At 70.6% G+C, this 57,671-nt stretch carries 48 protein-coding genes and 3 pseudogenes (1 of these 51 running past the window's edge); 20 read left to right on the top strand and 31 right to left on the bottom strand.

The features are described 5' to 3' along the window. Both ACF1G2_RS29655 and ACF1G2_RS29650 read right to left on the bottom strand, forming a co-directional pair. On the bottom strand, positions 1-251 hold the start of the coding sequence (locus ACF1G2_RS29655; protein WP_391801239.1) for a sirohydrochlorin chelatase. It extends 532 nt beyond the left edge of the window; the window shows 251 of its 783 coding nt (coding positions 1-251); its start codon is at positions 249-251; its stop codon lies beyond the left edge, outside the window. A 280-nt stretch (positions 252-531) separates the two neighbouring features. Beyond that, positions 532-1,353 carry a BTAD domain-containing putative transcriptional regulator gene (locus ACF1G2_RS29650; RefSeq protein WP_391801238.1) on the bottom strand — a complete coding sequence of 274 codons (822 nt, stop codon included), beginning with the start codon at positions 1,351-1,353 and terminating at the stop codon, positions 532-534. Between the two features lie 218 nt (positions 1,354-1,571). On the opposite strand from ACF1G2_RS29650, the gene ACF1G2_RS29645 reads away from it, so the two are divergent. After that, a complete protein-coding gene (locus ACF1G2_RS29645) occupies positions 1,572-2,360 on the top strand; it encodes a BTAD domain-containing putative transcriptional regulator (protein ID WP_391801237.1) in 789 nt (262 codons plus the stop codon). Positions 2,361-2,434: 74 nt separating this feature from the next. Next, positions 2,435-3,196 (top strand): MerR family transcriptional regulator, encoded by a 762-nt coding sequence (locus ACF1G2_RS29640; RefSeq protein ID WP_391801236.1) that lies wholly within the window; start codon positions 2,435-2,437, stop codon positions 3,194-3,196. 33 nt (positions 3,197-3,229) lie between these two features. Here the strand turns inward: ACF1G2_RS29640 and ACF1G2_RS29635 are convergent. After that, a pseudogene (locus tag ACF1G2_RS29635) lies at positions 3,230-3,553 on the bottom strand (enolase C-terminal domain-like protein); the annotation flags it as partial. A 375-nt stretch (positions 3,554-3,928) separates the two neighbouring features. Here ACF1G2_RS29635 and ACF1G2_RS29630 point away from each other — a divergent pair. The 4 genes and pseudogenes from ACF1G2_RS29630 to fxlM form a co-directional block, all read left to right on the top strand. Beyond that, complete coding sequence (locus ACF1G2_RS29630; protein WP_391801235.1) at positions 3,929-4,837, top strand: hypothetical protein; 909 nt, start codon at positions 3,929-3,931, stop codon at positions 4,835-4,837. Positions 4,838-5,133: 296 nt separating this feature from the next. Further along, positions 5,134-5,550, top strand: a complete 417-nt coding sequence (locus ACF1G2_RS29625; protein WP_391801234.1) for a hypothetical protein — start codon at positions 5,134-5,136, stop codon at positions 5,548-5,550. Then, complete coding sequence (locus ACF1G2_RS29620; protein ID WP_391801233.1) at positions 5,547-9,452, top strand: AAA domain-containing protein; 3,906 nt, start codon at positions 5,547-5,549, stop codon at positions 9,450-9,452. Before ACF1G2_RS29625 ends, ACF1G2_RS29620 begins: the two co-directional genes overlap by 4 nt. Positions 9,453-9,483: 31 nt before the next feature. After that, a pseudogene (gene fxlM, locus ACF1G2_RS29615) lies at positions 9,484-11,262 on the top strand (methyltransferase, FxLD system); the annotation flags it as partial. Positions 11,263-11,371: 109 nt separating this feature from the next. On the opposite strand, the gene ACF1G2_RS29610 reads toward fxlM, so the two are convergent. Beyond that, positions 11,372-11,554 carry a hypothetical protein gene (locus ACF1G2_RS29610; RefSeq protein WP_391801232.1) on the bottom strand — a complete coding sequence of 61 codons (183 nt, stop codon included), beginning with the start codon at positions 11,552-11,554 and terminating at the stop codon, positions 11,372-11,374. A gap of 36 nt (positions 11,555-11,590) precedes the next feature. On the opposite strand from ACF1G2_RS29610, the gene ACF1G2_RS29605 reads away from it, so the two are divergent. The 6 genes from ACF1G2_RS29605 to ACF1G2_RS29580 all read left to right on the top strand — a co-directional run bounded on the left by ACF1G2_RS29605 (position 11,591) and on the right by ACF1G2_RS29580 (position 17,846). Beyond that, a complete protein-coding gene (locus ACF1G2_RS29605; protein WP_391801231.1) occupies positions 11,591-11,848 on the top strand; it encodes a hypothetical protein in 258 nt (85 codons plus the stop codon). A 241-nt stretch (positions 11,849-12,089) separates the two neighbouring features. Further along, the gene (locus ACF1G2_RS29600) at positions 12,090-12,335 is read left to right on the top strand and encodes a hypothetical protein (protein WP_391801230.1); all 246 of its coding nucleotides are present in this window, start codon (positions 12,090-12,092) and stop codon (positions 12,333-12,335) included. A 340-nt stretch (positions 12,336-12,675) separates the two neighbouring features. Next, a complete protein-coding gene (locus ACF1G2_RS29595; protein ID WP_391801267.1) occupies positions 12,676-14,610 on the top strand; it encodes an ATP-binding cassette domain-containing protein in 1,935 nt (644 codons plus the stop codon). Between the two features lie 69 nt (positions 14,611-14,679). Further along, the gene (locus tag ACF1G2_RS29590) at positions 14,680-16,149 is read left to right on the top strand and encodes an NUDIX domain-containing protein (protein ID WP_391801229.1); all 1,470 of its coding nucleotides are present in this window, start codon (positions 14,680-14,682) and stop codon (positions 16,147-16,149) included. An 88-nt stretch (positions 16,150-16,237) separates the two neighbouring features. Then, positions 16,238-16,462 (top strand): hypothetical protein, encoded by a 225-nt coding sequence (locus ACF1G2_RS29585; RefSeq protein ID WP_391801228.1) that lies wholly within the window; start codon positions 16,238-16,240, stop codon positions 16,460-16,462. Beyond that, positions 16,446-17,846: an MFS transporter gene (locus tag ACF1G2_RS29580; RefSeq protein ID WP_391801227.1), complete on the top strand. Its 1,401-nt coding sequence runs from the start codon at positions 16,446-16,448 to the stop codon at positions 17,844-17,846. Before ACF1G2_RS29585 ends, ACF1G2_RS29580 begins: the two co-directional genes overlap by 17 nt. 148 nt (positions 17,847-17,994) lie before the next feature. On the opposite strand, the gene ACF1G2_RS29575 is transcribed toward ACF1G2_RS29580, so the two are convergent. The 8 genes from ACF1G2_RS29575 to ACF1G2_RS29540 form a co-directional block, all read right to left on the bottom strand. Then, positions 17,995-18,903 (bottom strand): ribosome-inactivating family protein, encoded by a 909-nt coding sequence (locus tag ACF1G2_RS29575; protein ID WP_391801226.1) that lies wholly within the window; start codon positions 18,901-18,903, stop codon positions 17,995-17,997. 181 nt (positions 18,904-19,084) lie between these two features. After that, positions 19,085-19,957, bottom strand: coding sequence for an alpha/beta hydrolase (locus tag ACF1G2_RS29570; RefSeq protein WP_391801225.1), 873 nt, complete (start codon positions 19,955-19,957; stop codon positions 19,085-19,087). 30 nt (positions 19,958-19,987) lie between these two features. Continuing rightward, on the bottom strand, positions 19,988-20,827 hold the full coding sequence (locus ACF1G2_RS29565) for an alpha/beta fold hydrolase (protein ID WP_391801224.1): 840 nt from the start codon (positions 20,825-20,827) through the stop codon (positions 19,988-19,990). Further along, positions 20,824-21,351, bottom strand: coding sequence for a DoxX family protein (locus ACF1G2_RS29560; RefSeq protein WP_391801223.1), 528 nt, complete (start codon positions 21,349-21,351; stop codon positions 20,824-20,826). Before ACF1G2_RS29560 ends, ACF1G2_RS29565 begins: the two co-directional genes overlap by 4 nt. Before the next feature lie 19 nt (positions 21,352-21,370). Continuing rightward, on the bottom strand, positions 21,371-22,045 hold the full coding sequence (locus ACF1G2_RS29555) for a hydrolase (RefSeq protein WP_391801222.1): 675 nt from the start codon (positions 22,043-22,045) through the stop codon (positions 21,371-21,373). 60 nt (positions 22,046-22,105) lie between these two features. Continuing rightward, the gene (locus ACF1G2_RS29550; RefSeq protein ID WP_391801221.1) at positions 22,106-24,004 is read right to left on the bottom strand and encodes an amidohydrolase; all 1,899 of its coding nucleotides are present in this window, start codon (positions 24,002-24,004) and stop codon (positions 22,106-22,108) included. Between the two features lie 84 nt (positions 24,005-24,088). Beyond that, positions 24,089-24,811 carry a GPR1/FUN34/YaaH family transporter gene (locus ACF1G2_RS29545; protein ID WP_391801220.1) on the bottom strand — a complete coding sequence of 241 codons (723 nt, stop codon included), beginning with the start codon at positions 24,809-24,811 and terminating at the stop codon, positions 24,089-24,091. After that, positions 24,804-25,781 carry an alpha/beta hydrolase gene (locus ACF1G2_RS29540; RefSeq protein ID WP_391801219.1) on the bottom strand — a complete coding sequence of 326 codons (978 nt, stop codon included), beginning with the start codon at positions 25,779-25,781 and terminating at the stop codon, positions 24,804-24,806. The genes ACF1G2_RS29545 and ACF1G2_RS29540 overlap by 8 nt, the downstream gene beginning before the upstream one ends. A 230-nt stretch (positions 25,782-26,011) precedes the next feature. Between ACF1G2_RS29540 and ACF1G2_RS29535 the strand changes: the two genes are divergently transcribed. Together ACF1G2_RS29535 and ACF1G2_RS29530 are read left to right on the top strand one after the other, a co-directional pair. Further along, entirely contained in the window at positions 26,012-27,025 is a 1,014-nt protein-coding gene (locus ACF1G2_RS29535; protein ID WP_391801218.1) for a helix-turn-helix domain-containing protein, read from the top strand. Between the two features lie 499 nt (positions 27,026-27,524). Next, a complete protein-coding gene (locus ACF1G2_RS29530) occupies positions 27,525-27,806 on the top strand; it encodes a three-helix bundle dimerization domain-containing protein (protein ID WP_391801217.1) in 282 nt (93 codons plus the stop codon). Between the two features lie 299 nt (positions 27,807-28,105). On the opposite strand, the gene ACF1G2_RS29525 is transcribed toward ACF1G2_RS29530, so the two are convergent. The 11 genes from ACF1G2_RS29525 to ACF1G2_RS29475 form a co-directional block, all read right to left on the bottom strand. Beyond that, entirely contained in the window at positions 28,106-30,280 is a 2,175-nt protein-coding gene (locus ACF1G2_RS29525; protein ID WP_391801216.1) for an FUSC family protein, read from the bottom strand. Positions 30,281-30,437: 157 nt separating this feature from the next. After that, positions 30,438-31,562 (bottom strand): hypothetical protein, encoded by a 1,125-nt coding sequence (locus ACF1G2_RS29520; protein WP_391801215.1) that lies wholly within the window; start codon positions 31,560-31,562, stop codon positions 30,438-30,440. Between the two features lie 251 nt (positions 31,563-31,813). Continuing rightward, positions 31,814-33,571 (bottom strand): FAD-dependent oxidoreductase, encoded by a 1,758-nt coding sequence (locus ACF1G2_RS29515; protein WP_391801214.1) that lies wholly within the window; start codon positions 33,569-33,571, stop codon positions 31,814-31,816. Further along, complete coding sequence (locus tag ACF1G2_RS29510) at positions 33,571-33,834, bottom strand: UBP-type zinc finger domain-containing protein (protein WP_391801213.1); 264 nt, start codon at positions 33,832-33,834, stop codon at positions 33,571-33,573. Before ACF1G2_RS29510 ends, ACF1G2_RS29515 begins: the two co-directional genes overlap by 1 nt. A gap of 151 nt (positions 33,835-33,985) precedes the next feature. Then, entirely contained in the window at positions 33,986-34,444 is a 459-nt protein-coding gene (trxA, locus tag ACF1G2_RS29505) for a thioredoxin (RefSeq protein ID WP_391801212.1), read from the bottom strand. After that, positions 34,441-37,080, bottom strand: a complete 2,640-nt coding sequence (clpB, locus tag ACF1G2_RS29500) for an ATP-dependent chaperone ClpB (RefSeq protein WP_391801211.1) — start codon at positions 37,078-37,080, stop codon at positions 34,441-34,443. Before clpB ends, trxA begins: the two co-directional genes overlap by 4 nt. Then, positions 37,071-37,478, bottom strand: coding sequence for a chaperone modulator CbpM (locus ACF1G2_RS29495; protein ID WP_391801210.1), 408 nt, complete (start codon positions 37,476-37,478; stop codon positions 37,071-37,073). The genes clpB and ACF1G2_RS29495 overlap by 10 nt, the downstream gene beginning before the upstream one ends. After that, a complete protein-coding gene (locus ACF1G2_RS29490; RefSeq protein ID WP_391801209.1) occupies positions 37,475-38,425 on the bottom strand; it encodes a DnaJ C-terminal domain-containing protein in 951 nt (316 codons plus the stop codon). The genes ACF1G2_RS29495 and ACF1G2_RS29490 overlap by 4 nt, the downstream gene beginning before the upstream one ends. Positions 38,426-38,431: 6 nt before the next feature. Continuing rightward, complete coding sequence (locus ACF1G2_RS29485; protein ID WP_391801208.1) at positions 38,432-39,052, bottom strand: nucleotide exchange factor GrpE; 621 nt, start codon at positions 39,050-39,052, stop codon at positions 38,432-38,434. A 9-nt stretch (positions 39,053-39,061) separates the two neighbouring features. Then, on the bottom strand, positions 39,062-40,960 hold the full coding sequence (dnaK, locus tag ACF1G2_RS29480; RefSeq protein WP_391801207.1) for a molecular chaperone DnaK: 1,899 nt from the start codon (positions 40,958-40,960) through the stop codon (positions 39,062-39,064). Positions 40,961-41,104: 144 nt separating this feature from the next. Next, positions 41,105-41,317, bottom strand: coding sequence for a general stress protein (locus ACF1G2_RS29475; protein WP_391801206.1), 213 nt, complete (start codon positions 41,315-41,317; stop codon positions 41,105-41,107). Positions 41,318-41,624: 307 nt separating this feature from the next. On the opposite strand from ACF1G2_RS29475, the gene ACF1G2_RS29470 reads away from it, so the two are divergent. From ACF1G2_RS29470 to ACF1G2_RS29450, 5 genes are all read left to right on the top strand, one after another. Continuing rightward, positions 41,625-43,406: a PucR family transcriptional regulator gene (locus ACF1G2_RS29470; RefSeq protein ID WP_391801205.1), complete on the top strand. Its 1,782-nt coding sequence runs from the start codon at positions 41,625-41,627 to the stop codon at positions 43,404-43,406. A 384-nt stretch (positions 43,407-43,790) separates the two neighbouring features. Next, positions 43,791-45,587, top strand: a complete 1,797-nt coding sequence (locus ACF1G2_RS29465; RefSeq protein ID WP_391801204.1) for a right-handed parallel beta-helix repeat-containing protein — start codon at positions 43,791-43,793, stop codon at positions 45,585-45,587. Between the two features lie 143 nt (positions 45,588-45,730). Further along, the gene (locus ACF1G2_RS29460; RefSeq protein ID WP_391801203.1) at positions 45,731-46,396 is read left to right on the top strand and encodes a TetR family transcriptional regulator; all 666 of its coding nucleotides are present in this window, start codon (positions 45,731-45,733) and stop codon (positions 46,394-46,396) included. Between the two features lie 668 nt (positions 46,397-47,064). After that, the gene (locus ACF1G2_RS29455) at positions 47,065-47,349 is read left to right on the top strand and encodes a hypothetical protein (RefSeq protein ID WP_391801202.1); all 285 of its coding nucleotides are present in this window, start codon (positions 47,065-47,067) and stop codon (positions 47,347-47,349) included. Then, on the top strand, positions 47,346-47,744 hold the full coding sequence (locus tag ACF1G2_RS29450; RefSeq protein WP_391801201.1) for a PIN domain-containing protein: 399 nt from the start codon (positions 47,346-47,348) through the stop codon (positions 47,742-47,744). Before ACF1G2_RS29455 ends, ACF1G2_RS29450 begins: the two co-directional genes overlap by 4 nt. A gap of 86 nt (positions 47,745-47,830) precedes the next feature. On the opposite strand, the pseudogene ACF1G2_RS29445 reads toward ACF1G2_RS29450, so the two are convergent. The 6 genes and pseudogenes from ACF1G2_RS29445 to ACF1G2_RS29420 all read right to left on the bottom strand — a co-directional run bounded on the left by ACF1G2_RS29445 (position 47,831) and on the right by ACF1G2_RS29420 (position 54,856). Continuing rightward, positions 47,831-48,685, bottom strand: a pseudogene (locus tag ACF1G2_RS29445) (IS5 family transposase). A gap of 115 nt (positions 48,686-48,800) precedes the next feature. Continuing rightward, positions 48,801-49,154 carry a DoxX family protein gene (locus ACF1G2_RS29440; RefSeq protein WP_391801200.1) on the bottom strand — a complete coding sequence of 118 codons (354 nt, stop codon included), beginning with the start codon at positions 49,152-49,154 and terminating at the stop codon, positions 48,801-48,803. Then, the gene (locus ACF1G2_RS29435; RefSeq protein WP_391801199.1) at positions 49,151-51,118 is read right to left on the bottom strand and encodes an acetoacetate--CoA ligase; all 1,968 of its coding nucleotides are present in this window, start codon (positions 51,116-51,118) and stop codon (positions 49,151-49,153) included. Before ACF1G2_RS29435 ends, ACF1G2_RS29440 begins: the two co-directional genes overlap by 4 nt. After that, entirely contained in the window at positions 51,115-52,692 is a 1,578-nt protein-coding gene (locus ACF1G2_RS29430) for a bifunctional 3-(3-hydroxy-phenyl)propionate/3-hydroxycinnamic acid hydroxylase (RefSeq protein WP_391801198.1), read from the bottom strand. The genes ACF1G2_RS29435 and ACF1G2_RS29430 overlap by 4 nt, the downstream gene beginning before the upstream one ends. 9 nt (positions 52,693-52,701) lie before the next feature. Further along, complete coding sequence (locus tag ACF1G2_RS29425; protein WP_362012367.1) at positions 52,702-53,679, bottom strand: fumarylacetoacetate hydrolase family protein; 978 nt, start codon at positions 53,677-53,679, stop codon at positions 52,702-52,704. Positions 53,680-53,710: 31 nt separating this feature from the next. Further along, a complete protein-coding gene (locus ACF1G2_RS29420; RefSeq protein ID WP_184930225.1) occupies positions 53,711-54,856 on the bottom strand; it encodes a VOC family protein in 1,146 nt (381 codons plus the stop codon). Positions 54,857-54,991: 135 nt separating this feature from the next. Between ACF1G2_RS29420 and ACF1G2_RS29415 the strand changes: the two genes are divergently transcribed. After that, a complete protein-coding gene (locus tag ACF1G2_RS29415; RefSeq protein ID WP_391801197.1) occupies positions 54,992-55,627 on the top strand; it encodes a TetR/AcrR family transcriptional regulator in 636 nt (211 codons plus the stop codon). Between the two features lie 11 nt (positions 55,628-55,638). Here ACF1G2_RS29415 and ACF1G2_RS29410 read toward each other — a convergent pair whose 3' ends face one another. Beyond that, positions 55,639-56,082, bottom strand: coding sequence for an LmeA family phospholipid-binding protein (locus ACF1G2_RS29410; RefSeq protein ID WP_391801196.1), 444 nt, complete (start codon positions 56,080-56,082; stop codon positions 55,639-55,641). A gap of 105 nt (positions 56,083-56,187) precedes the next feature. Then, positions 56,188-57,516 carry a class I SAM-dependent RNA methyltransferase gene (locus ACF1G2_RS29405; RefSeq protein WP_391801195.1) on the bottom strand — a complete coding sequence of 443 codons (1,329 nt, stop codon included), beginning with the start codon at positions 57,514-57,516 and terminating at the stop codon, positions 56,188-56,190. Positions 57,517-57,671: the final 155 nt, after the last annotated feature.

Genomic DNA, 57,671 nt, shown 5'->3' with positions numbered 1-57,671 from the left:
TCGGCGCCTGCGGCGACGGCGGCGCCCAGCGCGTCGGCGACACCCGGCCGGTCGAACTCGAGGAACGCGATCCCGGTCCGCAGGCCGGCGAGGGACCGGACACCGTCGGCGAGGGTGCGCAGGGTCGCCGCGTGCCGGGGGTCGCGGCTGCCGTGGGCCACGAGGAGCAGAGCCGTCCCGTCCGGCCCCGCCACCCGTGCGGTGGGCCGGGCGTACGGTCCGTGCGGGGCGAGCATGCGACCGGCGGGCATCCGCCACCTCCTGGGTCCCCGTACGACGGGAGCTTCCGCCGCGCCCGGCACGCTAGGCCAGGCCGGTCACACGCCACTGACGGTGCGCTGACCCGCCGGCGGCGGAGCCCGGACGGACGCGGTACGGCGGAGGGGACGACGGAACGGCGAAACGGACCGGTGGCACCACCGGTCCGTCTCCGGGTGCCGACTGCACGCGCCCGCCACGGCGTCCACGATCGCGTGCACGATCACACGCACGGACGCGGGTGCAAAGACGGGGAGAGGCGGAGTCGGAGGTTCAGGCGCTGCGCAGTTGGCCGAAGGGCGACTCTCCCCGTACGACGGCGCCCCCGTTTCCGGCCACGTCGAGGGTGAGGGTGGGGTCCCGGCGGAGCATGCGCTGATGCGCGTCGCGGACGGCCTCGGACGGTTCGAGCCCCAGCTCCGTCACGAGGCGGGTGTGCAGCCTCCGGTACGTCTCCAGGGCCTGCCAGATCCGCCCGACCTGATACTGGGTGACCATCAGCTGAAGATGGAACCGCTCGTGCATCGGGTAGCGGGCCGTCAGTTCCGTGAGCCTGCTGAGGACTTCGGCGGTGTGCCCCGAGGCCAGGTCGACGGCGACGCAGGTCTCCAGGACGCTGAGGCACGACTCCTCGAGCCGCAGCGTCTCGACCTTGAGCGGCGGGCCCTGGGCGACGTCCGAGAGGGCGTTGCCCCGCCAGAGCGAGATGGCCTGGTTCAGGAGCTCGGAGGCGCGCGGGTGGTCGCCGCGGCGCGCCGCCGCCAGACCGGCCGCGGCCAGGCTCTCGTGCTCCAGCGCGTCCACGTACCCGGGACGGATGTTGAGGACGTATCCGCCGTGCGTGGTCGCGAGGATCTCCTTGACCCGGCACTCCGTCCCGCTCTTGACGCCGGCGGCGGTGATCGCGCGGCGCAACTGCATCATGTACGTCTGCAACGTCGCCTGGGCGCTGCGCGGTGGGCTGTCGCCCCACAATTCGTCGATCAGCTCCCACATCGGCACCGTGTGCCCTGCCCGCAGTGCCAGCAGGGCCAGCACCTGCCGGTGCTTGGCGGCGCTCGGTGTCCACGTCGTACCGCCCAGATCAGCGGTCAACGTACCCAACAACTTGATCTCCACTGAGCCAACTCCCCCCCGACCAGTAAGCACTTCGATGCTGGCAGGGACGATCAAATTCCAGTAGTGATCCGGTCACCAATAGGCCGTGAACGGCAACGTGATCGCTTTGGCTGAATCTCGACTCCAGCGAAAGCCCAGAGGGGCATCAGACGCGTCTCAAGTACCGGCAACCGGGGCCGTGTGAGGCTTCCCCCATGAGATTCACCATCCTCGGACCGGTCGGAATCGTCACGAACAACGAGTTGACCCCTGTCGCCGGTCACCGGCAGCGCATCCTCCTCGCCTCCCTGCTCCTGGCGGACGGACGGCTCCTCACCAACGAGCAGCTCTACAACGAGCTCTGGGGCGACGATCCGCCCCACACGGCCCACAACGCCCTCCAGGCCCAGGTGTCCCGCCTCCGCCGCACGCTCGGCCGGCTGTCCGACTCCTCCGACGAGACCCCGCCCGTGGTCACCCACTCGGCCGGCTACGTCCTGAAGGTCGATCCGAGCGCCGTCGACATGCACACCTTCCGGTGTCGCACCACGGAGGCCCGGCGCGTCGCCGCCACCGACCCGGGACGCGCCGTCGACCTCCTGGACTCCGCCCTGGCCCTCTGGCGCGGCAAGCCCCTCCAGGACGTCGGCAACAGCCCGCTCTGCCACAGCATGGCCGTCCAGCTGGAGGAGGAGTACCTCACCGCCCAGGAGACCCGCCTGGAACTCAAGCTCCACTGCGGCCGCACGGAGGAGGCCATCGGGGAACTCCGCGCGATCAGCGTGGTCCACCCGTGGCGCGAGAAGATCACCGAGATGCTGATGCTCTCCCTCTACCACGTCGGCCGCCGCGCCGAGGCGCTGGAGACGTACCACAGCGCCCGCCGCCAGCTCACCGACCACCTGGGCATCGAGCCCTCCCGCCGCCTGAAGGACACGCTCCGCGTGATCCTCCACGAGGAGCCCACCCCCACCCCCCGCTCGAGGCCGGTCCTGGTCCGCTGACCCGCGGGGCCCGGGCGCCGGCTCGGGCCCTGGGCTTGACCTTCGAGTCGGGTCGAAGGTCTACCGTCGAAGACATGGCGACCTACCGCATCTCGCAGCTCGCCGCACGCTCCGGTGTCCCGGCGACCACGCTGCGCTTCTACGAGACCGCCGGTCTGCTGCCGGCGGAGCGGACCGCGTCCGGGTACCGGGTGTACGACGACGAAGCCGTGGACCGGCTGGCCTTCATCACCTCGGCGAAACTCCTCGGCCTGGCCCTCTACGAGATCCGCGAGCTCCTCGACGTACGCGAGGAGGGTGTGTGCGCATCCGTACGGGCACGGCTGCTGCCCCTGGTCACGAGCCGGATCCGGGACACGGACGACCGGGTCGCGGACCTGCGCGCCTTCTCGGACCGGCTGACCGGCGCCCGGACGACCCTGTCCGGCCCCGCCCCGGCGGGAGCGTGCGGCCCGGACTGCGGCTGCACGCGGACCGGCCCGCCGGAGTCCCCGCAGCACGAGGCATGGCGGCACACCCCCGTCATGTGCACCCTGGACGGCCCGGCCCTGGACGAACGCACCGGGCGATGGCGAGACCTCGTCGCGAAGGCCCACCACCAGGAGCGGACCGAAGACGGCGTACGCCTCTCCTTCCCACCCCACGAGGACCTCGCCGCCCGCATGGCCGCCCTGGCCACAGCCGAACAGAGCTGCTGCCCCTTCTTCGACTTCACCCTGCACCTGACCCCGTCATCGCTCCAACTCACCGTCCGCGCACCGGAGGACGCGGACGGCATGCTGAGCGAGCTGTTCGCCTGGTCGAGGACAGGGCCGGCGGGCAGCACGGCGGGCTAGAGCGCGATCCACTCGTGGAGACGGTGACCTCCTTCAGTCGGGAAGCGGCTCCGTGCCGAGGCCCGAGCCGACCGGAACGTCGAGGTGTCCGTCCGCGAGGACGAACGGCTCCGTGATGTCGGTGGCGAAGTAGCGGTGGGCGCCCGAGGTGTCGCCGGGGAGGGTGAAGCCGGGAAGCGCCGCGAGGGCGGGGTTGGCGGCGCGGACGATGCCGGTCTCCGGCATGCCGCCGCACCAGACCGGGACACCGTGGGCGCGGGCGATGTCGTGGATGCGGCAGGCTTCGAGGTAGCCGCCGACACGGGCCGGCTTGATGTTGATGACGGAGCAGGCGCCCAGCGCGATGGCCGCGGCGGCGGACATGTCCAGGAGGGTGTCGCCGAAGTCCTTGAGCACCCGGCTGAGGCTTCGGGCGGGGCGCATCGACATGTGCCTGACCATCTCCGCAGGCTAGGACGTGCACAGCCCTGCGAGGCGGTACGCCTGCACGACTGGTGCCCCTCTTCGTTCCATCGTACGAAGAGGGGCACCAGGGTTCCGCTGACGGGCGACAGCGACCTCGGCGAGGGCGTCGGTCGGGTAGACCGTCGGACCGGGATGTTCGCGCCTCGGCCACCTGTCCGAGCACAGCGGGCTACGCGCAGAGGCCGACAGCCTGCCCCCGAGAAGATCCCTGTCGCAGGACTCGGGGAGAGCCTGTGCCAGATTCAAGTCGCGAGACACCCTTTCAATATGACCGAAATGCCCAATGAAGTCCATCTAGCGCTCACTGGTCGCATCACGTTCGAGCAGGACATCAATGTGGCCCAGGGCGCGCAGGTAATCGCCATCATCCAGACCCCGATGGGTCTCACCCCTGCCACTCCTGGACCCGAGCCGCCCGGTTCGATCCCCGAACTCGCCGTGGCAGGAGAGAGCAGCATCCGGGAGCTTCCTTCCCGCAGCGAGCCCGCGCGGGAGTCGCTGCCGGAAAGTCCCCGCCAGGCACTCGACGCGTCCGGTGCCAAGACCATCCCGGAGAAGATCACCGCCTTCGCCGCCTATCTGACTGTCGTGGAGGACCGCGAGACGTTCAGCCACCAGGATCTTCGAAGGCTCTTCGAGCGGGCACGCGAGCGCATCCCGACCCACTTCTCGCGGGAGTTCGACAAGGCAATACGGGCAGGTTGGATCCACGAGGGCATGGAGAAGGGGGCGTACTACCTCTCGGATTCCCTTCGGAACCTTCTCGAAGACGGCTACGCGAGCCACCGGGGCAGGCGCACCCGGAAATCACCAGCGTCATCAACCACCACGCGTGGCAACGCGCGACGAAAAACACGCGCCCTGACGGTGCCCGACGACTTCTCCGAGGTCGATCACATCCCGGCGGCCATCGACGGGATGCTGCCCTACCAGCAGGTTGTCCTCAAGCGGGACCGACTCCTGTGGGCCATCAAGCTCGCGAAGGATCTGGGGGTTCCCGCACTCAAGGCCGCCGACGTCACCTGGCTCACCGACAAACTCGGCGACGCCATCCTCTCCCGTGACGTCACCGCGCACTTCAAGGGACTACAGCGCGATGGCCTCGCCAACCGATCGGTGATCGACAACGCCATGAGGATCACGGAAAGGGGCGAGGAGCACCTGTCCGCCCTCTGATCTCACACATGGGTAACCGCGGCTCGGAGCCGTTCGTCTTTCTGATTCACGACGCGGCGGGCGCCTCCAAGCCGACGAACGACCAACCCCAGTACCGCTCATGGAGCTGCCGTCCCGGCTCTGGCGGGTGAGCGGTGGCGCCGCGTGTCGGGGCGCCACCGCACGGGCGGAGTTGACCGATTCAGGCCAATGACCAGCGGATTTCAGGAAAGTGGCGGGTTCTCCGACAGGGGTCTTCGATACGCTCGCCCGTCCGTGAATCCGTTGCACGGGGCAGACCTGGGGGGACGAAGAACGTGAGTACCACCGATCCGGCAGCCGTCGGCCACCGCATCGCCATCGTCGACGAGGACCCGCTGCGCGCCCGGCGCGAAGCGCGTGAGCTGCTTGCCGCCCTCGCCGAGACAGATCCGCGGGCCGCGCTCGACACCCCGCGTCCCCAGCCCGAGGACGCCTCCCTCAAGGGCGGCCCGGTCACCGACCTGATCGGGCTGGTCTTCGGTGGCGGCTCGCTCGTCGCCGCCGGTGTCCAGGTCTGGCTGGCCCGCGTACCGCAGCGGACCATCGTCATCACCCGGGCGGACGGGGCGACGCTCCGTGTCTCCGGCAAGGAGGCCCGGGCCGACAGCGAGCTGATCGACCGGTTCCTCGCCGGCCGTGCGGCCGAGGACGGGCGCGAGGACGGCCGCGAGGCGGGGCCGGGCGCACAGTGAGCGACAACGACCGGTACGCCATGCTCGTCGGCGTATCCACGTACGACAACGACCACTACCCCGATCTGCCGCCCGTCCGGGCCGACCTCCACTACATGCGGGCGGTGCTGGAGAGCACCGAGATCGGCATGTACAACGACTGCGCCATGGTCGCCGAGCCGACCCGCGCCGAAATGCTGCACGCCGTCGAACAGTTCCTGGAGGAGCGGCAGTCCAGTGAGACCGCCCTCCTCTACTTCAGCGGGCACGGTCAGTTCTGCGAGGCCGACGGGCAGCTGTACTTCCTGACCCGGGACGCCGACCCGGCCGACCTGCCGGGCACCGCGGTGCCGGCCGAGTTCCTGGAGCGGATGCTCCAGTCATGCCGGGCCTCGTCCAAGCTCGTACTGCTGGACTGCTGCTCCAGCGGGTCCGTCGTCCAAGGGTGGACCTCCAAGGGCGGTGCGGACCCCGGCGACCGGCCGGCGCCCAGCACGCTCCTGCACCCGACCGGCGTGTATTTCATCACCGCCTCCGACGCCCTCCAGGCCGCATCCGCGATGGCGCCGGAGGGGTCCTCCCTCGGTACCTCGCGGTTCACCGGAGAGATCGTGGAGGGATTGCGGAGCGGGCGGATCAAGGAGAGCGGCTGGATCACCCCGGACGACCTGTTCGAGTACCTGACAGCGCAGATGGTGATCAAGGGTGTTCCGGATGACCAGCAGCCGACCAAGTCCACGATCCGGGCGACTCGTTCGCTGCCTTTCGCCCGCTCGGTCGCTCGTCCGGTCCGGCTGCCCGACGCGCCGCGCGACGCAGCCCAGGACGCCGCTCGGTCCGGGGTCTCCCCCACTCTGCTGAAGGCGCGGCAGCTGGTCGCGCAGGACGCCGGGGAAGGCATCGACGCGCAGCGGCTGCTGCGCTACTACGCGCACTGCCTCGGCGCCCAGGCGGCGTCCGGCATGCTCCCCGACCGCGATGGCGGCCGGGGCTCCGCCTACTTCCTGCTGGGCCAGGGCCCTGAGACGATCCAGTCCGGGCTCGGGCACTCCTTCCCCGCCCCCGGGCAGTTGCCCAAGCCGAAGAGCACGGGTACCCAGGCCGACGGGGCCGGACTCCAGGAGTACTGGTACGGGTATCCCGCGATCACCCTTCCCGAACGCGGCGGGGACGGCCGTCGGCGGGCGGCCGTGCGGATCGCGCCGCTGCTGATCCAGCCCATGGAGCTCACCCCGGACGAGAACGGCCGTGACCGGCTGCGTCCGAGCGGGGTCCCGTCCCTGCACACCGGTGTGATCACCGAGCTGCTGTCCGACGACGAGGGCGCCGAGCTGCTGGCCCGCTGGCAGCCCAGCTGGCAGGAGGGCAACGGCACTCAGATGGTCAAGGCGGTACGGGAGCTCCTGACCGAGCTCGGCGTTCCGGAGCTGGAGCCCCTCGACCTCTCGTCGCTCAGCGAGCGGTCGGTGATGGACTCGCTGCGGCCCGGTGCCCACAACGCCGCGGTCCTGCTCGCTCCTTGCGGCATGGAGCGGGTTGCCACCGAGGGCCTGGTCGACAACCTGCTCCAGATGTCCACGCGCGCCGGCCAGATCGCGGGTACCGCGCTGGGCGCCCTCCTGACCGGCGGCGGCGACACCGGTGAGGGGACAGGTCGTGGCACGGCGACCGTGACGGTGGTGTCCCCCGGCCCGTGCAACGAGAGCCAGGAGCAGGTGATCTCCTCCGCGATGACTCACCGGCTCACCGTCGCGACCGGCCCGCCCGGTACCGGCAAGAGCGAGGTGGTGACGGCCGTCGTCGCGACCGCCGTCGCCGCCGGGCAGTCCGTACTCGTCGCGTCCACGAACAACGAGGCCGTCAATGTCGTGGCCGAGCGGTGCGACGAGATCTCGCCCGGCCTGCTCATGCGGACCGGAAACGTGGAGGCCCGGGAACGGGAGGCCGAGAAGCTGGCCGGACTGCTGGCCGGGCCGGTCGCGGCTCCGGCCCGGGGAGCCAGGACCGTCGCCGGTGAACTGCGCACCCGCCACGCGCAGACGGCCACGCTACGGTCCGAGGCGGCAGGACGGATCGGTGAGGAGGCGCGCCTGCTGGAGCTGGTCCGTGAGCGGGCCCGGCAGGCGGACGGGCTCGCACTGCCCGTCCGCCTTCTGGAGGGCGTCTGGGCAGCGCGGGAGCCGGCTGCGCTCGCCCGCTGGGAGGAGCGCGCCCGGAGGGCCGCCCGAGCCGGGTGGCTGACCTTCGGCAGGTGGCGCCGAGGGCAGGCTCTCGCAGCCCTCGTGGGTTCGTCCGGCGGCGGGTCCGAGACCTCGTGGCCGGACTGGGCCGCGGAGCGCCCTGCCCCACCCGACCTGCTGCTCGCCCTCGCGGAGACCGTGGCCGTGGAGCGGGCCCTGCGGGAGCTCGTACCGGAACATCTGGCCTGGGACGAGGAGGCGCTGAAGCGGGCCCTGCTGGAGGGCGCCGCGGCGTCCACCGCAACCTCGGCGGAGCTGGCACAGGCCGTGGCGGCCGAGGGCATGGTGCGGGGCCGGTCCCTGATGAACCAGCGGCTTCAGGCGCTGCGTCGGCGCTCGGGTTTCCAGAAGAGCCAGCGCAATCTGATGGCGCACCTGAAGGCGTGGGGCATCAGCACGCACTCGGTGCGCCAGCTCGAACTCACCCCGAAGCTCTTCGACCTCGTGGTGATCGACGAGGCGAGCCAGTGCTCGATCCCGTCGGTGCTGCCGCTGCTGTTCCGGGCGGAGCGGGCGCTGATCATCGGCGACCCGATGCAGCTCGGGCACATTCCCGGGATCAGTCCGGAGCAGGAGCGGCAGGCACGGGTGCGGGCGGGTCTGACCGCCGCGCAGCTGGAGGACCACCGGCTGGCCTACCACGTGCATGCCTCGTACCACGCGGCGGCGCAGCACGGTGAGGCGGCGCTGCTGCTCGACGAGCACTACCGGTGCCATCCGCAGATCGCGGACGTGGTCAACGGCTACTGCTACGCGGGCCAGTTGCAGGTCCTCACCGATGTCCGCAGGCAGGTCCCGCCGGTCGATCCGGCGGGGGCGGCCGATCCGGCGGGGGCGGCCGATCCGGCTCCGGTGCTCGGCTGGGTGGACGTTCCGTACGGCGAGTCGGCGGCCGGCAGCGGCGGGCGGTCCTGGCGCAACCAGTCCGAGGCGGACCAGGTGCGGCGGACGGTGGACGAGCTGCTGGCACGGCTGCCCGGGGACGCCACGGTCGGGGTGGTGACCCCCTTCCGCGCGCAGAAGGAGGCGCTGGCCCGGTTCTGGGCCGGTGACGACCGGGTACGGGTCGGTACGGTGCACGCCTTCCAGGGCGGTCAACGCGACGTCATGGTCCTGAGCCCGGTGGCGACGGAGAACACCCCGCCGAAGACGACGCACTGGGTGGCGAGCCAGGTCAACCTCTGGAACGTCGCGGTCACCCGGGCGAAGTCGCAGCTGATCACGGTGGGGAGTCATCGTTTCTGGCAGGCACAGGCGGGGCTGCCGGCCCTGCTCGCGGAGCGCTCGACGGTGCTGCACGGGGCGGGCTCCGCAGATCAGGACACGGTCGCCGGTCCCGCGGCGCCTCCGGCTCTCCGCGAGGAGCTCGCCGACCGGCTCCAGGAGTACCTCGGTGCCCGTGGCATCACGGACCTGGAACGCGCGGCGGTGGTCGGCGGGCACATGGTGGACCTCCTGTTCACGGTGGGCGGGGAGAACACGGCGGTGCTCATCGACACGGGCCCCCTCCCCGGGCAGGATCCTGCCCGCCATCTGCGGCTCGCCCACGCGCGCGGTGACCTGCTGATGGGGCTGCCGTCCGGCGGCCGGGGAGCGAAGTCGGCACCGGTGACCCGGACGATCCGGCTGCCGGCCTGGCGGGTACCGGCCGGGGAGGCGATGCTGGATCCGCTCTTCGCCTGACCGCTCCCACGTGCGGGGCGGTGAAGTCCCGCACGATGTCTTCCACGAGGACAGCCGCCACCTCCTCGTCTACCAGCCCAGCCCCGGCCTCCTGGACCGGGCGGAGATGGCCGTCCTGCTGCTGAGCAGCATGATGCGCGCCGCGAAACTCGACCGGTTCGAGCAGGGCGACGTGTAGAGCAAGGCCGCCGCCCTACGCCCCGGCACCGCCGCCCCAGCCCCCGAGCGGTCCGCGATCCTGCTGCCGGCGATGCGGAAGCTGATGACCACCGATGCGCGCAGCCTGTGCCGGGCCGGCGGACCGCTGGACGGCCACGCGCAGTGGATCGCCGCCTTCGAAAGGGCGGGCACGGCCCTCGCCCACCTCGCAGCGCAGGGCGAACTGACCCGCGGCCTGCGCGCCGTCATCACCCACCACGTGATCTTCCACGCCAACCGGGCCGGCCTGCCCTCCGCAGACCAGCACACCCTGTTCCACATCGCACGAGAGGCAGTCATGGGATCGAGCCACAACACCGCGTCCGCAGCGGCGAACACCCCGGCCGCCGATAGCGTCAGCGCGGTGAACACCGACACGCTCACCACGCCCGACGCCGACGCCGAACGCCTGCGCAACGCGCTGGTCGACCAGATCAAGGCCGAAGGCCACGCCTGCACCCCCGCCGTCGAGGATGCCCTGCGCACCGTCCCGAGGCACCGGTTCGTCCCCGACGCGCCGCTCACCGACGCCTACGCCAACGCGCCGGTGAACATCAAGTACGACACCGACGGCACATCGATCTCCTGCGCCTCCCAGCCCAGCGTCGTCGCCCTCATGCTCGACCAGCTCCAGGCCCAACCGGGCGAGCGGATCCTCGAAATCGGCGCCGGCACCGGCTACAACGCCGCCCTGATCGGCCACCTCGTCGGCCCCGACGGACACGTCACCACCATCGACGTCGACGACGACCTCGTCGAAGGCGCCCGCGCCCACCTCGCCGGCACCGGCTTCACCAACGTCCAGGCCCTGACCCGCGACGGCGCCCTCGGCCACGCCGAGGGAGCACCCTACGACCGGATCATCGCCACCGTCGGCGCACACGGCGTCCCGCACGCCTGGCTCGAACAGCTCGCCCCCGGTGGCCGGATCGTCACCCCCCAGCGCCTCAAGGGCAGCGTCTCGCGCTCCATCGTCTACCAGGAGCGCGACGGCCGCTGGATCTCGTCCGGCTCGCAGATGAACACCTTCATCCCGCTGCGGCGCGGCATCGCCGACGACGACCGCCGCGTCATCCCTCTCTCCGCGCAGAGCACCGTGCGCCTCCAGGCCCCCGCCGGACAGCAGATCGACGCCGACGCCGTCGCCGGCGTCCTGGAGCAGCCGCGGACCGAGCAGTGGACCGGGATGAAGGTCCACGCCATGGAAAGCCCGGAGTGGATGGAGCTCTTCGTCTCCTGCTCCCTGCCCTCCGGCCTGATCCGCATGCTGTTCCCCCAGACCGTCAAGGGCACCGTGCTCACCGAGGACCCCTACCCCTCCTCCACGGCCGCCGTGGACAAGGGCGCGCTCACCTACCTCACCCGGCGCCTGCTGGACGAGAAGACCCCCGAGGGAGGCAAGCTCTGGGAGTTCGGCGTCATCGGCCACGGCCCCGGCAGCGAGGAACTGGTGGCCAAGGTCGCCGACGCCATCCGCACCTGGGACCGCGAGTACCGCGGCAGGGAAGCCGCCTTCGAGCTCCTGCCGCTCGACGCGCCCCCCATCGGCCGGCGACCCGGCACGTTCGTCCTCGACACCCCGCTCAACCGCGTCCTCGTCACCTGGCAGTAGCCCCCGGTGCGGGGCCCGCTGCCAGTCGGCGGGCCCCGCACCTTCCCTCGCCTTCCCTTCCCCGGGAGTCCCCACGGGCCGTACGCCCCCATAGCCCGGCGCTTCCCCCTCATCTCCCGCTTCCGCCGCCTGCCTGCCACTCCCACAGCGCGTCCGCGCCCTGGTCGAGCTCTCCGCCACAGCGCAGACGAAGGCGGACCAGGGTCTGGCGTCCGCGGTCTACAACCACGCCGCGCTCCTCGCCTCCGACCTCGGCCTGCCCGACCTCGCCCGCAAGTGGTGCCACCAGCACGCCGCCGCCTACCTCCACGCCACCCCCCTCCCCGGCATGACCGCGATCCGAGCCCTCGAACCCGTCGTCAACCTCGCCCGCCTCCAGATCCGCGCCGGCAACACCGACGACGGCCGCCACCGCCTCCTCACCCTCTTCGACGCCGTCAGCAACGCCGCCCCCGCCCAGTTCGAGGGCGTCCGCATCCCCGCAGAGCTGAGCACCCGCGACACCGACCGCAACGAAGTACCCGCCTGGCTGTGGCGGGTGATCCTGGCCGACAGCACCCGCACCCTGACCACCGCCGGCCGCTGACCGAGGCCCTGGCCCACATCGAGAAACACCACGGCCTCGGACTGCGGATGCTGGACGGCCGACAGGTCGCTGTACTCGCCGCCCTCCACGGCGACCCCGACCACGCCACCGGCCTCGTCGCCCAGACGACACCCGGAGAGCCCTGGGAGAACGCCGTCACCTCCTGCCTGGCCGTGATGTGCCACCGAGCGCCGCCCACCGAGCGAGGCCGGCCATCGGCAGTCAGGCACCGCCTGATGTCTTGCCCCCCGCTGCCGGCGGACCCACCCGCTACCGCGATCTCCCCGGCGTCGTCTTCTCCAAGTCCACGCTTCGCCGCACCGCATTCGGCCCCGGCCGCTACCGGAGCACCGATCGGCGCGGCAACGGCCTCTCCACCGTGCGCGGGATCACCCACCTCACCAGGGTCCGCATCAGCCCAGGTCAACAACACGCCCTGCCCCAGGCCCTGGTGGCCGTACTCGACATCACAGTCGAAGGCGACTGAAAGGGCATCGATCGCGAGCTTCCGTCACCCGCCTACGGCCGCGGCGCCCGACAGTCGGCGTTTCGGCCAATCCGCCCCGACCGGGTGCTCTTGCGCGGCAAGGGTCGGTGCACCGTGCAGCTTCGGAGAACCGCTCAACCCCGGGAAAGGAAACCCGTCCGAAAGCGCATGTGTTCGAAATCGCGGCGGCGTCGTTGAACACGCCGACACCACCATCACGTCCACGAGGGGGAACACGTTGACGAAAGCCGAACCAGCCAGCGACGAGACGAAGAACCCGCCGAAGGCCCCAGTCCCGGACGGCATCTCCGATGCCGAGCGGGAGCTGTACGGCGGTCGGCTGCGTTACGACCAGTCCTATGTCCGGCATGAAGGCCCGCTCACCCGGCTGAAGTTCGGGCACATGGCGGCCGCGCTCCCCCGCATGGTGGGCATGGTGCTGCGCACCGGCTGGCAGACGGACCGGCGAGCGCTCGCCGGGGTCGTGGCGGCGCAGCTCGGGCAGGGCGTGACGGCCGGGTGGGGGCTGGTGGCGGTCAACAGCGTTCTCACGCAGCTGTTCGCCGACGGCCCGACCGCGGACAAGCTCCGAGACGCTGTGCCGTCGCTGGCAGTGCTCGCGGTCGCGGCGGTGGCGACCGCGCTGCTGTCGGCGTGGTCGACGGCGATGTCGGGACGGTTGGAGCCGCAGGTGGAGCGGGCGGTCTCCGCCCGGTACTACACGGCCGTCATCGGTGTGGAGGTGGAGGCGACCGAGCGGCCGGAGGTCCAGCGGATCCTGGAGGCGGGGAAGTTCGGCACCGACTCCGCCCGCAGCATGCTCCGGCTGTCGGTCGGCGTGGGCAACGTGGTAATCGGCATGGCGGCGGCCGCGGTCGTGCTGGCGTCGCTGCATTGGATCCTGCTGCCGATGCTGCTGGCGATCGCCCTGCCCAAGGGGTGGGGTGCGGTCCGCTCCGCGCGCCGTGACTACATCTCGCGCCTGAACTGGGTCGACCACCGGCGGGCGATCGCGTCCCTGCTGGCCTATCTGACCCGCCCGCACGCCGCCGGAGAGATCCGCGTACACGCCGCCGGTACCAAGCTGCTGTCCAGCTACGAGGAGATGTCGAGGCAGACGGAGGCTGAGCAGCGGCGCCTCGCCCGCGCCCAGGCATCCACGGACCTGGTGGCCGGTGCGTTCGCCGGTGTGGCGTCGCTCGCCTGCTACGGGGTCCTGTGGTGGCTGCTGGCCGGCGGTGGTCTGCCGCTCGCCGTCGGCGGGACCGCTGTGATCGCCATCCGTACCTCGACGGCGCGTCTCACGTCGCTGGTGCAGCAGGTCAACCGGCTGTATGAGGAGCTGCTGTTCCTCACCGACACAGAGGACGCCATCAAGGTGGCGGGGGAGAACGCCATTCCGAGCACGGGAACGCCGCTGCCCGTGCCGGTGCGGGAGGTGTGGACGGACGCGGTGTCGTTCACCTATCCGGGAGCCGACTCCCCTGCCCTGAAGGGCGTGAGCGTGCGGGTCCCCCGGGGGAAGGTGACGGCCCTGGTGGGTGCGAACGGCTCGGGGAAGACCACCTTGACGAAGGTGCTGGCCGGGTTGTTCCTTCCGACGGAAGGAAGCGTGTGGTGGGAGGGCGGATCGGGTCGGCCGGTTGAGCTCCGCGAGGCGGACCGTGCCCAGGTGTTCGCCGCGGTCGGGGTGCTGGCGCAGGACTTCCCGCGCTGGGAGATGACGGCGGCCGCGAACGTGGCCATCGGGATCGGCGACCGTCCCCGGGACATGGACCGCGTCCGCCAGGCCGCCAGGGAGGCGGGTGTGCTTGGCCTGATCGAGGGTCTGCCGCACGGCTGGGACTCGATCGTGTTCAAGGGCTTCGAACGCGGTGTCCAGCTCTCGGGCGGACAGTGGCAGAAGCTGGGGGACGCTCGAAATCGGTACCGGAAGGCGCCTTTCCTGCTGGTCGACGAGCCCACCAGCGCCCTCGATCCACACGCGGAGATCGCCTCGTTCCAGGGGCTGTGGTCCCTGGCCGAGGAGGGGCACGCGGTCGTGCTGGTCACCCACCGGCTCGCCGCGACCATGAACGCCGACCACATCTACGTCCTCGACCAGGGGCGCGTCGTCGAAGACGGCACCCACGAGGACCTGATGGCCCGCGAAGGCGGCCTGTACCAGGGCATGTTCACCGCCCAAGCCGCTCAGTACGGACTCGCGCCAGTGCCCGACATGCTTCCCGGTCCCCGCGGCATCCAGCCGTCCGACCACGACGAGACGGCGAGCTGACCCACCAGCTCGACCTCCACAAGATCGGCCCTCAGCACCGCCCCCTACGTCGAAGGCGAGACGACGCTCATGCCACCCAGCTCCTCCGCGATCCGTAAGACCGTCGAGGCGTACCTTGGCCGCCACCCTGACGAGCGTGACGCCCTGGCCGGGCTCCTCGCCGCCCTGGACCGGCCCGTCGACATGACCGCTCGCACGACACTGCCCGGGCACGTCACCTGCAGCGCCGTCGTCATCGACCGCCAGAGCCGGGTCCTGCACATCCGGCACCGGGCCACCGGTGGCCTCATGCTCACCCCCGGCGGCCACGTCGAGCCCGAGGACCGCACACTGCTCGCCGCGGCGCTGCGCGAGGTGTCTGAGGAGGCGAGCATCGCGCCGGGCGCCCTGTGCCTGACCCGGCAGACGCTCGGCTCTCCGATCGACATCGACGTCCACGACATCGACGCCGACCCGTCCAAGGGCGAACCGGCCCGCCAGCACTACGACTTCCGCTACGTGTTCTACCTCGCCGGACGCGAGCCGCCGACGATCAGCCTGCAGGACGAGGAGGTGTCCGGCGCCACGTGGCTCGCCCTGCCGGAGGTCACCTCGCCGACGCTGCGCGCGAAACTCCTCCAGGCGCGGCTGGACGGGCAGCCGGAACCGGTGAACGCGTCCGCGCTGATCCACGACGGCCACGGCCGCTACCTGCTCCATCTACGCGACCACAGGCCCGGCATCATCTGGCAGTCAGGGGCGTTCGCCCTTCTCGGCGGCGGCCGCACTCACGACGATCAGAACCTTGAGGGCACCCTCCGGCGTGAGCTGTCCGAGAAAGTCCCCGACCTCCGCCTGGAGGACCTGGAGCCGTACGCGGTGGAGACGGCCACCAGCGTCGACGGCCTCAGCGTCCCGATCCAGGTGTTCACCGGCCGCTGGCGCGGCACCCCCGACCGGCTCCGACTCCACGAAGGCGTGCTGCTGCGCTGGTTCACCCCCGACCAGCTGGACCGACTGCGCCTGAGCCCTGCGACCCGAGACCTCGTTCTCCAGCACGCGGCCGAGAACCCCCTGGACGGCAAGCCGGCCGTAGCGCCTCCCCATGGGGACGGAGGCAGCCAGGCCGTGCTGAACGGCATCGGCGTCCACCTCCACCTGGAGGACGACGCCGGCCAGGTGCTGCTGGGCCTGCGCCACCCCGAATCCCGCTACGCCGGCGACACCTGGCACTACCTGGCCGGGCGGTGCGAACAGGAGTCCGCCACCGCGTGCCTGATCCGCGAGGCTTGGGAAGAAGCGGGTCTCGTCATCGACCCCGCGGACGTGGAGCTGGCGCACGTCGTACACGTCGTGGACACCCCGGGCGGACTGCCGTTGATGCAGCTCGTTTTCCGGGCCCGCCGCTGGAAGGGCACCCCCGAGGTCCGCGAGCCCGACAAGTGCGTGACCTGGCGGTGGTGGCCGCCGCACGAGCTCCCGGACCAGCTCGTCCCCTTTACCCGGACGGCCATCGCCGGCATCGCCGAAGGCCGCGCCTACTCGCAGCTGGGCTGGTGAACGGCGTGAGCACACTCACCGGGAACGGGCCCGGGCGGCGGGCACGGACCCAGGCCGTCCGGGGGCTGACCCCGCCGGGGGTGCCGAGATGAGTGCCGATCCCGAGCTTCCGGCCGAGGACCTCCTCGCCGTGCCGCGCGTCGCCGCCGGCTACCTGGCCTGCTCGGTCTATCCCCTGTCCGAGCCGCTGAACGACCCCGCCTCGGTCACTCCGGCCCTGGAGGCGTACGGACGCGCCCGGCACAAGGCCGCGGCGGTGCTGTGGGAGCGCATGGAGGAAGCCGAGGAGGTACTCCGTGACGTCCTGCACTGAGCCCCCCTCCACACCCAACTCCCGCACGCCGCTGTGGCGGCACCGCGACTTCCGCCGGTACCTGACCGGCCAGGCCGCGAGCGTGGCCGGCAGCTCGATCACCCAGATGGCCCTGCCTGTGCTGGCCGTGCTCCACCTGGACGCCACAACCGCCCAGGTCGCCCTGCTGACGTTCCTCGGGCAGCTCCCTCCCGCGCTGCTCGCCCTGCACGCCGGCGCACTCGCCGACCGGCGCTCCAAGCGCCGGCAGATGATCACCGGTGACCTGATCAGTGCCGCGGTGCTCACCACCGTGCCGGTGGCGGCCGCGCTGGGCACGCTGACCCTGACGCACCTCATGCTCGTCGCCGTGGTGCAGGGAGCGGCGAGCGTGCTGCACGACGCGGCGGCCATCAGCCTCCTGCCCAGCCTCGTCGACCGGTCCTTGATCCAGCGGAGCAACAGCCGTGTGGGAGCGCTGTTCGCGATCGCCGCGACCGCCGGGAGCCACCTCGGCGCCGCGCTGACCGCGGTGCTCGGCCCCGCCCGGGCCCTGCTCGGCGACGTCGCCTTCTTCCTGATCAGCGCCGGATGCACCGCCCGCATCCAGGCCCGAGAACCCGTCCGGGCCCGCCCGAAGACGCTCCGGCTGCGCGAGGAGATCGGCGAGGGCCTGCGGTACGTGCACGGCGATGACCGGCTTCTGACCCTGACCCTGGTCAACGCCACCACCTCATTCGCGCTCGGGCTGCTCAACACCCTGTGGGCGCTGTACCTGCTGCGGACTCTGGCGATGAGCGCGACCGCGTTCGGGGTGGTTCTCGGCCTGGGCGCTCTGGGCGCGGCCGCCGGGGCACTGACCGCCCCGGCTCTCGCCCGCCGGTGGGGCCCGGGGCCGATGATGCTCACCGCGCTCGCGATCACCCCCATGACCCAGCTCCCGCTGCTGCTCGCCTCTCCCGGCCTTCGCTGGCAGATCGCGATCGGAGCGGCGCTGTTCCTGCAGCTCGCGTGCGCCGGTGCCGCGGGCACCACCCAGCGATCGATCCGTCAGATCATCACCAAGGCCGGGATGCAGGCGCGGATGCAGGCCGTGAGCACGTGGCTGACGGCCGGCGCCCGCCCCGTGGCCGCGCTGCTCGCCGGCGGTCTGGGCACGTGGATCGGCGTGCGGCCCACCCTGATCGCCGGGACCTTCCTGCTGCTCGTCCCTCTCGTGGTCCTCGCCCGCTCCCCGCTGCGCGCGCTGCGGCAGATGCCGGACCCGCCTCCCGCCCTGCCCGGGACAGGCGACGATCCCGTGCCGTCGCCGCTCGCACCGCGGACGGCTCCTCCGGCCGTGCCCAGGCCCGCCTGCACGGAAGACGCCCGTCACGACCGCTCGCTCGGAGGAGATGCCACGTGAAAGAGAACGGCGATCACGCTGATCATCCTGAGGAACCCGGGGTCTTGAAAGGGAGTTGCGGGAGCGGCTGCGTGAGCGTCGCGCTCATCCCGGACGGCGAGGGCCTGACCAAGGCGGCGCTCTGCTCGCCGGCACCCGGCGCCCGGCGTCAGCCGTCGCGCTTGTGCCCGTTGAGCTGGATGTACCCCAGGTTCGCGATGAGCGCCGCGACCGTCGGGTAGTACCTGCTGTAGCCAGGGGCGCCGACGGTGAAACCCTCCCCGGCGGGGTTGCGGAGCTGCCTGTACACCCAGATGGAGAGGTGAGTCCAGGTGGTCTCGAGGTCCGCACCGAACCGGCCGATCGGGGTCGACGTGCGGTTCCTGATGTTCTGCCGTACCACGTCGAAGATGTACCCGAAACGGGCCGCCTCGGCGGTCGCGCCGATGATGTCCACGAGGTAGGAACCGACGGTCTGCTGGCCGGCTTCCGTACCGAGGAGTTGCTGTGTGTTGCGCAGCGTCAGCAGCGCGTTCTGGAGGTTCTGCGGGGTGAGCTGCCGCTCCCCGCGGGAACTGCCGCTGGGCAGGTTGGCGTAGCTTCCGTTCCAGGGGAGGCGATCGGCCCGTACGCCCAGGACACGGTTGAACGCGTCGGGATAGCCGTCGGGGAACACGTAGTGCTGGTTGCCCGTGCCGTTGGGCTGCCCGGGCTGGTAGAACCCTGCGAGATAGAGGGTGTTGGCCCAGTAGTACAGGGAGACCACGTGCTGCCCGGAGTAACTCACCCTGATCTGGATCAGCCGGTTGAGGGTGGTCGTGGTCTCGTCCAGCACCTGGTAGAAGTCGTGACCGCTGATCCGGTGCACCTGGTCGATCATGTTCCAGTACCGGTCGTGCTGCCCCTGGCCGCCGTGCTCGAGACCGCTGATGTCCCAGTCGACGACCGTGAGCGGCCGGTCCGGATCGGCATGGGCGGCGGGCGCTGCCACGCCCAGCACGCCCACCGACATGGCGAGCGCCACGAGGAGGCCCGCAACACGCCGGGCAGTTCGTTGGTACAGATTCGCGTTGAGCACGCGGAGCTCCTTGTCGTTCCACTGATTGCCCCGCCGGTGACTCCGGCTGAGGAGCGTTCGAGGACGGCATCCTGTGGCATGGCCATGGAGTGCCGTGGGTGGTGCTAAGCCGTGTTACGAAAGTCCCGCCTGCCCCGCAGGGCCCGCCCTTCGGGCGGACGGCGCACTCTCGCAACACGCCCTAGGCGGCGGGGTCGACGAACCGCCGGATGAAGGTGAGGGCGGTGTCGGCGACTTCGCGCCAGCCGTGGTCGATGGTGAGGGCGTGGCCGCGGCCGGGGATCTCGGTGATCTCGGTGATCGCGTGCGCGTTGTGGGCCTGCTTCTTGTAGGAGGCGTTGGCGATGGCCCAGGGGACGGTGTGGTCCTTCTCCCCGGAGATGATCAGGAGGGGGCCGCGATCTGCGGCGGTGGTGTCGACCTTGACCTCGGTCCAGGGGTTGATGTTGGCGGCGGCAGCTTGGAACAGGGGCTCGCCGGAGGCCGGCACGGCGAAAGTGTCGTACAGCTCGCGGGCCTCCTCCTCGCTGACGGCGTTGGCGAAGGAGTAGCGGAACTGCTCGTAGGTCAGAGGGACGGCCCGGTGGTAGTTGGCCGGGTTGCCGAGGACGGCGCTCGCGGCGCGCAGCGAGGACAGGGGCAGCGGCAGTACGCCGCGGAAGGGGGCCGGGTCGATGGCGACCGAAGCCCGGGACAGGCCTCGCCCGGCGGTGATCTGGGTGATGAGGCCGCCGAAGGAGTGGCCGACGACCACAGGGGTGCGGTCCAGTTTGCCGATCAGGTCGCAGAAGTGGTCGGCGACCTGTCCGACGCTCTTGCCGGCGAACACCTCGGGATGTGCGTTGGCCTCGCCGACCGTCTCCGGGTCGTCCGGCCAGCCAGGCAGGAGGGGCGCGAAGCCGGCCTCCTCGAAGACGGCAGCCCACCGCTCCCAACTGGTGGGCAGCAGCCACAGCCCGTGGATGAACACCACCGGGACGCGGCCGGTGGCGTTGGCCCGTTCGATCGCGGCGAGATCGCGGGCGTAGGACGGTCTGGACGACGACGTGCTCATGATGGCTCCTCTGCGTGGCGGATCGGGGTGTCAGATGGTGTGGGCGGCGGCCCGGATCGACGAGACGACGGCATCGGGCCGGCTGTACATCGGCAGGTGGGAGGCGGAGACCTCGGTCGTACGCGAACCCGCCCGCCGGGCCTGGAAGCGCTGGAGTTCCGGCACGATCCCCCGGTCCCGGCCGGAGATCAGGGCCCAGGAGGGCAGGGTGCGCCAGGCGGCAGCGGTGCAGCGGTCGGTGAACGCGGTCGCGTTGAGCGGGCGTTGACCTGCGCCCAGGACGCGGGTGACGGAGCGCGGTACGTCCTGGGCGAAGACGTCGTGGAAGCGGTCGGGCCGGATGTACAGGTCGGCTGCCGGGCTGCCCTCGGGGCTGGGGACCGGGACCGGGGTCAGGGCCGGTTCGAGCTGGGAGCCGGGGAACCGGCCGGCGAGATCGCCCAGGACTTCCCCGGCGTCGGGCATGAACGCCGCGATGTAGACCAGGGCTTTGACGTTGGCTGCCGTCGCCGCGGCCTGGGTGATGACCGCCCCGCCGTAGGAGTGTCCGGCCAGGACGACCGGTCCGGGGATGGCGGTGAGGCGCGCGGCAACCTGGGCGGCGTCGTGTGCCAGGCCGCGCAGCGGGTTGGACGCGGCGATCACCTGGTGGCCGCAGCGCTGGAGGCGCTCGGTGACCGGGTTCCAGGTGGAGGCGTCGGCGAAGGCGCCGTGCACGAGGACGATCGTCGGCTGCGAGCCCTTCTGCTCGGAGGTGCTCGCGGTCTCCGCGTACGCCGAGGGGGTGGCCGTGCCCACGGCCAGTCCGGTGGCACCTGCGGCCGCGGCGGCCAGGGCGGTGCGCCGGGAGAGAGCGGAGCGTGTGGTCATCGGGAACGGTTTCCTTCGGAGGGGATCGTGGGGGCGAGCTGGGCGGGGCGGTGCAGCAGGGCCCGGGTGGCCAGTCCGCTGGCCACCCCTGCGGCCGCGGCGGTCACGGACCACCAAGCCGGCCAGGGCAGCAGTCCCAGGGCCTGGTCGACGGAGTGGCGGCCGGGGCCGGTGAGGGCAAGGGCGGCGGCAGTGACGATGAGGACCAGCGGGTACTCGTAGCCGTCCTTCTGCACCCAGAGGCCGTTGGGCCATTTCACGGTGAGGGCGACGGTCATCACGCCGATCGCGCCGGCGGAGGCCAGCGGGGTGAGGGCTCCGGCGGCCATCAGGAGGCCGGAGCCGATCTGGCCGGCGCCCGCGGCGAGGGCGGTGAGCGCCCCGCCGCGGAATCCGTCGTGCCGGAACTCCTCGGTCCCGCCGGCCAGCCCGCTGCCACCGAGACGGAAGCTGATCTTCTGGACGCCGTGTCCGGCGACAAGCAGGCCGGTCACCAGGCGCAGGATGAGCAGACCCGTGTCCATGGGTTCTCGTTCCCGTCGCTCAGCCGGCGGCGTGCGGGTCGATCATGGCGTGGGCGTAGACGACGCCCAGGCCGTAGGCACCGCCGTGTTCCTTGACCACGTCGGTGGTCGCGGCGTACGTCTCGGCGCGGGCCCAGTCGCGCTGGAGCTCCAGGAGCACCTGGAGCCAGGTGACGGGCACGGCGCCGGCGGCCGTCATCCGCTGCATGGCGTGCTCGTGGGCGGCCGGCGTGACGCCCGCCGAGGCGTCGGCGACGACGTAGACCTCGTATCCCTGGTTCAGTGCCGACAGGGCGGGGAGGACCAGGCAGACCTCGGTCCACAACCCGGACAGGATGATCTTGCTGCGGCCGGTGGCCTTGACTGCGTCGACGAGAGCCGGGTCCTCCCAGGCGTTCATGGAGGTCCGGTCGACTATCTCGTGCTTGGGGAAGACCTCGCGCAGCTGGGGCAGGATCGGGCCGGAGAAGGACTCGGCCGCGACGGTGGACAGCACCACGGGTACGTCGAAGACCCGGGCGGCCTTCGCCAGTCCGACGGTGGCGTTGATGACGGAGACCCGGTCGCTGCTACCGGCCCCGAAGAACATCTGCGGCTGGTGGTCGACGAACAGCATCATCGCGTTGTCGGGGGTGATCAGGTCCGGGCTCGGGCCGGCCTGGATGGAAGCGAGGTCGAGTGCGAAGTCGGTCATGAGGGATTCCTTTCGATGGTGATCGACGAAGGTCGGCAAAGGTGGAGGGAAGATCTCGGGTCAGAGCACGAAGCAGGGGTCGAAGACCCGCGACGGCTCCTCGGGAGCGAACCCGCGTACGACCCGCCACTGGCGGTGCCGCTCCGATTCGGCGGCGGCCTCGGCCAGCAGGTCTGCCTGGTGGGCCCCTGTGGCCGACGGAGGGAGCGTCCCCTGGTAGCCGCCGTAGTGGGCGACCGGGCTCCAGGCCGGGCTGACGAGCGGCAGCGCTTCGTCCAGGCCCTCGTAGGTGTCTGCGGCGTACACGATCCGTCCGCCGGTCACGGTGAGGACGGCTTCGATGTGCGGGATGTCGCCGGCCGGGACGTTGAAGTAGTCATGGGAGAGGACCGCGAAGTCGGCGAACCGGCCTTCCGCGAGGACGCCCTTGTCGGCTTCCTCACCGGTGATCCGGGCCCCGCCGGCTGTGTACAGCTCCAGGGCCTGTTCACGGGAGACGAGCTGCTCGGCGGGACGGAGGGCCAGGTTGCCGACGGTGCGGCCGGTGACCAGCCAGTGCATTGCCACCCAGGGGTTGTACGAGGAGACGCGGGTGGCGTCGGTACCGGCGGCGAGGGGGATACCGGCGCGCAGCATGTCCGCGACGGGCGGGGCCGTGCCGGCGGCCTGCGTCCCGTACCTATCGGCGAAGGCGCGGCCCTGGAAGGACATCCGGTTCTGGACCGAGATGCCGCCGCCGAGGGCGGCGATCCGTTCCAGGCTGTGCGGCGAGACGGTCTCGGCGTGGTCGAACAGCCAGCGCCGGCCCGCCGGGAACAGCCCTTCGGCGGCGAGCTTCTCGAAGACGGCCAGGTCCCGGCGGATGGTGTCGTCGTAGGTGGCGTGCAGCCTGAATCCCCAGCCGTGCTCGCTCAGGAGCCGGACCGCCTGCTCGAACTCGCCCTCGTAGCCGTCCGCGAGTTCCGGCCGCGGTTCGGAGAAGTTCTCGAAGTCGGCGGCAGCCCAGGTCAGGTTCTCCCCCGCGCCGTTGAGGCGCAGCCACTCGTCGCCGTCGCCGGGGCGGACGGTCTCGGTCCAGCGGCGCAGGTCGGCCAGTTCCTGGCCGGCGGTCTGCGGGAAGAGGTGGTAGCCGATGCGGACGCTGAGCTCGCCGGCCCGGGCCAGTTCGGTGACCGTGGCGTAGTTCTCCGGGAAGTTCTGGAACCCTCCGGCGGCGTCGACGGCCGAGGTCAGGCCGAAGCGGTTCAGCTCACGCAGGAAGTGCCGGGTCGAGGTCCGCTTGTCGGTCTCGTCGAGGGCGGGTGCCTTCGCCAGCGTGGAGTAGAGGATGAGGGCGCTGGGCGCGGCCAGCAGCAGGCCGTTCGGCTCTCCGGCCCGGTCCCGGACGATCTGACCGCCCTTGGGGTCAGGAGTGTCCCGGGTGAACCCGGCGGCCCGGACGGCAGCGCGGTTGAGGATCGCGGACTGGTAGAGGTGCAGCACGAACACGGGTGTGTCCGGTGCGGCAGCTGTCAGTTCGGCCGGGGTCGGCATCCGCCGTTCGGCGAACTGGTCCGCGGTCCAGCCGCCCACGACCCGGACCCACTGACCCCGCGGAGTACGGCCGGCCTGCTCACGGAGCATGGCCAGGGCCTGCCTCAGCGACGGTACGCCGTCCCAGCGCAGCTCCAGTACGTAGTTCAGGCCGCCGCGGATGACGTGCAGGTGGGAGTCGTTGAGCCCGGGGACGACCCGGCGGCCGAGCGCGTCCACGACCCGGGTGCCCGGTCCGACCAGACCGGCGATCTCCCCGTCGTCGCCCAGGGCGGTGATCCGGCCGCCGCGGACGGCGAGCGCCGTCGCGGACGGCCGGGCGGGGTCCTGGGTGTGTATCTTTCCGTTGCGCAGGACGAGGTCGGCGTGTCCCCCGTCGGGTGATCCGTGGGCGGGGGTGATCCCGCCGACGGGCATGCTGGTCATGGTGCTCGCTTTCTATGCGTGGCGACGTCGGGGGCCGGAGTGCGGGCGTACGGGGCCGGATGTGAGCGGCCGGACGTCGGCCGGTCAGAGGGTGCGCCGGACACCGGCCTGGCGTTCGAGGTCGCGCAGCTGTACGGACAGGTCGCCCTCGACGGCGTGGTGGGCCGGGCCGCTGCGGCCGATCGGCAGGACCTCCTCGCCGCGCATGTCCTCGAGCATCAGCGCGAACGCCGTGTACAGGGCGACAACCGCGAGCAGCAGCCCGAGCCATCCGGAGAGGACACCGGCCCAGTCGGCGCCGGTGAGGTTGGCGACCGCCGCGACGGCGAACCGCGGCACGGCCGTGCACAGGACCAGCCACAGGGCCCGCTTGCGGCCCGCCACTGACGCCATCAGCAGAGCGAACAGGGCGAAGACGGCGTTGAGGACGCCCAGCACCCGGATTCCGTCCGGCGGATCCGTCACCAGGGTCAGCGAGGTCGCCAGCCACAGGCCGGAGAAGCAGGCCATGAGGGTTGCCGCCACCACGTCACGGGCACCGAAGGCGAAGGCGGCCACGAGCAGCTGGAGCACGAAGGCGGGCAGGATCGCCAGGCCCACGGCCCGCCGTCCGCCTTCCTCGAAGACGCCCAGCTGGAAGCAGCCGACGATCACCGACGCGATGGCCACGGTGTAGAAGCCGAGCGGCATCGGGGAGGCGATCGGCCGCAGGTTGATCCGCGTCATCCCGCGCAGATCGGGCTCGAAGCGCCGGCCGGCGCCGAGCGGATCACCCTCGTCGGCCGTCTCCGTCGTCGGCTCAGGCATCGGCCAGTGCTCGCCGGAGCGTGCCGACGGCGAGGTCGATGGCCGCCTGGGCGGCGTGGGTGCCGCGCAGGGCGTTGAGCATCACGAAGTCGTGGATGACGCCCTGGTAGCGGACGGCGGTGACGGGGACTCCGGCGGCGCGCAGCTTGTTGGCGTACGCCTCGCCCTCGTCGCGCAGCACGTCGGCCTCGGCGGTGACGACCAGGGCCGGGGGCAGGCCGGCCAGCTGCCCGGCGGTGGCCCGCAGCGGGGAGGCGGTGACCTGGGTGCGTTCGTTCTCGTCGGTCGTGTACTGGTCCCAGAACCACTGCATGCCGTCGCGGCGCAGGAAGTACCCCTCGGCGAACTGCCGGTACGAGCCGGTGTCGAAGGAGGCGTCGGTGACCGGGTAGAACAGCACCTGCTGGACCAGCGGCAGACCGCCGCGCTCCTTCGCCATCAGGGTCAGGGCAGCAGTCATGTTCCCGCCGACCGAGTCGCCGGCCACCGCGATCCGGGAGCCGTCCAGGCCGTGGTCGGCGCCGTCGGTGACGATCCAGCGGGCGACCGTCCAGTTCTGCTCGATGGCCACCGGGTAGCGGTGTTCGGGGGACAGGTCGTACTCGGGGAAGACCACGGCCGCGCCGGCCCCGACGGCGAGTTCGCGCACGAGGCGGTCATGGGTGTGGGCATTGCCGAACACCCAGCCCGCACCGTGAATGTAGACGACGACCGGGAGCCGCCCCGCGGCGCCGGCGGGGCGGACGATGCGGGCCCGGACCTCGCCGGTGGGCCCGCCGGGTACGGTCACCCACTCCTCGTCCACCGCGGGCAGGTCGACCGGGGCGGACTGCACCTCGTCGACGGCCTTGCGGCCCTCGGCCGGCGGGATCTGGAACAGGAACGGCGGCTTGGCGGTGGCCTGGGCGAACTCGGCCGCGGCGGGCTCCAGGACCGGGGTGACGGGGGTGTACGGGAACTGGTCGGTCATGATCCGGCCTCTCACTCGGGACGGGCGTGCCCGCGGCGAGTACGCCGCCTGACACGGCTTCCGCACCGGAACTGCGGCAGCCGTTCCGAAAGCTAGACGCGATCGAACGGGGCAGGTCGCCCCTGGGTGCACGGATCTTGCCTCTGCGTGCAGAGCCTGCCGCAGGCGGTCGCCGCCTGCCCGACAATGACCTGGGGGACGAACAACGGATATGGGAGGGGCGGGATTTCGTGCTGCTGCTGGACCTGGACGCCTTCGCGCCCAAGGACCGGGTGGACGCGTTCCACCACGCGCTGAACGACACGTCGGTACCGAACGATGTGGTGCACGAATCACCTGAAACAGGGATCCGCGCCCGGTTCGAGACGTGGCGGGTGGGCTCTCTGGACCTCTTCGACGTCCGGAGCACGGGGTTCGAGGTCCGGCGGACAGCACGGCACGTACACCGGCACCGCGAGCGTCCCGTGGTCTCGGTCTCGCTCCAGACCATGGGCGTCCACCGGGCCGAGAACGCGGGCGAGCGGTACGTCCTGGGCCCGGACGACATCGGCATCTTCCACGAGCTCACTCCTCGCCGGTACGGGTGGTCCGGCGAGGCTGCCTCCTGGGCCGTCACCATCGACATGGAGGACCTCGGGGTGCCGGTGGACACGGTCGCGAGGGCCTCCGTACGGCTGCGGAGCAGCCCGGTCCACGGCCTGGTCCTGGCACATCTGCGCGCCCTGAGGCGAGACCCCGGCGGCCTGGAGAAGGACCCGGGCGCCGCCGCCCTCGGCACCGCCACGACCGACCTGGTCCGGGCCCTGCTGACCTCGGCGGCGCACGACGCGGAGGACCGGCGTGTCCTCGCGGTCATGAACGACTCCCTGACCCACCGGATCATGGCCTACGCACGGCGCCACCTCACCGACCCCGAGCTTTCTCCGGACCGCATAGCGCACGCACACGCCATCTCCAGACGCCAGCTCTACGCGGTCCTCGGCCGGGCCGGCATCAGACTTGAGCAGTGGGTGATCTCCGAGCGTCTCGAAGCGGCATGCCGCCTGCTGACCTCCCCGCGGCACGCCGGCCTCCCCGTGTCGGCCGTGGCGGCACGCTGCGGATTCACCAGCCCCAGTCACTTCACCCGCCGGTTCCGTGCCGCCTACGGCGTCACACCACGCGAATGGCGGCGCCACCGGATCCAGGACTCGTCACGCACCCCACCGGACGCGCCCCCGGGCACGATTCCGCCCACGGTCTGATGACCACGCGGCCGGACGACGGATATTCGGAGGCATAGCGCACCCACGCGTCCGTGAGGCTCTGCGGCATCGCCCGAGTGACACCGCCGCCCTCCAGGTGATCGGTGAAGGTCAGCCCCCGGTCGGGCCCTTCGGGCCAGTCCGGATCAGCAGCAGCCGGCCTGGCGAGTTCCCCGACCCCGTCCTGGTCCGTCACGTGCCCCAACAGCCACGCCGTGAACTCACCCATAGGTCCCTCCCCGCATCCGAAATCGCCGGAACCGGCCCAAGCTGCAGCACATCGGCGGTATGCGCGATCATCCCGCGCAGGTAGCGGCCGAGCATCGAATGCCGCGACGCACGATATGGGATCACCACCAACCGCCGGGGCGAGTGCGACAGGTTCCGGCCTGCCATGGACATGGTCCGGCTCCGCATGGCGACCGAAGATCGACTTCCCGACCGAGCGCACTCACCCGAAACTGAAGAGACGTACCCCGAACGAAGGCCGAGGTGTCGGATGCCGGAATCCGAGGAGGATGCCCAGACCATTCGCGCCGTAGCCGAGCGGCTGGTGAAGGAGCACCCTCACCTGGACACCGGCCTGGTGAGGGGATCGGTGCAGACAGCGTACGAAGAACTCAGGTATGCACGCGTGCGTACCTACCTGCCAGTCCTCATGGAGCGCCGGGCCAAGGACTTGCTGCCTTCCGAAGAACAGGGGAACACCGCACCTGACGCACGGTCTGACGGGCGACTTCCCCCCGGCAACGGTCCCGGCAAAGGCATCTCCGTTCCCTGACCGCCGGCATCCGCAGCCGGTCCGCGAGCGGGTCGGCAAGCGTTGTCGGTCCGCCTGTCCGAGAGACACTCGGCGCGGATACGTTCCTCGTCGTCAGCCTGATCGCCGGCACCCGCAAGATGCTCATCATGACGGCCGAGGCGGAGAAGTCCTTCCGGTGGCACGTCGAAGGATCGAACTGCTCATCCTGACGGGCCGGCCTCGTCATGGCGACAGCAGCGTATGTGTGGCGGCGCTCGACCCGGCCGGGAGACTACTTCACGCCCCAGAAGGCGCGACACTCACCGTCGCCGGAGCCGTCACCCACCCCGGTGCGCGTGTGCTGATTCGTCGCCTTCCGCGGCCAAGGCCGCTCGCGCCCGCCGCTGCTCGCGAGCAGAGCCGATGTCCCGTTCCAGGGGTGTACGGCTCACGGCCGTCGCGAGGTCCTCCAAGGCCTGCTTCTGCAGTTCCGCACCGCGCCGCACCACGGGGCTACGGTCCACAGCGGCGTCCGGCCACTCGTGGAGTGCCTCCTCCACGCGCCCCCAGTCAGGATTCCTGTGCTCGCGCATGTCGACCGCAGCCTGCGCGGTGTCCGCTTCCAGGGCCTCGGCGAGCCGCTCCGCCTCGGGGGCGAACGGGCTGCCGGTCCGCGGGACGAGGCTCTCCATGAGCATCGCCGCCCTGTCGAACCCCTTGAGCGCCTCCTGCGCCTCCTCCGCCTCGCGCGAGGTAAGACCCCTGGGGGGCACCGGTTCCTGTTGCGCCTGGTCGTATGCCTCGTGCCAGGCGGCACGTGCTTCCCTGCTCGCCAGTTGGGCCCGACGCATATCGGCGCGATGCTCCTTGGTCGGTTCGGCGTAGCTGCGGAGCACTGCGGCCGCGTAGCGGCCGTTGGCGGCGAGCCAGTCCGCAAGCCGGCCCGGCAGCCGAGGGGTCTCCCACGCGGGAAACACCACGTACGCCAGCATGGCCAGGGCCCCGCCCAGCAGAGTGAGCACCACCCGCTCCGGGACCGTCTGCTCCCATGCCTGGCCGCCCATGGCGAGCAGGAAGACGACGTACGCGGCAGTGAAGCACTGCGAGTAGGCGTAGCCGGTACGGATCAGCGTGTAGGACAGACCTGCCGAGACCACTGCCAGCACGCCGAACAGTTGGGCGTCCGGGCCCAGGGCCCGCGCCATCCCGGTGGCGATCGCGACCCCCGCCAGGGTCCCGGCGAGACGGGCGACCGCTCGCGCGTACGTCTGGTGGAAGTCCGGCCGCATCACCATTACCGCGGCGATGGGCGCCCAGTAGCCGTGGCCCAGGGGCAGCCGGGTGGCGATGAGATATCCGAGCATGGCTACCGCCGCCAGGCGGACGGCGTGCCGGAACACGGGCGAGTCCCGGCGGAGCTCCCGGCGGACCGCCCGCACGACAACCGGGACCAGCCGCAGCATCGTCGGGCGCACCAGGAACTGGGCGCCCGCAGTGCCGTGCGGCGTGGGCGTCGTCCCACGCGTGCTGCCGCTCCCAGCGATCTCGAGCGCCTCGCCGAGAAGTTTCACGAGCCGCTCGGCGGCCTGCCGCGCGGGACCCTCCAGTACCTCGTGCTCCTCGTCGACGCGCAGGACGTCCGTGCTTCCGGGCGGTACCTCTGCCGGAGTGCCACGGCGGATCGAACGGGCGGCCGCATCCAACACGTCGGCGGCCGCGCCGAGCAACTCCCGCGCGCGGTCCCGCCCGGCTCCCTCCGCCGGGGCGCCGACGTCCGGGTCGGCGAGCGCCGCGACGGCCGGCAGAATGCGCTCGGCAAGTCCCCGGGGGCCGTGGAGGACGGTGGGACGGGTGCGCGCCTGTGACGGCGTCACGGCAGCCGCGTCCCGGGCCGTCATCAACGGCTCCGGGTCGAACGCGGCGGTCGGGTCGTGCCGCAACCGACGGGCGTAGTCCGCCACGGCGGCCAGGGCATCGGCGAGCGCGTCACGATGCGCCCCCCATCGGCGGATCGGGAACAGCAGGATCAGCACGGCCTGCACCACGCCCCCGAGCGCGATGACCCCGGCGTGCTCCAGAGCTCGCCCGGCGCTCGTGGGCAGGGTGATGGTCACCAGCATGCTGCCGACCGTCGTCGCTGCGACGATCCCGGCGGTCGATCCGACGGCCCACGCCATCCCCGCGACGAAGGCCCATACGGCCAGCAGTGGGAGGAACGTCACGAGTCGCCCCGCTGCCAGATAGCCTACGAAGGTGCTGAGCGCCAGACCGGCGCCCGCGCCGAGCGCGATCACCTTGCGTGGACGCCAGGTGCGCTGGAAAGTGGCTGCGCCGGCGGAATAGGCACCGAGGGCGGCGGACGCGGCGTACGCCGGGGAGGCCAGCCACAGCGCCGACCCGATGATGATCGCCATCCCCACTGCTGTGCGCAGCGCGAGCAGGGGCTCCAGTCGCGCCTCCTCGATCGTGAGCCCGGATCGCACGACTCCCCGGAGGGCCCGCAGCCACGTCACGGGCAGGAGCCTAGCCCGACCCCCCTACCTGGTCGCGCCGGCCACGCCGCCGAGTCCGCTGAGCATGAGGCTGGAGTCCTCGTGGCCCTCGGGGGCGCCGATCGACCGTCGACATCTTCGGAACGGGACGATCACCAACCACCGCCGCATCTCCGACTCAGGTCACCAGCTGGTCGCCTTGGAGCATGTGGCGACGTTCCTTTTCGCGCGTGGAGTAGGCGGCCGCGCGGATCGCCTCGTCGCTCTCCAAACCTGATCCCAGCGCGCCGGCCACCGTGGCGACCGAAGCGACGAACCAGGACAACGTCAAGTACTCCGTGGCGTGCAGCGGGTTTCCTGTCGTGGAAGCGAACACTCGGTCGTTGAGGATGAACAGCGCCCACACCAAGTTGATGACCATCAAACCCACGTAGCAGACGAGCGCCCCGATACCGACGGTGAGGACCGTCGAGGTGTTGTAGAGCCGCGCCCTCTGCCTCGCCTCCGGCGAGCTCTCTGGCGATCGATGCCATAGTTCCCCGTCCACGATCAGCCAGCCGATCATGAGCCCGACGGACCCGACCATGGCGATCACGAGGCGTGGCGCGCTCAGGGCTCCGGAGAGGCTCCAGGTGGTGGAGTCCAGGGTGGCGATGGCCCCCGTGGCGAGTGCGGCCGCCAGGGCTTTCGACAGGCCCGACACCAAGCGCCAAGGCCGGTTGGCGCGGACCATACCGACGAGTACCCGCAGGTAGCCGCGCGGCCCGCTGACGACGTACCGGAGATCGGCAGTCTCCTCGTCACCGACCTGGCCCCGATGGACAGGCGCGAGACGACCGGCAAACGGGCCCAGGAGCGGCAGACTCCGCGAAACCCCTTCAGCCCCGGTGGCCTGCGGAATCGCCAAGCCGAGCACGGCTTCTTCCACGGCCCGCCGAGTCCTCGTCTGTAGCCGCAAGCCCCCCAGGGAAGGAAGGGACAGCAGCGCCAAGCCGTGTTCGTGGCTCAGATCCACCACGACCTTGCGCCCATGTGAGTGCAGCGGAAGGTCTGTGAGGGCCACGACGATGTCCCAGTTCTCCTTGCGTCCGCGGTCCATGATCCGGCGCATCAAGGTGGGCGGGTCCTCGGTCCCCGAGGTGAATGGCTCACTGACCACCTTGACGTCGAACTGTCGGCCCTGGCCCGCTTTTTCGGCGAGCCGATCGGGAAGTATCCGGGCCACGCGCTGCGCGATGTCCGTGGGCGCGTCCGGATCCGCCAGGAGGACCACGACCGTAACGTCCTGCGACGACACCCGCACGACCGGACCATCCTCCTCCGCTGCCCCTCCGCGATTGCAAGGGTTCACAGGATGCCCCGGGGTGGAGTCGAAGCCGCGGTGACACGCTGTTCTTGCGGGTCACCTTCACGGGCTGCTCGTCGACCACGAACGGCGGGGCCGACCGAGTGAGGAGATCGCTCGGTGGCACTCGGTGGCGCTCCGGAGTCGTCGGGCCCGGCGGTCACCGGCCCGCCAGCCGGTACCTCTCCCCCGCGCCTGGCAGGGCAGGGTCAGCGCGAGGACACGGACCCGCCCGCAACCGGCGGATGTCCCTCGGAGCCGGGGATGACCAGGTTTCCCCTCCTTTCCCGGTGCTCGTGCACGAGGCGGATCGCCATGGCACCCTCACCGGTCGCCGAGGTCACTCGTTTCACCGAGCCGCTACGGACGTCGCCGGCGGCGAAGACCCCGGGAAGGGTGGTCTCCAGCAGCATCGGATGGCGGCCCAGCGAGGCCCACCGATTCGCGTCGGCCACCGCCTGGGCGTCGGCGCCGGTGAGGACGAAGCCCTTCTCGTCCAGGGCCAGCACGCCCCTGAGCCATTCCGTGTGCGGCCGGGCCCCGATGAAGACGAACAGCGCCGCGGCCTGCAGCTCGCGGCGCTCGCCGCCGGCGTTGTCCTCGACGATCAACGACTCCAGCTTCTCCTCCCCGGAGACGCCCCGGACTTCGGTGTGGAGCAGCACCTCGATCTTGGGGTGCTGCTCCACCTGGTCCACCAGGTAGCGCGACATGTCCGCGTTGAGATCACCGCCCCGGACGAGGAGGTGGACCCTGGACGCGTGGCTGGCGAGGAACAGCGCCGCCTGCCCGGCGGAGTTCCCACCGCCGACCACGGCCACCGGATCCGCCTGGCAGAGACTGGCTTCGTGAACCGTCGCCGCGTAATAGACGCTGATGCCTTCCAGGCGGTCGAGGCCGGGCACTTCGAGCCTCCGGTACCACACGCCCGAGGCGAGCACCACGGCGCCCGCCCGCGCCCTGGACCCGTCTGTGAAGGTGACGACGTACCCGTCGTCCTGCGGGGTGAGCCCCGTGACCTGGGCCGGCACCATGAGGCGGGCACCGAACTTGTGGGCTTGGAGCACCGCGCGTTCGATGAGCTCGCCCCCGGAGATGCCGGATGGGAAGCCGAGGTAGTTCTCGATGCGGGACGATGTAGCGGCCTGGCCTCCGGTGGCCACCGCGTCGACGGTGACCGTGGTCAGGCCGTCGGATGCGCCGTACACGGAGGCGGCGAGTCCCGCGGGGCCCGCACCGACCACCATCACGTCGCACCGTCCGGTATCGGACGAGGGGGCGGGGGTGGGCAGCCCGATGAGCCGGGCGAGTTCGGCGTTGCTCGGATTGCGCAGCACCCGCTCGCCCTTCCAGAGGACCACCGGGGTCTCCTCCGGTTGGATCGAGAACCGACGCAGCAGCGCATCAGCCTCCTTGTCCTTCTCCAGATCCACCCATCGGTGGGGCAGCCGGTTGCGGGCGGCGAACTCACGCAGCCGCAACGTGTCCGGTGAATAGCACGACCCCATGATCCGGAAGCCGGCGCCGAGGCCGATGAGCAGGTACCTGCGGCCCAGGTAGGCGCGGAGGATGAGGTCGCCGAGGACGGGATCGCGGTCGACCAAGGCGCGTTGCTGCTCCACCGGCACGGCCAGGATCTCGCCGGCCTGTCGCACCACGGCGGTGTCGAACGCCGCCTGGCCCTCCAGCAGCCCGAGTTCACCGAGGAACCTGCCGGGCCCGTGCACAGCCACCGTGCGCTCCTCGGGCCCACCGTGGTCGTGGAGGATCTCGACGGTGCCGCTGAGGATCGCGAGGAACTCCCGGAACGGCTCACCCTCGCGGTACAGCACCTCGCCCTCGGCGACCCTGCGGCGTTCACCGCGCGCGGTCAGGTCCTGGAGCTGCTCCGGTGTCAGACGCGGAAACGCCCCGTACCGGTCGGGTGTCTCGCGGACCGCACCATTGTCGTGCTCGGCCGTGCTCATCAGACCAGGGCCTCGTGAACGAAGCACCAGCGCCAGTCCTCTCCCGGCTGGAAGGACTGCACGACGGGGTGACCGTCGCTCCCCGCGTGACGCCTGGCGTGCTTGAGGGGCGATGAGTCGCAGCAGCCGACGTGTCCGCAGGTGAGGCAGAGGCGCAGGTGCACCCACGGGGAATGCTCCCTGAGGCACTCCTCGCAGCCCTCCGGCGTACGCGGCGTCACTGGGCGCACCATCGCCAAGTGCGGGTCGGGAATCGTGGCCATGAGGGTTCTCCTTCCGTGAATGGGATGCTCGGCCGCGGCCGGCGACTGTCTCCTTCCCACCGCCATGGCTGGAACCGCTGCGCGAGGGCGACGACCGGTCGATGTCGGGATTGCGGTTCGTGGGGCTCCCAAGGTGACCGCGCCCTCGTGCTCACCCTCCTGCAGTGGTTTGCCGGCCCTCCATCGCCTGCTCGACCCACGAGCGCAGAACGTGCGCGGGTGCCGCGCCGGCCTGTCGGGCGATCGTCTCGCCCTTGTTCAGGACGAGGAGGGTCGGCACAGCCTGCACTTCGAAGCGCCGGCTGAGCTGTGGGTTCTTGTCGACGTCGACCTTGACGAGCTTGATGCGTCCGGCGAGGTCGCGGGCGACCTGTTCGAGGGCGGGGCTGACCATGCGGCAGGGACCGCACCAGGTGGCCCAGAGGTCGACGACCACGGGCACGGAGGCCCGCTCGACGACCTCGGCGAAGTCGTCGTCGCCGGCGTCCACGAGCCAGGGCAGGGGCTGCTTGCAGTGGCCGCACCTGGGCCGTCCCTCGGCGGCCACGGGAATCCGGTTGCCGCGCCCGCAGTTCGGGCAGGTCACCGTAGTCGTCCGGGTGGTGTTCACGCCGCCCTCGCTTCCCGGACCCCCTCCTGCTGGTCGTAGGTGACCAGCAGCTCTCCGTGCTCGGCGTCGACGCGCACCGTCGCACCGTCCTGAACGTCGCCGCGCAGCAGGGCGCGCCCGACGAGCGTCTCGACCTCGTGGGAGATGTAACGCCGCAGCGGCCGGGCCCCGTACACCGGGTCGTAGCCCTGGTGGGCAATCAGCTCCCTCGCGACGTCGGTGAGTTCGACGGTGATGCGGCGCTCGGCGAGCCGCTGCCGCAGCTCGTCGAACTGCAGCTCCACGATCCGCTCGATCTGCCGCTCACCGAGCGGCTTGAACAGCACGATGTCGTCGACGCGGTTGAGGAACTCCGGTCGGAAGTGCCCACGCAGTTCGCCCATGACCAGGGCGCGGGCGTCCGGTTTGATCTCTCCCTCGGCGGTGGCGCCGTCGAGGAGGTGTTCGGAGCCGATGTTGGACGTCATGATGATCACGGTGTTGCGGAAGTCGACGGTGCGGCCCTGAGCATCGGTGATACGGCCGTCATCGAGGATCTGCAGCAGAGTGTTGAAGACATCGGTGTGCGCCTTCTCGATCTCGTCGAACAGCACAACCGAGTACGGCTTGCGGCGTACGGCCTCGGTGAGCTGGCCGCCCTCCTCGTAGCCGACATATCCGGGCGGTGCGCCCATGAGCCGGCTCACGGTGTGCCGCTCCTGGTACTCACTCATGTCGAGCCGGACCATGTTCTCCTCGGAGTCGAACAGGGCCCGGGCGAGGGTCTTGGCCAGCTCGGTCTTCCCGACGCCGGTGGGGCCGAGGAAGATGAACGAGCCGATGGGGCGGCGAGGGTCGCGGATGCCGGAGCGGGCGCGGATGATGGCGTCGGCGACGAGCTTGACGGCCTCGTCCTGGCCGATGACGCGCTCGCGCAGGATCTCGTCGAGGCGCAGCAGTTTCTCGCGTTCGCCCTCCTGGAGGCGGGCGACGGGGACACCGGTCCAGGCCGCGACGATCTCGGCGATCTCCTCCTCGGTGACGACCTCGCGCAGCAGCCGGTTCTGCCCTTGTTTGGCCGCCAGCTGCTCCTCCTCCGCGGCAAGTCGGCGCTCCAGGTCCTGGAGGCGGCCATAGCGGAGTTCGGCGGCGCGGTTGAGGTCGTAGGCGCGTTCGGCCTCCTCCGCCTCGAGGCGGACCTGCTCCAGTTCCTGGCGCAGTTCCTGCACACGGCGGATCGCCTGCCGCTCGGCCTCCCACTGGGCGTGTTTGGAGTCGGCCTCGGCGCGCAGATCGGCCAGTTCCCTGCGCAGCTCTTCCAGTCGGGCTTCGCTGGCGGGATCGGTCTCCTTCGAGAGGGCGGCGTCCTCGATCTCCAGTCGGGTGACGCGGCGGGTGATCTCGTCGAGTTCGGCGGGCATGGAGTCGATCTCGGTACGCAGCCGGGCGCACGCCTCGTCCACGAGGTCGATGGCCTTGTCCGGCAGGAACCGGTCGGTGATGTAACGGTGGCTGAGGGTGGCCGCGGAGACCAGCGCGGTGTCCTGGATCTTCACTCCGTGGAAGACCTCCAGGCGTTCGCGCAGTCCTCGCAGGATGGAGATGGTGTCCTCCACGCTCGGCTCGTCGACCACCACCTGCTGGAAACGGCGCTCGAGGGCGGCGTCCTTCTCGATGTGCTTGCGGTACTCGTCGAGGGTGGTGGCTCCGATCATGTGGAGTTCTCCGCGCGCGAGCATCGGCTTGAGCATGTTGCCCGCGTCCATGGCTCCTTCGGCGGCACCCGCGCCGACGACGGTGTGCAGTTCGTCGACGAAGAGCAGGATGCGCCCCTGGGCGGCCTTGACCTCGCTGAGCACGGCCTTGAGCCGTTCCTCGAACTCACCGCGGTACTTGGCCCCGGCGACCAGGGAGCCCATGTCGAGGGCGAACACGGTCCTGTCACGCAGCCCTTCGGGCACGTCGCCGCGGACGATGCGCTGGGCGAGACCCTCGACGATGGCGGTCTTGCCGACGCCGGGGTCGCCGATGAGGACCGGGTTGTTCTTGGACTTGCGGCTGAGGATCTGGGTGACCCGGCGGATCTCGGCGTCGCGGCCGATGACCGGGTCGAGGCTGCCGGTCCTTGCCTCGGCGACGAGATCTCGGCCGTACTTCTCCAGAGCCTCGTAGGCCACTTCGGGGTTGGCGGAGGTGACACGCTGGTTCCCGCGGACCTGGGTGAGCGCGCTCAGGAACGAGTCCCTGGTGATGCCGGCCTCCTTGAGCAGACGTCCGGCGGTGGTCGACGAGCCCTCTTCCGCCAGGGCGAGCAGGAGGTGCTCCACCGACACGTACTCGTCCTTGAGGCGTTTGGCCTCCCGTTCTGCAGCATCGAGCAGGCGGGCCAGGCGCTGGGTGACGAAGACCTGGCCGGGGGCTGCGCCGGGGCCCGTGACCCTCGGGCGGCGGGAGAGTTCCTCGCGTACGGCCGCGCGCAGTTCGTTCGGCTCGGTACCGGCCTGTTGCACCAACCGCGGGATCAGACCGTCCTCCTGATCGAGGAGTGCGAGCAGCAGGTGTTCCCCGTCGACCTCGGTCTGCCCCATGCTGACGGCCGCGGTCTGGGCTTCCTGGAGGGCTTCCTGGGACTTCTGGGTGAGACGATTCATGTCCATGGGGGGTTTCCACTCCTCGTGCCGCGCCCTCGCAGGGCGGCTTCGAGCAGGCTGATGCGATCGAGCAGGTCGAGCACCAGGCCGATCGAGGCGTAGTTGAGGCAGAGTCCGGAGCGCAGCCGCTGGATGCGGGCGAGCACCGCCGGGGCCGTGGGGTCGAACACCAGGTGCCCCGCGGCGTCGCGGTCGGCGTCGACCAATCCGAGGGCGACAAACCGGCGGATCAGGTCGGGGTGGAGGCCTGAGCGACGGGCCACGTCGTCCAGGGAGAGTCTGCGGACGGGCACGAGCGCGTACCGGACAGCCGTCGCGGCGGTGAGGCCGCTGCCCGTTCGTACCGGACGGTCGCCCATGTCGGCCCGGCCGATGCCTGCCGCTCCCGCGGGTCGGTCGTTCATCGTGTCCTCCTGGGGTCGAAGGAGGAGGTGGCGGCGAGCTCCTCGAACAGTTCGCGCTCCCGGTCGCCCAGGGTGGACGGCACCATGACGCGGAGTTCGGCGTACAGGTCGCCGTCGGCGCCGCGCGGATTGGGCATGCCCTCGCCGCGCAGCCGCAGTCGCCGACCGCTGGACGAGCCCGCGGGCACTGTGACCTTGGCCGTGCCACCGCCAGGGGTGGGCACGGGCACAGTCGCACCAAGGGCCGCTTCCCAGGGGGTGACGGGGACCTGGACGTGGACATCGCGGCCATCCAGACGGAACTGTGGGTGGGGCTGGATACGCACCCTCAGGTAGAGGTCGCCTCCGGGGGCGTCACCACTCCCCCGACCACCCTCCCCCGCCAGCCGGATGCGCTGTCCGTCGGTGACGCCCGGCGGCACGTTGACCTCGTACCGCCGCGGCTGCCCGGTGGGCCCGGCGAGGGTGACGGTGCGACGGCCGCCCTTGAACGCCTCCTCCACGGTGAGCGGCAGCTCGGCCTCCTGGTCGGCTCCCGGTACGCCGCGGGCGGCGCCTGCTCCGAAGATCGAGCCGAGCAGATCCTCGATGTCGACACCGTCTGTTGCGAAGTCGTCGCCGAAGCCGGTGGCGTACCGGACTCGGGGGCCGCCCGGGCCCGCGGTCCCCCGGGCGCGGAAGCCGCCGCCCGCGCCGGCCGCGACCCGTTCGTCGAAGTCCTCGGGGATCTGGCGGAAGTCTTCGCCGAAGCGGTCGTAACGGGCCCGGGTCTTCGGGTCCGACAGGACGCTGTATGCCTCGTTGAGGTCCTTGAAGCGTTCCTCCGCCCCCGGGTCCTTGTTGACGTCGGGGTGGTATTTGCGGGCGAGCTTGCGATATGCCTGCTGGATCTCGTCCTGGCTCGCGGTTCGCGACACGCCCAGCACCTCGTAGAAGTCCTGTGCCATCGCCGGTCACTCCCGCTTCGCGACAGTCACGGCGGCCGGCCTGAGCTGCCGTTCGCCGTCCCCGTAGCCCGGGCGCAGCACGTCGACGACCGTGCCCGGCGAGGCGTCGGGGTCCTGGACGACGCCGATCACCTCGTGCCGGGCTGGGTCGAACGCGACGCCGGTCTCCGCGTGCCGCGGGTAGCCGAGCAGTTCGAGGACGTTCACCGCCTGGTCGCGGACCGCCTGGACGCCCTCCACAATGGCACCGGGATCGGCGCCGGCATGGGTCAGGGCGAGTTCGAGGTTGTCCAGGACAGGCAGGAAGGCGGCGGCCGTCCGGGAACGCTCGGCCTTCCGCTCCCGCTCCAATTCCCTGGCGTGGCGCTTGCGCAGGTTGTCGAGGTCGGCTAGCGCGCGACGCCAGCGGTCCTCCAGTTCCTTGAGCTCGGCCGTGTACTCGTCCTCGGACGGTGCGGGGCCGCCGCCGGCCGCGCCGAGGCCGGGTTGCCCGTCCGTGGCAGGCCCCCGCCCCGTCGGCGGGCCCGAGAGTGGCGGAGCGCCGGGAAGAGGACCTACGGCGTCCTCCGAAGCCGGATCGGTGTGGTCGGGTACGGCCGGGTCAGGTTTCTCGGGGTGGATCGGCATGGCGGTTCCTCAGTCCTTGTCGAACTCGGCGTCGATGACGTCGTCGTCACCGTCACCGCCAGTCGTGGGACCGCCGGTGGTGGCGTCCTGCCCGGGGCCGCCCGTGTCGGCGGCGCCCTGGTGGGCCGCCAGCCCGGCGAGCAACTGCTGGAGTTCGGAGGTCAGGGGCCGCACGCGCTCGACGCCCGCCTCTTCCTTGACCGCCGCCCGGGCATCGGACACGAGCATGTCGGCGCGTGCCTTCTCGTGCGCGGGCGCCGCGTCGCCCAGTTCCGTAAGGCGCTTCTCGACCTGGTAGGCGACGGCGTCGAGCTCATTGCGGGCGTCGACGGCCTCGCGGAGTGCCTGGTCCTGGCCCTGGTTGCGCTCGGCCTCCTGGACCATGCGTTCGACCTCACTGCGGTCCAGGTTGGAGCTCTCGCTGATCGTGATGCCCTGTTCCTTGCCGGTGTCCCGATCGCGGGCCGTGACGTTGAGGATCCCGTTGGCGTCGATGTCGAAGGTGACCTCGACCTGTGGTTCGCCCCGCGGCGCCGGTCGGATGTCGGTGAGCTGGAACCGCCCCAGCACCCGGTTGTCGGCGGCCAGCTCGCGCTCGCCCTGGAGGACGACGATGTCGACGGCGGGCTGGTTGTCCTCGGCGGTGGAGAAGGTCTCGGAGCGGCGCACCGGGATGGTGGTGTTCCGCTCGATGATCTTCGTCATCACGCCGCCGCGTGTCTCGACACCCAGCGACAAGGGGGTGACGTCGAGCAGCAGGACGTCCTTGACCTCGCCCTTGAGCACCCCGGCCTGGATCGCGGCGCCCAAGGCCACGACCTCGTCGGGGTTGACGCTCATGTTGGGTTCCTTGCCGCCGGTCAGCCGGCGCACGAGGGCCTGAACGGCGGGGATGCGAGTGGAGCCGCCGACGAGGATGACCTCGTCGATGTCACTCTCGCCGACCTTGGCATCGGTCATGGCCTGCTGGACCGGTTCGAGGCACCGCTCCACCAGGTCGCTGGTGATCTGCTCGAAGGTGGACCGCATGATCGAGTCGGTGAGGTGCTTGGGGCCCGAGGCGTCGGCGGTGATGAACGGCAGGCTGACCTGCGTCTGTGTCACCGAACTCAGCTCGGTCTTGGCCTTCTCCGCCGCCTCGAACAAGCGTTGCAGCGCCTGCGGGTCCTTGCGCAGGTCGATGCCGTTCTCCTTCTGGAAGTCGTCCGCAAGGTGATCCACCAGGCGCCGGTCGAAGTCGTCGCCGCCCAGGTGGCTGTCACCGGCGGTGGAGCGCACCTCCACCACGCCGTCGCCGACGTCGAGGATGCTCACGTCGAAGGTCCCGCCGCCCAGGTCGAAGACGAGGACAGTCTCGTGCTGCTCCTTGTCCATGCCGTATGCGAGGGCTGCGGCTGTCGGCTCGTTGATGATCCGCAGCACCTCCAGTCCGGCTATCCGACCGGCGTCCTTGGTGGCCGTGCGCTGGGCGTCGTTGAAGTAGGCGGGCACCGTGATGACCGCCTCCGTGACCCGTTCCCCCAGCTGTTTGGAGGCGTCCTCGGTGAGTTTGCGCAGCACCTGGGCGCTGATCTCTTCAGGCGCGTACAACTTGTCGCGCACCTTGAAGCGGGCCGCCCCGCCGTCGCCCTCGACGACGTCGTACGCGACCGCCCTGGCCTCGTCAGAGATCTCATCGAAGTGCCGGCCGATGAACCGCTTGGCCGAGTAGATGGTCCCCTTGGGGTTGAGAATCGCCTGGCGCCGGGCCATCTGGCCCACCAGACGCTCGCCGGTGTCGGTGAAGGCCACTACAGATGGTGTCGTGCGGTTGCCCTCGCTGTTAGGCACCACGGACGGCTCGCCGCCCTCCCACACAGCGATCACCGAGTTCGTGGTACCCAGGTCGATACCCACTGCCTTGGCCATGAGAAATCTCCTCCCGGTGCGGCGGTCCTGCGCCGACTCTCCGGATCACGTTCGTTCAGGTACGAATGGAATCTCCGCCGGTGGTACGCGGCGCGCCGAGCAGCCGTACAGCCTCGTGGGCGACCGCCTCGTCCGCGACGACCTCTACCGCCTCGGCTGCAGCGGGCGAAGCGAGGCGAGGAGCAGTGCGGAGACGACGGGGTCGAGCCAGTTCACAGGGCCGAAAAGCCGGCCGATCAGGACACCGGGGAGCGCACCACTCGCCGCTCCGTGAAGCACGGCCCTGCCGTAGTCCATCCGGCCGATCACCTGCTCCACAAGGCGCACGTCCTGACCGATGATCGCCGCCCTTTCCATGGGAAACCCCTGGTCAGAGAGTTGTTCAACAGCGCGTTCGGCTTCCTCTCACGTCTTGTACGAGGAAGCCGGCCTGCGAGGTCGCCCGGCCTACCTGCCGATGCCCGCGGAGGATTCCAGACCTTGTCCAGGATCGCCAGCCGGCTGGCTTCGCGCCTGCTCCTGGCGGGTCAGAAGTGCGCGGGCCTGGTAGCCCCGCGAGTATGAGAGGGAAGAGTCTGGACGTCTCGAATGAGCCGCCCCCGAATGGTTAGGCGTAAAAAGCGATCGGCTCCCCGGAGCTCCGGGGAGAACGGAGTGATCCCCCATGGCCGGCAGCCGGGCACACAACGTGTACGGCCGCTGCTCCGACCGGGAGGGCAGCCTTCCGGCGGGTGGCGCCGGGCCACATCCGACGGATGCACGGAGAGAGCTGCGCCCATCCGCTACGAGCCCGGATGACGATGCCCTGCACGGGCTGGTGGTGCTTTCCCGCGCCCTGCTCGAAGCCCCGAACGAAGGCGAGATCCTGCGCCTGGCCATGCACCACATAGCCGCCGCCGGGCCATACAGTGCCGAAGCCGGGTACCTCGAGGTGGACGGGGACCTGGTCCCCAGTCCTAGGAACGGTCGGACCCATGCCGCGGCGGTGGACCGAAGGGTTCGGGAGCTGGCGGGGCAGGACGGCCCTGTGACCGTCCCCGGCAGGCCCTGGGGCTGGGCCCTGGGCCTGCGCGGGCTGGAGAGACTTCACGGCTACCTTGTGGTGACGTCCCGAACCCGCCCCACGGGGGCCCAGCGATCCCTGCTCGCCACGCTCGTCTGGCACACCGCTGCTGCTCTGTCAGTCGCTTTCGCGCAGCGTCGCCAACGCGAGGACGCGGTGGAGCTTCACCGGGTCAAGGAGGAACGCGCCACTCTTCAGCAGCAGCTGATCTCCGTGGTGGCCGAGCTGGGGTACCAGCGGGCCGCTCACGCGCTCATGGCCGACATCGCCGTCTCGGGCGGCGGTGAGGAGGCCGCCACCCGCGCACTGCACGAGCTCACCGGACTTCCGGCGCTGGTCGAAGACCGCTTCGGCCGTCTGAAGTCCTGGTCAGGTCCCGGCCGACCCGACCCTTACCCGGAACCGGACCCCGTGCGCCAGAACGACATGCTGCACGCCGTCGCCCGGGCGGTGGGGCCCGTACGGATGAAGGACCGGCTGATCGCTCTGGTCCGCCCGCATGGCGAGATCCTGGGCGTGCTGGCACTGGTCGACGCCTTGGATGAGGCCGACGAACACACCGTGTTCGCGCTCGAACACGCCGCCACGTCGCTCGCCCTGGAGCTGGCGCACCTGCGCAACCTGGCCGAAGTGGAGCTGAGGCTGCACCGCGAGCTGGTCGACGACCTCCTGGCAGGGACGGACGCCACGAGCGCCTACGCCCGGTCCGAGGCAGTCGGACACGACCTGCACCGTAGCCAGTACGTCGTGGTCGTGGAGTGGTCGAACCGGACCGCGGACGATTCGTTCGCCCAGACCGTGGGCCGGGCGGCCTCTGCCGTCGGAATGCGTTCGCTGGTGACCCGACGCTCCGACCACGTGGTCCTGGTCTCCGACGACAGGCCGCACGCTCGCGCTCTGCACGAGGCGCTCGCCCGGGAAACTGGAACACGGTCCGGAACGATCGGGGTGAGCGCCCCTTCCGACTCCGTGCCCGACATCCCCCACCGCTACCAGGAGGCGCAGCGCGCCCTCGAAGTGCGCCTCAATTCCCGCGAGCGGTACGGCACGACCTTCTTCGACGAGCTCGGCCTGTACCGCATCCTGGGACCTGGCGCCGATCATCAGGAACTCGAGATGTTCGTCCATGAGTGGCTCGGGCAGCTCATCGACTACGACTCCCGACATCACGCAGCCATGGTGGAGACCCTCTCCCGGTACTTCGACTGCGGCGGCAACTACGACGAGGCCGCCGCCTCCCTCGCGATCCACCGCAGCACGCTGCGCTACAGGCTGCAGCGCATCCGCGAGATCAGCGGCAACGACCTCGCGAACGTCGAAGACCGGCTCAACCTCCAGGTGGCGACCCGAGTGTGGAAGATCGTGCTGGGCGAATCTGGTTGATGCCCCTCACGACAGCTGTACCAGCGGGCCGGTGCAGGTGCCGTACTTCCAAGCATGGCTCCGTCCTATCAGGCCCAGAAATGGATGAGGGAAGTCTGCTTCTTCGGCCGTGATCCGTTCGTCCGGACATCGGATGCGGACTCGGCTCGCGCAGGTTCCCGGCGCGGGGCAGGGGCCGAACGGTCCAATGCGCCGGTTTGGCGAGGCCGCCGTCTTCGACGGGTTCGACGAAGGCGCGCATCGGACCCAGTCGATGAAGGTGACCCATTGAACTGACAGGGCGTCAGAATGTTTACAGGCGGTACAGGGTTGCGTTCATTTTCCACTTCTGTAACTGTCGTTCACGCAACACCCCACCCCCACAGCGGACTTCGGAGCGCAGCCATGGGTCGCGCACCGCCCCGGGGCAGCGCTCTGACATGGCGTGACGCCCTTGCCCTGTCCTTCCCGGCACACTGCTTCTTGTGCACGGTCTCGACCGAGGGAGACACGGCCCGCTTCAGTCCGGATGACTTCGGAGACCAGGCACCAATGAAACGCACGCGCACCTTCGCCGTGACCGCAGCACTGCTCGCGTCGTCCGCCCCACTCGGCATCGTCACCGTCGGAGCCGGTACGGCCCATGCGGCAGACCGCACCTACTTCGTGAGCCCCGGAGGCAGCGACAGCAATCCGGGAACCTCGGCCGGGGCGCCCTTCCGCACCCTCCAGAAGGCCGCCGACAGCGCCGGCCCCGGTGACACCGTCTCGATCATGAACGGCACGTACTCGGAACGCTCCGCAGGATCCAATGTGCTGACCATCAAGCGCTCGGGCCGACCCGGCGCACCGATCACCTTCACCGCATACCCCGGCCACCGGCCGGTGATCCACCCGGTGCAGGCGTGGAACGGCATCAGCGTCTACGGCGCGTCCTACATCTCCATCAAGAATCTGGAGATCAAGGGCAACAACGCCGCACTGAACCTGGCCGGGGCCGAACGCGGATCGAAGAAGGGAGACCCGACCTACAACACCAACTGCATCTCGATCGAGCGAGACAGATCCACGGGTGCTGCGTCGCACCACATCGAAGTGACCGGCAACAAGGTGCACGCGTGCGCAGGCGGCGGCATATCGGCGATCGAATCCGACCACGTGACCATCTCCGCGAACCACGTGTACTCCAACTCGTGGTACACGGTCTATGCCACCAGCGGCATCTCCGTCCTCACTCCGCGCGATGTGGGAAGGTCCGACGCCAGGACGTACAAGATCCGCATCACCGGCAACCGCGTCCACGACAACGAGACCAAGATCAAGTGGGAGAGGTGTCGCTGCTACTCCGACGGCAACGGCATCATCATCGACACGCTCAAGGGCGACGCGGGCCACCCCGCCTACGGAGGACGCGTCCTGGTCGCCGGCAACCTGTCCTACGACAACGGCGGCTCGGGAATTCACTCCTTCAAAAGCCAGCACGTCGACATCGTGCACAACACGGCGTACCTGAACGGCCGAAGCACGCGCATGAAGAGCTACGCCAACATCTACGCCCACTACAGCACCGACGTCCGGCTGCTCAACAACATCGCGTACGGCCGAGCCGGCCAGGCGACGAACAGCAAGTCCCGCAACGTGGACGTGACCTACGACTACAACGTCTACTTCGGCGGCAAGGCTCCCGAGGTCAAGGGTCCGCACGACATTGTCGCCGACCCGATGTTCGCCGACGCCGACACCACGGCAGACGCGACCTTCCGGCTGCGCGACAGCTCCCCTGCCATCGGTTCGGGCACTCCGTTCACCGCCGTCACCACCGGCATCCGCCGGGCCGGCGGCGCGCCTGACCGTGGCGCCTACGGATTCGGCACCGGTGGCGTGACGCAGGAGGCATCCGACTCCGACCTCGACGATTCCGGCTCCAACGGTCGGCAGGGTGAGGCCCAGCCCAGGGAAGAGCAGCCCGGCGAGCCCGGCACCGGGGCCTCTCGCGGCACAAGCGGCACCACTGCCTCGCCCAGCGCGGAAGGGCTGAGCGCCGGTAATGGCGACGGCGGTTCCAGCCTTGGCGCGGACGGCGAAAGCGGTCCGCTCGCGCAGACCGGCGGCTCCGATCCCCTGGTCCCCCTCGGCATGGCAGCGGCCGTTCTCGCCCTCGGCGGCGGTCTCGTCCTGGTCGCCCGTCGTAAGCGTTCCTGACAGTCCGGTTCACCCGGATTCCCTGGCGTGGTGTCGGCCCCATCCCCCGTATCAAGGGGCCGGCACCACTGCATGCTCACACGGCCGCATGCTCGCGGAGCTACTCGTGGTCCGGCGGCTCAACTCGCGAACAGACATGTGCCATGGCAACCGAACAGCGACGCACGACGAATCGGCTCGCAGGTGAAGAATCTCCCGACTCCCCGCGGATCGCCTGGCGCAAGCAGATGAGGATAAGCATCCTCGATGCCGCTCGCGACCTGACCTGCGAAGCCGGATGGGACCAGGTCAGCCTTTCGGCCGTCGCAGCACGAGCTCAGGTCTCCCGCCCCTCCGTCTACAAGGAGTTCGGCAATCGAGCCGGTCTGGGACGCGCACTGGTGATCCGTGAGACCCGGCAGTTCCTCGCCGGGGTGGCCGACACGCTCCATCCCGGCCTACCCGACTCCCAAGCCTGCCTCGAAGTCGCCATCCGGTACGTACTCGAGGAAGCTCACACCCAGCCCCTCATACGGGCTGTCATCGCAGCCGCCCGCAAGGGCTCCGACAGCCTGCTCCCCTACCTCACCGCCCGAGCGGACCCGATCTTCGACGCGGGCCGGCACCTGGTGCGGGAATGGTTGGGCACACGCTACCCGGAGCAGCAGGCAGAGACTCTTGAGATGACAGCGGACATCATCGTCCGCATGACCATCAGCCATCTCATCCTGCCCGCCGCCGAACCGCACGTCACCGCCCGAAGGCTTGCCACGGTCGCGCTGAAACTGCTGCAGAGTTCGACGTCAGCTAGAAGCTCCTGTAATCAATAGCCCTATCGGATCGGCTAATGCCTCACGCACGGTGGCGGGCCGCCGGTCATCACGGACGACATGCTCCACACCGTCCTGCGCCGCAGCGCGGGCGGCGAGACGATCGAGGAGATCCAGCCCGATTCACTCGCCGCGCTCCCGGAACTGCCGGACCGTCACCGTGGTGGGCCCCGGTCCGGCAGCCCACCAGTCCACCACCCAAGGCCGCGACCGCACGAGGCGGCGCCCGGCAGCACGAGGGTCCCGACCGCTCTGGGAGACCCTTTTGCCAGTTCGGCCTTGACTGCTCCGCCCTATCGCCGGGGGCCGGTGCGTGCACTGGCTTCGGCCGCACAGCGAGCCAGTGAAGTCCGTGGCGCCGGCTTCCGGCCGGGGTGCCCTGGATCAGGTTCCCCCGCTTCGACCACGCCCCGCCCGAACGCCTCCGCTGCGTCCTCGGGGACGGCCGTCCGCACAGGGCGAGCGGAATGGGCCGACACCCCGGGCCAACGCACACTCGGAGAAACGCCAGGTCAGCGGCGCGGGAGACGCAAAACGGACGCAAGATCAATGTGCATTATGTGCACGACGGGCGCTACGCGCGATCTCTGACGCACACCGGAGGGCGGCCCTGGCCCCCATGGGACCGGGGTCTCGCCATATAGCATTTGAAATGCCATACTCGTGTCATGGCTGACGACGACACCGACTTTCCTCCCGGCGACGGCCCCACCAGCGGCATCTCCGTCTCCCTCACGGCCGGCACCCTGCAAGCGATCCGTGAGCGGGTCGGCAAGCGTGGCGTGTCCGCCTTCCTGGAGAAGGCCGCGCAGCGGCAGATCGAGCGCGACAACCTGGACGATCTGATCGCCGACTTCGACAAGACCCACGGCCCCGCCGATCCCGAGGCTGTGGCCGCCAAGCGGGCCAAGCTCACCGGCACCCCCTCCTCCGGGACAGGAGCGGCCGCGTGAGCGGTGCCCTGATCCTGGACAGCGAGGGCCTGGCCAAAGCCGTGCAACGCGACCGCGAGGTCCACGAGTGGCTCACCGCCGCCCGCGACGCCGACCTTCCCGTGATCACCTCAGCCGCGGTCCTTGTCGAGGTGATCCACCCCCGCATCAACGACGCCGCCCTCAAATGGACGCTGTCCCGGTTGCGGGTCGAGCCGGTCACCCAGGCCCTCGCCCAGTCCGCCGCCACCCTGTTGCGCACGGCCGGACTGCACGGCCACAAGTACGCCATCGACGCCATGCTCTGCGCCACCGCCCTCTCGCAGCCCGGCCGCGTCACGATCCTGACGTCCGACGTCGAGGACATCGCCATGCTCACCACCGACCACCCACGCGTGACCGCCGAGAAAGTCTGAGTCGCGCCGGTTCGCCGAGCGCGGCGTGACGCGTGCCCTCCGGATCTGCCACCAAGACGTTTCGGAGCAAAGAGCTCGTAACACGATCATGGTCGACGCTTCTTGAGGCGTCTCCAGCAGATGAGGCTGCAGGCCAGGGAGACGAAGGCGTCGTGGAGTTCGGTGCGGTGTTCCCAGCGGACAGCGAGGCGTTTGAACTGGTGGAGCAGGGCGAAGGTCTGCTCCACGACGTAGCGGAGCTTGCCCAGGCCCTCGATGTTCGGGGCACCTCTGCGGGAGATGACCGGCAGGATCCGGCGCTTGCGCAGTTCGCGGCGGTTGGGGTTGGAGTCGTAGCCCTTGTCGCCGAGCAGCGCCTCGGGGCATCGGCGGGGCCGGCCGGGACAGCCCGCAACGGGCGGGATGCGGTCGACCAGGGCGAGCGTCTGGGTGACGTCGTTGACGTTGGCCGCGGTGGTGACGACCTTGAACGGGGTGCCGCGTCCGTCGCAGATCAGATGGTGCTTGCTGCCCGTCTTGCGCCGGTCGACCGGCGACGGACCGGTGTCGGCTCCCCCCTTTTTTCGCGCGGACATGGGCAGCGTCGACGCACGCTCTGGACCAGTCCAGCTCGCCGGCCGCGTTCAGCTCGGCGAGCAGAATGCGGTGGAGCTGGTCGAAGACCCGGCCTTCTGCCACCGGTCCAGACGCCGCCAGCAGGTCTGCCCGGAGCCGAACCCCAGCTCCGAGGGCAGAAGTTGCCAGGCTATGTCGTTGTAGGCGACGAACAGGATGCCCTGGAGGCAGAGACGGTCCGGCACCGGCCGCGGCTCAGGCGACCTCTCGGGCCAGGGCGGCAGCAGCGGCTCGATCAGCGCCCACAGGTCATCGTCCACGATCCACGGCCGTGTAGTCACACCATCCCGAACGGCCGAATCGTCACACCGGTCACGGCTGACCAGGACTCTTCAGCAAGATCGTGTTACGAGCTCAAAGCCGGCCGAGCAGACGGAGGACGGTCCGTGATCCGTAGGGGCGACAAGGTCTCATGCGTCGCCACGGCGCACATTCAGGACATCAGCCGGCTGCGACCGTCACCCCGGCGTACGCCACCGCCGTCAGGGCCAGGACGGCAGCCGGTAGGGCCCGCATGGGCGGATCGCCGTGGCGCAGGTGGACCACTGCGGCCGCGGTCATGAGCAGCGCGAGTCCGATCGCGGCGGTCATCCCGAGTAGGGCGGAAGCCAGTCCGAGTACCAGTCCGACGGCTCCGGCCACTTCCAGGGTGCCGACGACGCGGTAGAGGCCCGGTGGCATGCCGAGGTGTGCTGCCGCCTGCCGCATGAACGGCACCGCGGCGATCTTCCCCAGTCCCAGCGGGAGGAAGACGAGGGACAGTACGGCGGCGAGGGTGACCTGTGCGGTGGTCACGCCGGCCGCCTCCGGCGTTCGGCGCCCAGGCGGGCGAAGTGGTCGATGAGGTCGGGGGCGTCCACGGCTGCCGGGTTGACGACCTGCTCGACCGGGGCGCCCTGGAGGAGGCGCTTGACGGGGACTTCGAGTTTCTTGCCGGTGCGGGTGTGCGGGATGCCGGGGACTTCGAGGATCTCGTCGGGGACGTGGCGGGGTGAGGCGCCGGTCCGGATCGCCTCCTTGATCTTCTCGCGGAGCGGGTCGTCCAGGGTCGCGTCGTCTGCGAGGACGACGAACAGGGGCATCCAGTAGCCGCCGTCGGGTTCTTCCGCGCCGATGACGAGGGCCTCGGTGATCTCGGGGAGGCGTTCGACGGCGTCGTGGATGTCGGCGCTGCCCAGGCGTACACCGTTGCGGTTCAGGGTGCTGTCGGAGCGGCCGTGGACGATCACGGAGCCGTGTCCGGTGACGGTGATCCAGTCGCCGTGCCGCCAGACGCCGGGGTGGGAGGAGAAGTAGGCGTCGCGGTAGCGGGTGCCGTCGGGGTCGTTCCAGAAGTACAGCGGCATGGACGGCATCGGGCGGGTGACGACCAGTTCGCCCACCTGGTCCACGATCGGGAGGCCCTCGGCGTCGTACGCGGCCAGGGCCACCCCGAGATGAGGTGCGGACAGCTCCCCGGCCCAGACCGGTGTGTTGGGGGCGCTGCCCGCGAAGCCGGAGACGACGTCCGTGCCGCCGCTGGTGGACGCGAGCAGGACGTGGTCGCCGACGTGGTCGCGGACCCAGGGGTAGGCGGAGGCCGGCAGGGCGGAGCCGGTGCAGCCGACCACGCGGATCGACGACAGGTCGCGTGCCGAGGGGTCGATGCCGTACTTGGCCATGCCCAGCAGGTACTGGGGGCTGGTGCCGAAGACGGTCACCCGGTGGCGCGCGGCCAGCTCCCACAGGACGTCGAGCCGGGCGAAGGGTGCGGGGCTGCCGTCGTACGTACAGGTCGTGGCGCCGGTCAGCAGGGTGGAGGCGACCAGGTTCCACATCATCCAGTGGGTCGTGGTGTACCAGAGCAGACGGTCGCCGGGCCCGAGGTCGGAGTGCAGGCCGAGGGTCTTCAGGTGCTCCAGCAGGACGCCGCCGTGACCGTGGACGATGCCCTTGGGCAGACCGGTGGTGCCGGAGGAGAACACGACCCACAGCGGGTTATCGAACGGCACCGGCGTACACGTGAGTTCCTCGGCGCGGGTGGACGCGTCCTCCCACGGCACCACCAGCGACGGGAACGCTCGCGAAGGCCACGGCAGGCCCACGTGGTCCACCAGCAGCGTCGCCTTCAACGTCGGGAGATGCGCGGCCAGTTCACCGGCGGCCTCGCGGCGGTCGTGGGTCGTGCCGTTGAAGAGGTAGCCGTCGGCGGCGATCAGGACGGTGGGTTCGAGCTGGGCGAAGCGGTCGGCGGCGGCCTTGGGGGCGTAGTCCTGCCCGCAGACCGACCACACCGCGCCCAGGCTCGCGGCGGCGAGGAAGGCGACGATGGCGTGCGGGGTGTTGGGCAGGTAGCCCACGACCCGGTCCCCCTTGCCGACGCCCAGATCGCGCAGTGTGGCGGCGACGGAGGCGACCTGGGCGCGCAGCCGGCCGCCGGTCACCTCGTGACTGGAGCCGGTCTCGTCGAGGGCGATGATCGCCACGGCGTCGTCGGTGAGGTTGCGCAGGGCGTGATGGGTGTAGTTGAGGGTGGCGCCGGGGAACCACCGGGCGCCCGGCATCCGCTCCTCGGCCAGCACCTGCTCGTACGGGGTGTCGGACTCGATGTCGAAGTACTCCCACACCGCGCGCCAGAAGCCTTCCAGGTCGGTGACCGACCAGTGGTGCAGGGTGGCGTAGTCGGTGCCGTCGAGCCCGGCGTGGCGGGCGAAGTCCATGATGCGGCTGTTCACGACGGCCTTGGGGTCAGGGGTTGTGAAGGGGTCCGGCCTGGTCATCGTGTGGCGCTCCTCAGCAGGCTCTTCTCGGCGGTCTGTTGGAAGGGGAGGGTGCTGCGCGTGGTGTGCAGGAGGGCCGCCCAGGCGGCGGTGTCGGTGAAGTCGTGCCTCCCGGCCGGAACGACGTCCATGACGACGCGGTCGGGCCGCAGCAGGACGGCATCCACCCTGCCGGCGCGCAGCCAGGCCGCGAGAGTGCCGTCGTCACCGAGGCCGGTGACAGGGATCGTCCGGGCGCCGAGCGCGTGGGCGAGGGCGTTCAGTGCGGGCCAGGGTTCGGCGGCGGTCAGGACGGTGAAGGAGTCGCCGAGCAGTTCGTCGAGGCGGATGCGCCGTCCGTCGAGTGCCACCCATGGTTGCGGGCAGTGGGTGCCCGCGAGGCCCCTGCGCATACGGCGCCGGACGAGGGGCCCGGCGGTCAGGGACGGGCTGAGGTCCCGGCCCGCCGCCGCGATGAGGCCGGGTATGCGGCAGGCAGCGGCCAGGATCCTGCGGCGTAGTGCGGCGGCGCCGTCCTGGCCGCCGGTCATGGCCCAGCCCATGGCGACCGCGAGCCGGATCACATGCCGTGCGTGCGGCTTGCGCTCGCTCTCGTACGTGTCAAGCAGCCGCTCGTCGCCGCCCTGGCCCAGGACGCGGGCCAGCTTCCAGGTGAGGTTGTAGGCATCACGCAGGCCCGCGCACAGCCCCTGCCCGATGAACGGCGGGGTGAGGTGGGCGGCGTCGCCGAGGAGGAAGACTCGTCCGCTGCGCCACCGGTCGGCGATGCGCGCCCGGAAGGTGTACTGGGTCTCGCGGACGATCTCGAAGTCACCGTCGTGGGAGGGTGGCATCCATGGGGCGATCAGCTCCCGCACCGGTTGCCGCTCGTCCTGCAGCCGGAACTCCCAGCGGTAGCGGTCTTCGCCGACGCGCATGAAGGTCGCCGGGCGGTGTGGGTCGCAGACCTGGTCGACGCCTTCCCAGCAGCGGACGTCGGCGTTCGTGCGGACGTCGACGACGGTCCATCGTTCCTCGAAGCGCAGGTCCTCCCATGTGGCGCCGATGGCGTCGCGGGTGAGGCTGTTCGCCCCGTCGCAGCCGAGGACCGCCTCGGCCCACAGTTCGTACTCTCCGTCGTCGTCGCGGTAAGTCACGCGCACGGGGCCGGCGGTGTCCGGGCCGACGCCGGTAACCTCCACGCCGCTGCGCAGTTCGCATTGCGGGTTCCGGGCGAGGGCGTCGCGCAGCAGTCGCTCCAGCTCGGGCTGGTCGAACATGCTGGTCTGCGGGTAGCCGTGATGACCATGCTCGGAGCGCCGGAACTCGGCCATGACCCGGTGCCGAGCGTCCAGCAACCGCAGTCCGTTCGCGGGGCGGGCTATCTCTGCGAACTCCTCCCCCACGCCCGCGGCCTGGAGGATCCTGCGGACCTCGTCGTCGGTGGCGACGGCGCGCGGGAGCGGGTAGACGTCCCGGTGGCGTTCCAGGACGACGGTGCGCACCCCGCGCCGGGCGAGGAGGAGGGCGGCGGTCACGCCCACCGGTCCCGCGCCGATGATCACCACGGGTACCTGCTGTTCGGTGCGGCTCACCTCAGGTCCCTACTTCGCGTCCGTGACGGAGGTTCGCTGCTCGCCGAGGTCGATCCGGCCGTCCGGGGTCGCGATCGTCGCCGTGATCACGTCTCCCGCGTGCAGGTAGTGCGGGTTCTTCGCCTGGGACTTGAAGAAAGCCTTCCACTTCAAGGCGGGCGGCAGCAGTGCGCCGACCTTCTCGACCGGCTTCGGCGGGGCCTTGAGGGCCGTGCCGCCGGGCGTGCCGGTCAGGAGCAGGTCGCCGGGGTCGAGGGTCTGGAAACGGGCCAGCAGGGTGAGGGCCTGCGCCGGGCGGACGATCATGTCGGCGAGGGTGCGGTCCTGGCGCAGCTCGCCGTTGACGGACAGCTTCAGCCTGAGGTCGAGGAGATGGACGAAGTCCTCCGGCTCCAGCAGGGCGAGGTACGGGCCGGTCGGTGTGAAGGTCGGGTAGGACTTGCTCTCGTAGAACTGCGTCTTGGTCAGCTGGACGTCGCGCGCGCTGATGTCGTTGGTGACGACGAGCCCGGCGACGTACGACGGCAGGTCCCGCTCGTCGACCGTGGTGCCGATGGGCAGGGTGGCGCCCATGACGAGCCCGAGTTCGACCTCGTAGTCGAGGAACTTCACGTGCGAGGGCCGTACGACGGGGTCGCCGGGTCCGCTGACCGACCCGGACGCCTTGCGGAAGAAGGCGGGCGGGATGTCGCCCGTGAAGCCCGAATCACGGGCGTGACTCCGGTAGTTGACCATCTGGGCGACCACCCGGCAGGGGGTGGTGACCGGCGAGAGGACGGCCAGGTCGGCGACGGGCGTGCCCGCCTCGGTCGAGCGAGCCGCCTCTCGTACGGCGTCACGATCGGCGATCAGCTCGGCGGTGGTGGTGGCCTTGGTGTCGACAGGGATGGCCCGGTGGATTGGGGTCTCCCCTGCTCGAGCGGAGTCGAGAGCTTGGGGGCGGACGACCCACCATCCGTCGGCGGTGCGCAGGACGTTGGTGCTCATGTCAGTACCTTCGTGAGGGGGTGGTCGGTGTTCAGGACTTGGCGGCTTTGAGCAGGCCCAGCAGGCGCGCCGGGTCCATCTCGTTGTCGCCGCGCAGGGCCTGGATGACGTCGCGGACCCGCTGCGGGGAGGGACTCGCGCCGAGGAAGTCACGCGTGGCCGGTGGACCCCACTGGGCAAGACCGCTGGTCGACATGGGCGCCCACCCGGGCTCGACGTCGCTGGAGAACAGGTCGCCGTCGGCGAAGTGCTCCAGCATGAAGCGGTCGGGGTCGCGCCAGTAGTCGAAGAGCTGGCTGCCTTGGATGTGCCGACCGACGCCCCAGCTGCGCTGGTATCCGCGTTCCTTGAGGTATTCGCCGCCGACGGCGATCGAGTCCAGGTCGGTGACCTGGTAGGCGGAGTGGACATAGCCGGTCCCCGGTCCCAGGTGCATGGCCAGCGTGTGATGGTCGGCCGGCACGCTGCCGAGGTCGCAGCGGATGAACGCCATGGTCGGGCCGCGGTCGCGCTGCCCGTCCAGGAAGAGAAAGTCGGACACGATCATCCCCAGCGTGTCCAGGTACCAGTCCAGGGCCCGGCCGAACACGCGGGTCTCCAGGACGACGTGGCCCAGCCGCTGGATCCGGGACGGCTCGCGCGGCGGGCGCTGCGTGGTGTTCGTACGACGATGGTCCGTACCGAAGTTGAGCAGCAGCGGCAGCTGCTCGGGCAGCGCCGGCAGCTGCTCGCCGCAGTGCACCACCCGCACCGGGAAGCCGGACGGATCGAGCAGGTCGACCGTCTTTCCGCCACCGGGTACGTCCGCGTCACGCACGTCGGAACCGGTGGCCCGCGCCAGCCGGTCCAGATCGGGACGCTCCGCCGCACGGAACGCCGGGCCGATGAAGCGGGACGTACGCCCGCGCCGGATCACCATGCACGGCGAGCCGGCGAACGTGCCGCGCAGCCACAGCTCGCTGTCGGTGCGCGCGGCGATCTGGAAGCCGAAGTCCCGGGCGAAGACCTCGGCTCGCTCCAGGTCAGGCTTCTCGAACTCCAGCCAGGCCAGGTCCGCGACCTTGATCACGGGATTCCGGGAGCGGCCGGGATGCTCGCCCCTCAGGGCTCCCTGTTCGCTATGCAGGTCCTGATGGGCCGTTTTGGCATCGGCCCCGTGGACGCGGGTCTCAGACATGGTGTCCTCCGAGCAACATTGCCGTAATGAGGAAATCATCAACTTTGACAGTTCCGTCGTCAAGATGTCCCCGGCTGGAAATGATGGATTCATCAGAACTGCAGTCGTCATCGCCTGCGCGGTTAGACTTGGCGCATGCCTACGTCAGCCCCGCCCAGCAACCGATTCGAGCGACGTCGCGCCGAGACCCGAAGCGCGCTCATTCGCGCCGCCCGGCAGATACTCGCCGACAGCGGGGACACCGGCATCAGCATCCAGGCGATCGCCGAGCGCGCCGACGTGGGCTTCGGCTCCTTCTACAACCACTTCGAGTCGAAGGCCGAGCTGTTCGAGGCGGCGGTGGTGGACGCCCTGGAGGAGTACGGCCGGAACTTCGACCAGCGCCTGGCGGAGATCGACGACCCTGCGGAGCTCGTCGCGGCGGGCTTCCGGCTCAGCGCACGCATGGCCGACTCCCACCCTGAACTGATGCAGGTCCTGCGCCGTCGCGGCCTCGGTCACATCCACTCGGACAACGGCCTGGCCCGGCGGGCGCTGCGTGACATCGAGGTCGGCACGGCCTCCGGACGCTTCACCGTGGCCGACCCGACTGTGGCCCTGTCCGCAATGGGCGGCACCCTGCTGTCCCTGGTGGAGCTGAGGTTCGCGCGCCCCGACGTGGACGGTGACGAGGCCGCGGTGAACCTGGCCGAGATGGCCCTGCGCATGCTGGGCGTACCACCGGACGACGCCCACGAGGTCGCCCGGCGCCCCCTCCCCGGCCCCGTCTGAGACGACCGCTCCTACCCGGCGGCGGACGAACCCTGCAGGAAGGCGACCGAGCGGCCGGTGAAGGCGGCGTCGATTCCGTCCCGCGTGGTGGTGACGGATCGCAGGTGCAGCCCCTCGGGGACGCTCTCCAGCAGGATGGGATCTTCCAGGGCTCTGTCCAGCAGCGTTTTCAGCGGAGGAAGCAGCTCGCCCCGGACGGTGCGGACATCCGTGAAGGCGATGCGGTTGCCCGTTGCCGCCGAGACGGCCGCGCTCACGGTGACGTCGCCGACGACCGGCAGAACGGCCGTCGCACTGATCCGGTCCGTTTCGCCACCTGGTGACATCCGCACACCGAGCGCGCCCGACACGTCACCGTACGAGAGGAACGCGGTCGCCTCGACATGGTCGGCGTGAGCCTCCTCAGCACTCCCGGAGGTCTTCAGCCCGTCAAGGCGTACGGTCAGCTTCGTCACCGGCAGGGGCCGAGTTCAGACGTGCGTCACGTGCGTCGAACATGCGTCAAGACATCGCACCTGACGCACGTAACGCCCACAACGCACACTCGGAGAAACACCAGGTCAGCGGCCCTTCTCGGCAGGCTCAAGGATCGCCACGCACTCCACATGGTGCGTCATCGGGAACAGGTCGAACACGCGCAGCGTCCGTACCCGGTAGCCGCCGTCCTTGAAGTAGGCGAGGTCGCGGGCCAGGGCCGCCGGGTCGCAGGCCACGTAGGCGATGCGGCGGGCGCCGAGGCCCGCGAGGTGCTTGACCGTCTGCTTGCCGGCGCCCGCGCGGGGCGGGTCGAGGACGATCAGGTCGACCTCGGAGATGCGGGTGCGCGGGAGGACGGTCTCGACCTTGCCCTGCTCGATGCGGACCCGGTCGTAGGCCTCCAGGTTGTGGCGGGCGTCCTCCACCGCGCGCTTGCCGGACTCGATGCCCAGGACCGCGCCCTGGTCGCCGACGCGGTCGGCGATCGCGCCCGCGAAGAGGCCGACGCCGCAGTAGAGGTCGAGGGCCGTGTCGCCCTTGCGCGGCGTGAGGCCCTGCATGACGGCGAGCATGAGGGTCTGGGCGGCCTTCGGGTGGACCTGCCAGAAGCCGCCGTTGCCGACGCGGTACGTGCGGTCGTCGGCGCGCTCGCGGACGAAGGGGCGGCCGTGGACGCGGTGGACGCCGCCGTCCTTCTCGTCGACGCGGAGGACCGAGACCGGCTTGTCCAGTTCGACGAGGGGCAGGCGGGCGCCCGGGCGGGGGGTCAGGATGACCTGGCGGTCGCCGGAGCCGGAGGCCGCGATCCCCTCGACGGAGGCCATGCCCTCCCAGGTGCGCTTCTCGATGCCGAGCTCGGAGACCCCCGGCGCCGCGATCATGCAGTGGTCGATCACCTCGACCTCGTGCGAGCGGTGCTTGCGCAGGCCCGCGTGGCCTTCGGTGTCCACGGCGTACTGGACCCGGGTGCGCCACTGCGGGACCTCGCCCGCCGGGAGCTTGTCGCCCTCGGCCGGCATGACGGTGCCGTCCCAGCCGGCCTCCTCGGGCGTGAGCCCGGCCAGGCGCTGGAGCTGCTCGGCGACGACCTCGCCCTTGAGTCGGCGCTGGGCGCCCGGCTTGGCGTGCTGCCAGTCGCAGCCGCCGCACTTGCCCGGGCCCGCGAACGGGCAGGGCGCCTCCACCCGGTCCTTGGACGCCTCCAGGATCGTGACCGCGTCCGCGCGGAGGTAGCGGGACGTCTCCTCGCCCTCCGTGACCCGCGCGACGACCCGCTCGCCCGGCAGCGCGTGGCGGACGAAGAGGACCCGGCCGCCCTCCGTACGGGCGATGCAGTGGCCTCCGTGGGCCACCGGGCCGACCTCGACCTCGTACTCTTCCCCGACCAACGAAGCAACGGGCGCGTTCTGCATGACGGGGTGACTCCAGAGAATGAGAGAGGTGGGGGGGGGGGGGCGGCCCCCCCCCCCCCCCCGCGCCCCCGCGCCCGGCCCCGCCCCGCTCGGGGGAGGCCGCGCCCGCGCGGCCCCCCCACCCCCCACCCCCTCACACATCCCGCCCGACAACC

The sequence above is a fragment of the Streptomyces sp. NPDC013457 genome, from assembly GCF_043089925.1.
GTDB lineage: Bacteria > Actinomycetota > Actinomycetes > Streptomycetales > Streptomycetaceae > Streptomyces.
The sequence above is the reverse complement of the archived record's forward strand: the minus strand, read 5'-3'. Positions and strand labels throughout refer to the sequence as shown.

Excerpts from the sequence above, each read along its gene's own strand:
- ACF1G2_RS29565 (WP_391801224.1), bottom strand. The coding sequence starts at position 20,827 with ATGACCACACGCTCCGCTCTCTCCCGGCGCACCGCCCTGGCCGCCGCG.
- ACF1G2_RS29560 (WP_391801223.1), bottom strand. The coding sequence starts at position 21,351 with ATGGACACGGGTCTGCTCATCCTGCGCCTGGTGACCGGCCTGCTTGTC.
- dnaK (WP_391801207.1), bottom strand. The coding sequence starts at position 40,960 with ATGGCCAAGGCAGTGGGTATCGACCTGGGTACCACGAACTCGGTGATC.
- ACF1G2_RS29555 (WP_391801222.1), bottom strand. The coding sequence starts at position 22,045 with ATGACCGACTTCGCACTCGACCTCGCTTCCATCCAGGCCGGCCCGAGC.
- ACF1G2_RS29495 (WP_391801210.1), bottom strand. The coding sequence starts at position 37,478 with ATGAACGACCGACCCGCGGGAGCGGCAGGCATCGGCCGGGCCGACATG.
- ACF1G2_RS29590 (WP_391801229.1), top strand. The coding sequence starts at position 14,680 with ATGCCACCCAGCTCCTCCGCGATCCGTAAGACCGTCGAGGCGTACCTT.
- ACF1G2_RS29540 (WP_391801219.1), bottom strand. The coding sequence starts at position 25,781 with ATGACCGACCAGTTCCCGTACACCCCCGTCACCCCGGTCCTGGAGCCC.
- ACF1G2_RS29510 (WP_391801213.1), bottom strand. The coding sequence starts at position 33,834 with ATGGCCACGATTCCCGACCCGCACTTGGCGATGGTGCGCCCAGTGACG.
- ACF1G2_RS29455 (WP_391801202.1), top strand. The coding sequence starts at position 47,065 with ATGGCTGACGACGACACCGACTTTCCTCCCGGCGACGGCCCCACCAGC.
- ACF1G2_RS29460 (WP_391801203.1), top strand. The coding sequence starts at position 45,731 with ATGGCAACCGAACAGCGACGCACGACGAATCGGCTCGCAGGTGAAGAA.
- ACF1G2_RS29420 (WP_184930225.1), bottom strand. The coding sequence starts at position 54,856 with ATGTCTGAGACCCGCGTCCACGGGGCCGATGCCAAAACGGCCCATCAG.
- ACF1G2_RS29415 (WP_391801197.1), top strand. The coding sequence starts at position 54,992 with ATGCCTACGTCAGCCCCGCCCAGCAACCGATTCGAGCGACGTCGCGCC.
- ACF1G2_RS29485 (WP_391801208.1), bottom strand. The coding sequence starts at position 39,052 with ATGCCGATCCACCCCGAGAAACCTGACCCGGCCGTACCCGACCACACC.
- ACF1G2_RS29435 (WP_391801199.1), bottom strand. The coding sequence starts at position 51,118 with ATGACCAGGCCGGACCCCTTCACAACCCCTGACCCCAAGGCCGTCGTG.
- ACF1G2_RS29630 (WP_391801235.1), top strand. The coding sequence starts at position 3,929 with ATGACCGAAATGCCCAATGAAGTCCATCTAGCGCTCACTGGTCGCATC.
- ACF1G2_RS29550 (WP_391801221.1), bottom strand. The coding sequence starts at position 24,004 with ATGACCAGCATGCCCGTCGGCGGGATCACCCCCGCCCACGGATCACCC.
- ACF1G2_RS29640 (WP_391801236.1), top strand. The coding sequence starts at position 2,435 with ATGGCGACCTACCGCATCTCGCAGCTCGCCGCACGCTCCGGTGTCCCG.
- ACF1G2_RS29570 (WP_391801225.1), bottom strand. The coding sequence starts at position 19,957 with ATGAGCACGTCGTCGTCCAGACCGTCCTACGCCCGCGATCTCGCCGCG.
- clpB (WP_391801211.1), bottom strand. The coding sequence starts at position 37,080 with ATGGACATGAATCGTCTCACCCAGAAGTCCCAGGAAGCCCTCCAGGAA.
- ACF1G2_RS29425 (WP_362012367.1), bottom strand. The coding sequence starts at position 53,679 with ATGAGCACCAACGTCCTGCGCACCGCCGACGGATGGTGGGTCGTCCGC.
- ACF1G2_RS29475 (WP_391801206.1), bottom strand. The coding sequence starts at position 41,317 with ATGGAAAGGGCGGCGATCATCGGTCAGGACGTGCGCCTTGTGGAGCAG.
- ACF1G2_RS29585 (WP_391801228.1), top strand. The coding sequence starts at position 16,238 with ATGAGTGCCGATCCCGAGCTTCCGGCCGAGGACCTCCTCGCCGTGCCG.
- ACF1G2_RS29470 (WP_391801205.1), top strand. The coding sequence starts at position 41,625 with ATGGCCGGCAGCCGGGCACACAACGTGTACGGCCGCTGCTCCGACCGG.
- ACF1G2_RS29530 (WP_391801217.1), top strand. The coding sequence starts at position 27,525 with ATGCCGGAATCCGAGGAGGATGCCCAGACCATTCGCGCCGTAGCCGAG.
- ACF1G2_RS29465 (WP_391801204.1), top strand. The coding sequence starts at position 43,791 with ATGGGTCGCGCACCGCCCCGGGGCAGCGCTCTGACATGGCGTGACGCC.
- ACF1G2_RS29490 (WP_391801209.1), bottom strand. The coding sequence starts at position 38,425 with ATGGCACAGGACTTCTACGAGGTGCTGGGCGTGTCGCGAACCGCGAGC.
- ACF1G2_RS29515 (WP_391801214.1), bottom strand. The coding sequence starts at position 33,571 with ATGAGCACGGCCGAGCACGACAATGGTGCGGTCCGCGAGACACCCGAC.
- ACF1G2_RS29605 (WP_391801231.1), top strand. The coding sequence starts at position 11,591 with ATGACCGCGATCCGAGCCCTCGAACCCGTCGTCAACCTCGCCCGCCTC.
- ACF1G2_RS29545 (WP_391801220.1), bottom strand. The coding sequence starts at position 24,811 with ATGCCTGAGCCGACGACGGAGACGGCCGACGAGGGTGATCCGCTCGGC.
- ACF1G2_RS29645 (WP_391801237.1), top strand. The coding sequence starts at position 1,572 with ATGAGATTCACCATCCTCGGACCGGTCGGAATCGTCACGAACAACGAG.
- ACF1G2_RS29405 (WP_391801195.1), bottom strand. The coding sequence starts at position 57,516 with ATGCAGAACGCGCCCGTTGCTTCGTTGGTCGGGGAAGAGTACGAGGTC.